We start from the raw sequence: 55,493 nt of genomic DNA, 5'->3' as shown, positions 1-55,493 counted from the left end.
TCCCCGCCGGGATCAAGCGCCTCACGCTGCGCCTGGCGGCCGGCGGCTGGTCCAACTTCGAGCGCCTCACCAGCGAATCGCTGGGCGACCACTCCAAGGCCTGGGCGGCCGACGCCCTCGGCATCGAGCTGACCCCCGCCGACCGCAAGGCGCTCGGCCTGTACCGGGCCCGGACGTGAGTATCGGCCGGTGGCTCAACCGGACCATGGAGGTCTGGCGCGAGACCACCTCGCCGGACGGGGCCGGCGGACAGACGTCGGTGTGGGTGCAGACCGGTGAGGTGCGCGCCAAGGTCGACCAGCCGTCGGCCGCGGACCGGATGCTCGCCCAGCAGGCGGGCAGCAAGCACACCCACACCGTCTACCTCGCCGACGGGTCCGACGTGCTGCGCGGCGACCAGCTGCGCGGCGACGGCCAGACCCTCACCGTCCACGCCGCCCTGCAGCCGTCGGGCCCCCGCTACCTCCGGGCCGACTGCGAACTGATTCAGCGGCAGAAAGGCACCTGATGGACACCGCCCCCGAACCGCGCCCGCCGCGCCCCGCCGACCCGGAGACGTGCCGGCTGCGCGCCGAGGACACCGACAGCCCCGACTCCAACGCTGCGGACCGTCTCAGGTGGGCGGTCCTCGCTGTGGCCGGCGAACTCCACGAGATCCGCAAGCTGCTCCGGAAGAGGTGACAGACGTGGCCCGCTCCGGCATCACCGTGGAAATCCAGGGGGCCGCGCGGCTGCGCGGCCGCCTGGAGGAACTGGACGACGCGATCGTCCAGGCGCTGAAGAAGGCGGTCAAGGAGGCCGCCGAGGCGGTGAAGGCGGACACCCAGCGCGACGTCGCGAAGGACTCCGGCAACCTCCAGGAGAAGGTCGACATCAAGTACGACGACGACGGCCTGACCGCACGCGTCGGCTGGCACGACCCCGAGGACTTCTACGCCCACTTCCTCGAGGCAGGCACCCGCCGCGCACCCGCGCAGCCCGCGCTCGGCCCCGCCCTGGAGGCGGAGCGCGGCCGCTACCAGGGGCGGCTGACCGAAGAAGTGCGCAGGGCCCTGCGGTGACCACAGCCCCAGAAACGATGGGGCCTGTCCAACGGGCCCTGTACGCGGTGCTGACCGGCGACAGCGCCCTCAGTGACCTGAACGCCGGGGTCTACGACTACCTGCCCGAGGACGTCGGCTACCCGTTCGTCGTCATCGGCGAGGCCACCGAGATCCCGGACAACTCCCACGACCGGTACGGGCGGCAGACCGTCGTCACCCTCCACGGGTGGGACCAGTACCGCGGCTACGCCCGGGTCCAAAGCATCGGGGCCCGGATCGTCGCGCTGCTGGACCACCGGCCGCTCACCCTGGAGGGCCTGGACCACGTCGCCACCCGGTTCGAGTTCTCCCAGACGCTGACCGACCCGACGCCGCCCGGCGACATCCGCCACCTCGTGCAGCGCTTCCGGGTGGTCACCGAGCAGCCGCCCGCCCCCTGACCGGAAGGACACACCATGGCCGCTCTGGCAGCCACCCGGGCCGTCACCCTCGGCGGCATCCCGGACATCACCACAGGAGCCACCGCCGCCACCGTGAGCGGGGACACCGCCCCGGTCGGCGAGCGGCTGTTCCTCCTCGCCATCAACTCCGGCGCGTCCTCACGCACCATCACCATCGCCACCCCGGGGACCGTGCACGGCCACCCCGTGGCGGACGCCACGCTCGTCGTGGCCGCCGGGAAGACCGGCCTCATCCCGCTGACCGCGATCTTCCGGGGAACCGCCGGGCGGGCAGCGATCACCTACGACGCCGTCACCTCCCTGAGCGTGCGCGTCCTCGAGCTGGGAGCCTGACATGCCAGGAAAAGACGCATTCGGTACGCAGCTGCTGCGCGACACCAACGGGGCTGGGACCTTCGCCGTCGTCGCGAACGTGTCCGACCTCAGCGGACCGGCACGCGCACGGGAGGCCATCGAGGTCACCACCCACGACTCCCCGGACGGCTACCGGGAGTTCATCAAGGGGCTCAAGGACGGCGGCGAGGTCGAGGCCACGATCTACTACGACCCCGGCAACACCAGCCACCAGGCCCTGGACGCCGACTTCGAGGAGAAGGACCTCCGGGACTACCAGCTGGTCATCCTGCCGGGCGAGGCGGACGAGCACACCTGGGACTTCACCGCGCTGATCACCGCCATCGGTGACGCCTACCCCACCGACGACAAGATCGAGCGCACCGTCACTTTCAAGATCAGCGGCAAGCCGACCCTTACCGCGACCGGCTGACCAGGCAGGAGCAACAGCACATGGCATCACTGAAGGACCTCATCCGGCAGGCCTCCGACGTCCGCCACCAGGACGACGTGGAGATCCCCGAGTGGGCGCCCGGCGTCCACTTCCGCGTCACCGGGCTCCCGTCCGGCGACTGGGAGGACTACCACAACAAGCTCTCCAAGATGACCCGCCGGGACGAGACGTCCGGGGTCGAGATGACGATCAAGTCCCGCAAGGCGGAGATCGTCGCCAAGGCCCTGTACGACCAGGAGACCGAGGAACTCGTCTTCCCCGACCTGCGCGAAGGCATCGCGATCCTGTCCAAGAGGTCGGCCGGAATCGTCGGCGGTCTGTTCGTTCTGGTGCGCCATCTGTCCGACGAGGACCGCGACTTCACCCAGAAGGTGAAGGCTGCCGAGGAGGATTTCGGCGACGGCCAGAGCTGAGGCTCCAGTACGACCTGGCCGTGGCCTGGCGCATCACCCCGGCCGAGGTCCTCACCCGGTTCACCACCGAGGAGATGATCCGGGTGCTGGCCTACCAGAACCTCTACGGACCCGTCGGGCCCCGCAGGTTGGACGTCCTCACGGCCCGGCTCGGCATGGACGTCGCCGCCCCGCACATGAAGAAGGGCCGCCTGCCCAAGCTCAAGGACCACCTCATCCAGTGGTCCCGCCCCCGCAAGACGGGGCGCGAGCTCCTCGAGATGGTCAAAGGCCTGCAGGCCGGATTCGAGCAGCAGACCGACAGGAAGGCGGCACGGTGACGATCCTGGACGAGCTCCTCGTACGCATCGGCATGGACTCCTCCGCCGTGGACGAGGGCACCGAGCAGGTCAACAGCAAGCTGGACGCGATGGCCGGCCCCGCCGCCCTGGCCGGTGCGGCGGCCGGCGGCGCCCTGGCCCTCGGCCTGAGCGCCGCCATGGACATCAGCGAGGCCCGCAGCAGTCTCCGCGATCAGCTCGGCCTGACCGCAGGGGAGGCCGAGCGGGCGGGCGATATCGCCGGGGACGTCTACGCCGCCGGTTTCGGGGAGTCCCTCGCCGACGTCACCGAATCGGTCGCCGCCGTCGGCTCCTCCATTAGCGACCTTGGCGACCTGACCGACACCGAAGTTGCCGACATGTCCAAGGCGGCCCTCGCCCTGGCGAAACGCTTCGGGATCGACGTGGCGGACGCCGCCACGGCCGCCGGAAACATGATCAGCAACGGGCTCGCGAAGGACGGCACCGAGGCCATGGACGTCCTGGCGAAGGCCGCGGAAACCGTCCCCAAGTCGATGCGCGCGGACATGACCGAGGCCGTCAACGAGTACGGCAAGCACTGGGCGCGGATCGGCCTGGACGGCAAGGACGCCATGGGCATGCTGTCGCAGTACGTCAAGGCGGGCGGCAAGGACATCGACCAGGCCGGGGACGTCCTCCACGAGTTCGCACGTATCACCTCCGAGGAGACCGAGCGGGCGAGCGAAGGCCTGAAGGCGATGGGCCTGCCGGCCAAGCAGATGCTGGCCGACATCAACGCCGGAGGCGAGCCCGCCAAGGCCGCGCTGCAGAAGACCATCGAGGCGCTGCGCGGGATCAAGGACCCGGCGAAGCAGGCCGAGCTCGGCGTCGCCCTGTTCGGCGACATGGCCGGCGAGGGCGCGGACGCCCTGTGGGCGATGGACCCCGCGACCGCGGCCGCCGCCACCGGGATGGACAAGGCAGCCGGAGCGTCCAAAGGTCTCACCGACGCGATGGAGGACGACCCCGCCCAGCAGATGGACGCCGCGATGCGGACCCTGACCCAGGGACTCGGCGAGGCGCTGCTCCCGGTCATCCTGCAGGCCTCGCAGTTCATGTCCGAGAACAAGGGGCTGATGCAGCTCCTGGTCCCCGTCGTCCTGGCTCTGGCCCTCGCGCTCGGGGTGTTCGCGGCCGCCGTCTGGATCGCGAACATGGCCATGCTCGCCTCGCCGGTGACGTGGATCGTCCTCGGGATCATCGCCCTGATCGCCGTCATCGTCCTGATCATCCTCAAGTGGGACGAGGTCGCCGCCGCCACCGGCCGCGTCTGGGACTGGATCGTCGGCAAGCTCGCCGCCGCCTGGCAGTGGATCAAGGACACCGCCGCTGCAGCGTGGAACTGGGTGGTTCAGAAGACCACCGCGGCGTGGGACTGGATCGTCGCCGACATCAGCAAGGCCGTCTCCGACGTCATGTCCATCGTGAACTGGCTGTCCGCGATCCCCGGGAAAGTCGCCGGATGGTTCGGCCAGGTCGTCTCCTGGGTCGGCAGTCTCCCGGGGAAGATTCGGTCGGCCGCCTCGGGCATGTGGGACGGGATCAGCTCCAGCTTCCGCGGCATGGTCAACCAGCTGATCGGCGGCTGGAACCGGCTGTCGTTCACCATCGGCGGCGGCTCCATCATGGGCGTCTCCGTCCCGTCGCTGACCCTGTCTACCCCCAACATCCCGATGCTCGCCGACGGCGGGATCACCACCGGGCCGACCCTCGCGATGATCGGCGAGGGGCCGGAGGACGAGGTCGTCCTGCCCCTGTCCCGCCTCGAGCAGATGCTCAACACCCGCCAGGACGTCCGCGCCCCGTCCGTCCACAAGACGGTTGGGGCCGCCGCCCAGATCCGCGTCACCTACGACGCGTCCGGCGGCACCAGCGCGTTGCGTACCGCGCTCCAGGAGCTCGTCCGCGTCGAGGCGGGCGGCGACGTACAAGAAGCCTTCGGGCAGTGAGGAGACGCCCGTGTTCCCCCTGGACCGGCGCACAGAGTTCCAGATCGGCGGCACCTGGACCAACGTCACCAGCGACGTCCGGGAGAGCGAGCCCATCACGATCGAGCGGGGCACGAAGAACGAGGCCGGGAAGGGCGGACCGTCCAAGTGCACCCTGAAGCTCAACAACCGGCACGGGAAGTTCTCCCCGCGGAATCCGCTGTCGCCGTACTACGGGCTGATCGGCCGCAACACCCCGATCCGGGTGTCCGTGAAGGGCCCGGAGTCTTACCTCCAACTGGAGGGCAACACTTCCTCCTACGCCAGGACACCGGACACCGGCGCCCTGGACATCACCGGCGACATCGACGTGCGGGTGGAGGCAACGGCCGACTGGTGGGCCGTCCCGGTGCAGACCCTGCTCGGCAAGTGGGTCAGCGTCGGCAACCAGCGCTCCTACATGCTGCGGATCGAAAACGGCAGCGTGAACCTGAGCTGGGGCACGGACGGCACGGTCTGGTACTTCGCGTCGCAGCTGCTGCCCGCCCTGCCGAAGCGCGCCGCACTGCGGGCGACCCTCGACGTCGACAACGGGGCAGGCGGCTACACGGCACGCTTCTACTGGGCAGACAGCATGGGCGGGCCGTGGGTCCAGATCGGCGACCCGCTGAGCAGTACGCCCACCATGAGCATCCACGCGGGCACCGCCCCACTGGAGGTCGCACCGGTCGCGGCCACCGGCTGGACCCCGGTGGGTGGCCGCGTCCACCGCGCCGAGGTCCGGTCGGGCATCAACGGAACCCTGGTCGCGGACTTCGACGCCCGCGCACAGCCGGAGGGGACCACGGGCTGGACGGACAGCGCGGGCCGCACGTGGACTGTCGGCCCCGACGCGCAGGTCTCTGACCGACAGTTCCGGTTCCACGGGGAGATCAGCGCCTGGCCGTCCCGGTGGGACGTGTCCGGGGCCGACGTCTGGGTCCCGATCGAGGCTGCGGGGATCCGCCGCCGCCTCGGGCAGGGACAGAAGGCCCTTGCCAGCACGCTGCGCCGCAGGATCCCGGCGTTCGCGCCGCTGGCGTACTGGCCGTGCGAGGACGAGGACGGCGCCACCCAGGCCTACTCACCCATCGACGGAGTCGGCCCGCTCACCGTGACCGGCTTCCGGTTCGGGCAGGACAGCACCCTGGCCGGATCCTCGGCGCTCCCCGCGGTCGAGGGCGGCGGCCGCATGGTCGGCGTCGTTCCTCCCCCGTCCGGCACGGCCACCCAGTGGTCGGTGCACATGGTGTACGCCGTCGACTCCCCGCCGGCCACCGACGGGGTGTTCCTGTCGTGGCGGAGCACCGGCACCGTGCGCCGGTGGCGCATCGTCCAGCGCCAGGGCGTCGCGAGCATCCAGGGCTACGACGCGGCCGGAGACCTCCTCGTCGACCAGGCCGTCGCCATCGGCGACGACGTGTTCACCGGATGGCAGCGCTTCTACTTCCGCGTCTCCCAGTCCGGCGGCACGGTCACCTGGCGGCTCGACTGGTACAACATCGGTGGCCCGGCCGGCGGTTTCGGCTCCACGTACAGCGGTACGAGCGGCCGCGTCACGCAGATCGAGACGCAGTTCAGCACGTCCATCACCGGTCTGAAGGTCGGGCACATCGCGGTCATGCCCGTCGCCGTGACCGCCGCCTACACGTCCGCCGATCACGGGTTCTCCGGGGAGTCGGCGATCGCCCGGATGCGGCGGCTCGCCAACGAGGAGTCCGCACAGATCAACCTGACGTGGATCGACGGCGACACCACGGCCGACACCGAACGCCTCGGCGCACAACGGCCGGACACCCTCATGCACCTCGTCCAGGAGGCCGCGGACACCGACGGCGGGATCCTGTACGAGCCGGCCGACCGGCTCGGGCTCGTCTACCGGGACCGGGCCACCCTCTACAACCAGCCCGTGCGCCTGGCGCTCGACTACACCGAGCCCGGGGAGGTCCCGCCGCCACTGGAGCCGACACCGGACGACCAGCGGCTACGCAACGACGTCACCGTCACGCGGCGCGGCGGGTCCTCGGGGCGGGCCGTGGCCGAGACGGGGCCACTGTCCATCGAACCGCCCCCGGACGGAGCCGGCCTCTACGACGAGGCGGTGACGCTGAGCCTGGCCACCGACGACCAGCCCGCCCGGATCGCACAGTGGCGGTGCCACCTCGGCACGTGGGACGAGGACCGCTACCCCACGATCACGGTGTGGGTACACGCCGCCCCGCACCTCGTCGACGAGGTCCTCGGCATGGACATCGGGGACCGCCTCCAGATCGGCAACCCGCCACCGTGGCTTCCGCCCGGCGTGATCGACCAGCACATGCTCGGCTACACCGAGCGCCTCGGCCTGTACGAATGGCCGATCACGATGAACTGCGCTCCGGCCGGCCCGTGGCAGGTGGGCGTGGTGGAGGACCCGGTGCTGGGCCGGGCGGACACGGACGGCACCGAGCTCGCGGCCGGGGTCACGGCGACGGACACCGGCCTGCCCGTCACGGTGACGGCCGGCCCCCGATGGGTCACCGCAGCACCCAACGTCATCGGCGACCCGGGATTCGAGTCGGGCGCCGGTGCGTGGGCGTGCTCGCGCGGCGCGTCGATCGGGGCCGTCGCGTGGGAGCGGGACATCGTCCGGTCCGGGACCGGTGCGGCGCGGATCACCCGCGTCCACCTGACGGACACGGGCACCCTCAACATGCAGCAGGCCGGGGTGACGTACCCGGCCGCGTCGGGGCAGACGTGGGCCGCGCACGCCTGGGTCTACAACGGCAGCACGCTGGCCAGGGACATGCGGATGGGCATCGTCTGGCGCGACGCGGGCGGCGTCGACACGTTCATCCTCCCGACCCTCACCAGCGTGGCCCCCGGGCAGTGGGTGCGCCTCGCGGTCGCCGGGACACTGCCCGCCGGAGCCGTCTCCGTCTACCCGAGCATCGTCGGGGGCAGCGGGTGGACGGTCGGCGAGTGGTGGATCGCTGATGACGTGCGCCTGGCCCGCACCGACACCTACGTGGGCACCGACATGACCGACCAGTTCCCGTTCGACGTCACAGTCGGCGGAGAGCAGGTCACCGTGACCTCGATCGGCCCCGTTCCGGCCGACACGTTCGCCCGGACGTCGACCGGGGGGTGGGGCGTCTCCTCCTCCGGGCACGACTGGCAGGTCGCCCCGGCGGCGAGCGCCGCGCATTTCACCGTGTCCGGAGGGGTCGGCACGATCGCCGTGGACGGGCTCAACACCACGCGCCGCGTCTACCTGCCGGACTCCTACCGGCCGTCGGACGTCGACGCCCGCGTGGCCATCTCCATCCAGGCCCTGGCCGCCGGCGGGAATGTAGAGGCGTCGATCATGCTGCGGGTGGACCCGGCCGACGTCGGCAACACTTACTACTACGGCGAGGTCGAGTTCAACTACCAGGCGAGCAGGACCGTCCGGGCGCGCATCATGCGCCGCCAGAACGGGGCCGACACCGCGCTGTCGACCGCGATCGATGTGCCCGGCCTGACCTACACCGCCGGGGCTATCATCCGGTGCCGCTTCCGGGCGACCGGGCAGCTGCTCCAGCTGCGGGCGTGGGCGGACGGCAGCCCCGAGCCGACGACCTGGGCGGTCGAGGTTACCGACACCGCCCTCACCTCCGGGCGGGTCGGCCTGCGGGCCATCCTCGACCCGCCCAACACCAACACCCTGCCCTTCGCCGTCGCGTTCAGGGACTTCGCCGTGGCCGGGGACCAGCTCTTGACCGTCACCCGCAGCGTCAACCGCATCAGCAAGGCCCACGCCGCGACGACGCCACTGTCCCTCACCCACCCGATGCGTGCCGCCCTGTAGGAGGAACCGCATGCCCATCTCTGCGGGCCAGACCGTTACCGCCGGGCAGCTCAACCGCATGCAGCCCGTCCCCTACGAGGCCTCCGCAAGCGGGTCCCTCGTAGGGCCCCAGACCGGCGTCGATGTCCCAGGGGCGACAGTGACGTTCACCACCACGACGGACAACGCGGTCGCCGTGGTGAACACCAGCTTCGACTTCGACTTCTCGGCGGCAACCACAACGCTGGGGTCCGGCCGCCTCGTGGTGGACGGGGTGGCCACCACCCGGTTCGCACTCTTCCAGCAGGGACCCGGAGCCAGCGCCGACCGTGTCGTAGCGGGGCAGGACTATCGGGTCGACCTCGGGACGGCAGGCTCACACACCCTGGTGCTGAACGTAACCGTGCCCACGGGCATGACCCTGAATCAGTACACGGCGATGGTCGTCACCGTCTACGAAGTCGTCTGACCCCGCCCCCACCCCGCCCCGCGCCGCCTGGCCCGGGGCTTCGTCATGTCTGGAGACCTGATGGCCTGGTACCCCGGTGCCAAGAAGATGGAGTTGCAGCCGGAGTCGGACGCCCAGGCGGCGATCCGGCCGACGCAGCTGATCCTGCACAGCATCGTCGCGAACTGGACCGCGCGCAGGACGTACGAGTTCTGGCGCGACTCCACCAATCTCGAATCGCACTTCGGGATCGGGTACGGGGCGCGGGACATTGCCCAGTACATCGGCACCGAGACCCGCGCGGACGCCAACGCCGGCGCGAACAGACGCAGCGACGGGACCGGGGCGATCTCGGTGGAGACCGCTTCGAACTCGAAGGCGTCGGACCCGTGGAACGCCGCGCAAGTCGAGGAGCTGATCAAGCTCGGAGTGTGGGCGCACCAGCGCCACGGCATCCCGCTGCGGATCTGCCGGACGTCCGGCGATCCCGGGTTCGGCTACCACTCGATGTTCGCGGCCTGGTCGACCTCAGGCACCGCCTGTCCCGGCAAGGCCCGCATCAAGCAGTTCCGCGAGGCGGTGTTCCCGGCGATCGTCGCCCGCGCCACCGGCAAGACCCCGACCGAACCCACCAACCCCCCGAAGCAGGAGGACCCCGTGGCTCTCACCCCGGCGCAGGATGCCCGGCTGGCCCGGATCGAGAAGCGCCTCGACCAGGTCGCGAAGGACGCCTCGGTCGCCCCGTGGACGTACAAGAACGCGTCCCTGGTCGCCGAGGCGAAGAAGACCGGGGGCAAGGTCCCCGACATGCACGGCCGGATCGAGCAGATCCAGGCCACCCTCGACGCGCTCACCACGGCCGTCGCCGCTCTCACGAAGGAGTCCTGACCATGAAGATCAGCAGCGCTGCTAAGTCCCTCGTCGCGGGTCTCGCGGCCGGGGCGACCGCCGCCGTCACCGCCGTGCAGGACCAGGTCCTCACGACCGGGGAGGGCGTCACGATCGTGCTCGCCGTCCTCGGGGCATGGGGGGTCGTCTACGCCGTGCCCAACCGTCAGCCCGACCAGGCCACCCCGGGCCGGGGTCTCTGACCTGACCGCATAGTGCGCTGGAGGACCGTGTGGATGCTGCGATGCTCACCGCGCTGGGTGCACTGCTGGCCTCGCCGGTGGCAGCCGCAGCAGCCATCTACGGGTCCCGGGGCGCGAACCGTGCGTCCCGGGAGGGCACCTTGATGACCACCTACGACAGCCTCACCTCGAAGCTCGTCGCCGAGCGGGACAAGGCCGAGGAAGACCAGGCCACCGCCGAGCAGCGCGCGGCCGCCCTGGAACTGGAAGTGGCGCGGCTGCGGCTGCTGGTGACGCAGCTGGGGGGTACGCCGTGACGCGCACTCAGCATCTTCTCTACCGCCGCCGGTACCTGCTGTGGATCACGGCTGCGCTGCTGGCCCTCGGCGGCGGCCTGGCCGTCGCCTTTCTCGAGATCGACCGGGCCGATGCCCGGGCCGGGGTCCTGGCCACGGAGGCGGACCGGCGGGGAGACGCGGTCAGTACCCTCGCCGGAGACGTCAGGACGTTGCGGGCGCAGATCCAGGCCGAGGGCGGCACCCCCGCCGCGCCGGATCCGGCGGCCGCGGTCGACGACCTGCCGGACCGGGTCGAGGTGCCCGTGCCGATCCCCGGCGCGACCGGTCCCGCCGGGCGGAAGGGCGAGACCGGTGCCCCTGGCGAGGATGGCCAGGACGGGAAGCCCGGGGCGGACGGCTCGCCCGGCCCCGTCGTCACGGGCGCCCCCGGCCGCGACGGCGCGAACGGGACTGACGGCGCCCCGGGCGAGCGCGGAGAGAAGGGCGACCAGGGAGAGAAGGGCGAGGTCGGCGCGACCGGTGAACGGGGCCAGGCAGGTCCGCCCGGCCCGGCCTGCCCCGACGGGTACACCCTGCAGCCTCCACCCGGAGACCCGGACGCCCTCGTCTGCCGGCGGACGACGCCGTCGCAGCCGGAGGACCCGGCCGGCACACCGAGCCCGCTCGCCCTTGCGCTCGACCCCACCCGCCGCCAGTACCCGTGACCACCGCGCCCCCACCGCTGAGGCGGTGGGGGCGCTTCGCGCGTTGGGACGGCGAGAGTTTACGTACGAGACGCCGACACGTCCCGCCCGCTCTCGTACGCTGGCAACCCGGACAGACGCACAGGGGGCAGGACATGACCACACACCACGTCGGCCAGCGCATCCGCGAGGTGCGCAAGATCCGCCAGTTCTCCGTCCGCAAGGTAGCCACCGACGTCAGGATCTCCACCAGCCTGCTGGAGAAGATCGAGTCCGGTGACCGCAACCCGTCCTCCGGCCTCGTCGCCCGCATCGCGGCGGTGCTCAAGGTCGGACCGGACAAGCTCACCGGCCAGCCGTTCATGAACGGGGCCGAGGCCGAGGACCAGGTCCAGGCCGTCATTCCGGAGCTGCGCCGGATACTCCTGACGTACGACAACCCTGACGACCTGCTGACCGCCCCGCGCCCGCTCGCGGTCCTCGCCGCTGAGATGGACCACGTCACCCAGCTCCGGCAGGACGGGCACTACGTCAGCATGGGCCCCCTGCTCCCTGGTCTCCTCGCCGAGCTCACGCACGTTGCGTTCACCGCCTGCGGCGAGGAGCAGCAGCGCGCGTACTGGTGGCTGGCCCGCGGGTTCCGGGCGACGAACAGCCTGGCGCACAAGCTCGGGTACCACGACCTGTCGCTGACGGCGGTGGAGCGGGCGCACTGGGCGGCCGACCGGTCCGGGGACCCGCTGATGCAGGTCACTGCCGCGTACCTCCGGTCCGGGGCGATGATCCGGATGGGCGCGTACGGGTCGGCTCGCCGCCTCCTTGAGGGCCTGGAGCAGGAGGTGGAGCGCCTGGCCCCCGAGGCGTCCCTGAGCGGGGCCCAGCTCGCCGTCCAGGGTGCGGTGCTGCTCAAGCTCGCGATCCTCGAAGCGCGGGACGGACGTCCCGAGCAGGCGGAGCATCGGCTCGCCGAGGCGCGCGCGGCGGCCGGCCTCCTGGGTACGGATACGACGCACTACGAGATGTCGTTCGGCCCGACGAACGTGCGGATCCACGAGGTCGCCGCGATGATCGACACGGGAGACACGGAGCAGGCGCTCGCCCGGCTGCGGGAGTGGGGCGCCGAGCAGGACCGCACCGAGTGGGAGCTCCCGCGCGGGATCGCGAAGGAGCGGGCAAGTCACCACCACATCGACGTCGCGGCCGCGCGGCTGGCCGAGGGCGACCGGCAGGGGGCATTTGCAGACCTGTCCGTGGCGCGGGGCATCAGCCCGGTGCATACCCGCTACCACCCGACGACTCGGCACACCGCGGCCGCGCTCGTGCGGCTGGACCGGCGCTCGGATGACTCGCTCGCAGGGTTCGCCCGCTGGACTGGTGCCTGACGGGCTGTCAAGCGGTTCGGGAAAGAATCATCCCCACAAACTGTGGGCGCACCCCACATGACTGTGGGCAATGATCCCCTCACTCGTCCATAGTGTGAGGGGATCGCTCATGCCCGCAGCGCCCGATGCCGCGGCGGCCTGGCTCGCCACGGTGCACCCGGACCGGACCCACGCCGCCCAGTGGATGCGGTCCGCCGGCCTCGTCTTACTACCGCTCGGCGTCCGCTGGTCCGCCGTCAAGGCCGACGAGCACGACGGCCTGGCCGCGGCCGCCGACGTCAGCGGCCCCGTCATCCACGACCCCAGTGGCCGCGTCGTCTACTTCCTCGTCCCCGTCGCGGCGAGCGAAACCTGGGACTGCCCGCGCACCGAGCTCCTCGGCCTGGCCTGCTGGCTCGCCGTCCCCGCCCCCCGCACCACCGAGCCGCCCGGCGTGCACTGGGTGCGCCCGCCGGACGGGAGCGGCCTCCTTGTCGACCCGGCCGCGCTGCACGCCGCGATCAGCGGCCGCACCGCCGAGGCCGTCTCATGACGACAAAGACGGCGGTCGCCGACGACACCACGTACAAGACGTGGATAGGGCACACCACGACCTGCGCTACCTGCAAGGCCGGCCTCGCCTGCCCGACGAACGTCAAGCTCGGCCGCGCCTGGCGGCAGGCCCGCCGATGATTTGCGACCGCTGCGACCAGCCCATCGCGCCGGGGCAGGACGATCGCGTACCGGTTCCCGGAGCGTCCGGCGCGGGCGGAACGGTTGTGCTCCACCGTGGTGGCTGCGCGATATCTCCGTCGCACCCGGCGTCGTATCCGGAGCGCAGCCGCTGATCTCCCGCGCGCACCCTCCGGCCGGCGGTGGTCAGGGTTCGGGCGGGCCGAGTAGCCCCCGCCTCGCGTGGCGGGGGCTACTCCTCACTGTCCTCACTGTCCTCACGGACGAAGCCCTCGAGCGGCACACCGATCGCATCAGCGATTTTGATCAGGGTGTCGATCAATGCGGCGCGGTGGCCCTGCTCGATGTCGCTGATCGTCGTGATGCGGATGCCGGACCGGATCCAGACCGCTTCCAGCGTGAGGTTCGCGTACTCCCGTGCGGCGCGGACTCGCAGGCCGATAGCTCGCCTTTTGGCGAGGACGCGCTCAGGGGACATCGGCTCGTGGTGCACCTGCTCACGCTCGTGAGGCCATGATCATTTGTCTTCACGATTGACCGAGAAACGGCTGATCAAGGAGGGTGGTCCGGTGAGGGTCACCCTTATTCGCTCACTCGTTCGAGAGAGCGCTTACGATTTAGTCTTGAACAGTTCTTGACCGTGTGATGACCTGACTTCCCGGTCAGGAGTCAACGCGAGTCCCGGGTGATTACGAGTGCAGCAGTGACGGACCAATCCGAGGCCTGGCCTCCTGGCGAGATCCTCGCGGCCTACGACTGGCAGGACGGCGCCTGCTTCCGGTGCCGCGACGGCGCCCGCTCCGTAGCCCACATCGCCACCGTGACGGCACCCGGCGGGGCCTCCGTGCGCCTACTGATGTGCGGGAGCTGCATCCTTCGCGAGGAGGAGCTCCGTCTCTCCCGCGCCATCGCGACGGGCGCGACGTACGTGCCAGGGCGGATCGGCAGGTCGCCCGACAGCTGACTCCCGGGGAGAATCCTGGGAGATGATCAAGCTCGGCAGGCCACGGGGAGCCGCCGGAGACCAATGCAGACCAAAGGAGCCGCCCGCACTGATCCAGTGCGGGCGGCTCCTTCTCGTGCCTTCAGCCAGAGCCTGGACGAAACATAAGCCCAGGTCACAGCTGCAATGCTTAGCTCTCGGTGTCGCCGTTGATGAACCGCTCGACGTTCTCGCGGGCCTCGTCGTCGAAGTACTGCACCGGCGGGCTCTTCATGAAGTAGCTCGAAGCCGACAGGATCGGGCCACCGATGCCGCGGTCCTTGGCGATCTTCGCCGCACGGACGGCGTCGATGATGACACCGGCCGAGTTCGGGGAGTCCCACACCTCGAGCTTGTACTCCAGGTTCAGCGGAACGTCGCCGAACGCGCGACCCTCGAGGCGCACGTACGCCCACTTGCGGTCGTCCAGCCAGGCCACGTAGTCCGAGGGGCCGATGTGGACGTTGTCCGCACCGAGTTCACGGTCACGGATCTGCGAGGTGACGGCCTGCGTCTTGGAGATCTTCTTGGACTCCAGGCGCTCACGCTCGAGCATGTTCTTGAAGTCCATGTTGCCGCCGACGTTCAGCTGCATCGTGCGGTCCAGGATGACACCCCGGTCCTCGAAGAGCTTCGCCATCACGCGGTGCGTGATGGTGGCGCCCACCTGGGACTTGATGTCGTCGCCGACGATCGGGACACCGGCCTCGGTGAACTTGTCCGCCCACTCCTTGGTGCCGGCGATGAACACCGGGAGAGCGTTGACGAACGCGACCTTGGCGTCGATGGCGCACTGCGCGTAGAACTTAGCAGCGACCTCGGAACCGACGGGCAGGTAGCAGACGAGAACGTCGACCTGCTTGTCCTTGAGGATCTGGACGATGTCGACCGGGGCGTCCGCAGACTCCTCGATCGTCTCGCGGTAGTACTTGCCCAGGCCGTCGTGGGTGTGGCCGCGCTGGACGGTCACGCCCGTGTTCGGCACGTCCGCGATCTTGATGGTGTTGTTCTCGCTGGCGCCGATGGCGTCCGCGAGGTCGAGGCCGACCTTCTTCGCGTCGACGTCGAAGGCGGCGACGAACTCGACGTCACTGACGTGGTACTCGCCGAACTGGACGTGCATCAGACCGGGCACCTTGCCGGCCGGATCGGCGTCCTTGTAGTACTCGACGCCCTGCACCAGCGAGGCGGCGCAGTTGCCCACGCCTACGATGGCTACGCGAACCGAACCCATTCCGGTTGCTCCCTGTGTAATCGGTGATTCCGATGAAGTCGCCGCGGAGTGCGATGACTTCACTTAACGGTGTCGTCGGACGGATCCGGCCGGGTGTTTTCCCGGTGCCGGGGCAGGCCGCCCGTCTCTCCAGGTGTGTCCTGCTGAGCAGAGCCCTCGGGCGAGGATCGTCGCTGATCCCGTCCCGACCGCTCGCTCTCGATGAGCTCGTTCAGCCAGCGCACTTCGCGCTCCACGGACTCCATGCCGTGTCGCTGCAGCTCAAGTGTGTAGTCGTCGAGTCGTTCACGGGTGCGGGCGAGAGAGGCGCGCATCTTCTCCAGGCGCTCCTCCAGCCGGCTGCGCCGGCCTTCGAGTACCCGCATCCGCACCTCGCGCTCGGTCTGGCCGAAGAAGGCGAAGCGCGCCGCGAAGTGCTCGTCCTCCCAGGCGTCCGGACCGGTGTGCGACAGCAGCTCCTCGAAGTGCTCCTTACCTTCTGCCGTCAGCCGGTAGACGATCTTCGCCCGGCGTCCCGTCAGTGAGGAGGACGCGGCGGTCGGGCGCCCGGTGACCGGCGCGGTGTCCGCCGGATCACCGGCGGGCTCCTCGATCAACCAGCCGCTGGCCACCAGCGTCTTGAGGCAGGGGTAGAGGGTTCCGTAGCTGAACGCACGGAAGATCCCCAGCGAGGTGTTGAGGCGTTTGCGCAGCTCATAGCCGTGCATCGGCGATTCGCGGAGCAGGCCGAGAACAGCGAACTCGAGGATGCCGGAGCGTCTGCTCACCGGTGCCTCCTCCTTCTCCCGCTGCTTCCGTCGGCAGGGTCCACCGGAACCACCGGCGTACTTATGCCGTGCTGATGTATCGACTCGATACATCAGCACGATAGATCGCTCCGACCTGTTCGACAAGGGTGACCTTCGTGAACGGCGTCACATCAGCAATTCCCAGGGTTCGACTTGCGTTGTTTGGGGTGAAGTTCGGCCCTAGGCGGGTTTTGACCGTGCGTAGTCTGTGCGGCATGCAGACCACCGGGAACCGCGAGGCGCTTTCGCGCGTCAGTCATCGCGGACTGCCGGATGTACTGCGGATGAGCCTTCCGCAGTGGCTTGTCCGTAATTCGGGGGGACCGGATCTCAACTGCCGCTTCCAGGCGCTCTCGCCTGCCCGAGGAGTAGTCGTTCCATGAGCGAGCACCGTCGCAAAACGCCTCAGCCACAGGGTGGCGGGCGTGCAGCGGCCAGACGAGCCGCCCAGCAGTCGACCGGACGCCGAGCAGTCCCGTCACGCAGAGCCACGTCGGAATCACCTTCCGAATCGCCGTACGAGTCGCACGGCGAGGAGCGCCAGTACGGCAGCCGCGCCGAGGCCCGCCGCGCGGCCCAGAAGGGTGGTCGGCGCCGGGGTGCCGACGCCGGGGGCCATGGCGCGGGCGGCGGTGGCCGACGCCGCGGTGGTGGCGGCGGTTCCGACGGGCCGGGGGGCCGGGGGCGCGACCACGGTGACCCCGGCAAGAAGCGCATCATCGACTACCCGCGCCACGGCAGGTACGGGTTCCGCCGCTGGGTGCCCTCGTGGAAGCTGGTGTCGGGGCTCTGTCTGGGCTTCCTCGGCGTGCTGATGGGCGTCGGGGGTATCTCGTACGCCCTGGTGTCCAAGCCGGTCATCAACGAAGCGGCCAAGGCGCAGAACAACGTCTACTACTGGGCCGACGGCACGCAGATGGTGGCGACCGGTGGCGCGGTCAACCGCCAGGAGCTCAAGTACGAGCAGATCCCGGAAGAGATGCGCAACGCCGTCATCTCGGCCGAGAACAAGAGCTTCGAGACGGACAAGGGCATCGACCCGGTGGGCATCGGCCGTGCGCTGTTGAACATGGCCACGGGCGGTGAGACCCAGGGCGGCTCGACCATCACCCAGCAGTACGTGAAGAACTCCATGCTCACCCAGGACCAGACGCTCAAGCGGAAGTTCCAGGAACTCTTCATCACGCTCAAGGTCGCCGGTGAGGACAGCAAGGAAGAGGTGATGGCGGGCTACCTCAACGTCTCCTACTACGGGCGTGGGGCCTCGGGGCTGCAGGCGGCTGCCCGCACGTACTACAACAAGGACGCCGACGAACTGAACGCGAGCGAGTGCGCCTTCCTGGCCACCCTGCTCAAGGGCGCGAGCTACTACGACCCCGCCGGCGCCCCCGACATCGACAAGAACAACGCGACCAAGGCGAAGAACACGAAACGGGCCAAGGAGCGTTGGGAGTGGATCCTTGACGAGCAGGTCAAGGACGGGCGCATGACGGCGGAGGAGCGCGCCAAGTACACGAAGTTCCCCATGCCGCTGCCGAAGAAGAAGGACGCCAAGCTGGGCGGCCAGACCGGCTACCTGGTGGAGCTCTCCAAGAAGTACTTCCTCGCCAACAACGACCGCAACATCGACGCCAAGCAGCTCGAACTGGGCGGCTTCGAGATCCACACCACCTTCCAGAAGAAGAGGGTGAAGGAGCTCGAAGCAGCGGTGAACAAGGTCTACAAGGCCAAGATCCGGCCCGAGGAGCGCCCCAAGACGGACACGCACGTCGAGTTCGGCGGTGCGTCCGTCGACGCGAAGACCGGCGCCATCATCGCCACGTACGGCGGCCAGAACGCCACCACGCACTTCACGAACAACGCCGACGCCACCGGTGCCCAGGTCGGTTCGACGTGGAAGCCGTTCGTCCTGGCCGCGGCCATGCAGTACGGCGTGCGCGACCCGTCCGGCGGGCCGGAGCAGAGCAACTCCGAGCGCACCCAGGTCTCGCCGGAGAGCATCTACAACGGCGACGACGGCCTGCGGATCAGGGACTACACCGGCAAGATCTGGCTGAACGAGGACGACAAGGAATGGCGCCAGACCAACGACGGCAACTATGACTACGGCGAGATCGACCTGCGGACGGCCATGGAGAAGTCCGCCAACTCCCCGTTCGTGCAGCTCGGCATGGACGTCGGTACGGACAAGGTCAAGGACGTCGCCGTCGCCTCCGGTCTGAAGGACGACACCTTCATGGCGGACTCCACCGTTCCCTCGTTCTCCATCGGCACCTCGTCGCCCAGCGCCATCCGGATGGCGGGTTCCTACGCCACCTTCGCCACGAGTGGTCAGCAGAACGACACGTACTCGGTGACCGAGGTGAAGCAGGAGGGCGTGACCGTCTTCCAGCACAAGAAGAAGCCCAAGCGTGCTTTCAGCCCGGTCATCGCCGACAACGTGACCGATGTGCTGAAGAACGTCGTGGAGAACGGAACGGGTGAGCCCGCCCGCCTTGAGGGCCGTGAAGCCGCGGGCAAGACCGGCACGACGGACGGCAACCGGTCCGCCTGGTTCGTCGGGTACACGCCGCAGATCTCGACCGCCATCAGCATGTTCCGGTACGACGACGACGAGACGAACAAAGAGCGCGAGTTCTTGAAGATGTTCGGCACCGGTGGCGAGGAGAAGATCCACGGAAACTCGTTCCCGGCCTCCATCTGGCACGACTACATGACCGGGGCGATGAAGGGCAAGAAGGCCATCTCCTTCCCGGAACCGAAGGACCTGGGCGATGTCGTGTGGGGCGGTGGCGCGACCAGCCCCAGCCCGACGCCCAGCCCCACGCCTTCGCCGACGCCCTCCGAGGAGGAGCCGCCGCCGAGTCCGACGCCGACTCAGACCACCCCGAGTCCGAGTCCGACGCCGAGCAAGACCTGTGGCATCTTCGACCCGAACTGCCAGGAGGCCAACGGCGGGGCGAACGCCGGAGCTGACGGTGGCGCCGACAGCGGCGGAGCTGACGGTGGCGCCGACAGTGGCGGAGCTGACGGTGGCGCCGACAGTGGCGGAGCTGACGGTGGCGCCGACAGCGGCGGAGCCCAGGGAGCGAGCGGCAACCCGGGCGGAACCGGCTCCATCTGGGGCAACACCGGCTAGCCGGACGCCCCGGCCGGGCCCTCACGGGCCGGCCCGGCACAGCGGCGAGGGCCGCCGTACCCACCCGGGTACGGCGGCCCTCGCCGTGTTCCCGGCGGCGGCGTGCGGCATCCCGGTCTGTGCCCGTGTCCCCCGGGCGGTCCTTGCCCCGGGCACAGCCCCGTACGGCAGGATGTGCGGCATGCCAAGCCCCAGCGCAGAAGACACGAGCGTGCACCAGGAGCGGCCCGTCGTGCGGCCCACCGATCAGGACGAGGTCGCGGCGGCCGGCAGCGAGCTGTTCGGCGGCCGGGTGGGGCGCTGGGCGCGGCTCGGCGACGGCCCGCTCACGCCCGTACGCGTCGTCGCGCTGGTCATGATCGGGATGTTCGCCCTCGGCATGGTGCAGAAGATCCCCTGCTACGAATGGGCCTGGTTCCGCGGGGCCACCTCGCAGTACACCCACGCCTGCTATTCGGACATTCCGCACCTCTTCATGGGGCGCGGGTTCGCCGACGGCCTCGTGCCGTACTTCGACCGGCTGAGCGGCGATATGCAGTACCTGGAGTACCCCGTGCTGACCGGGGTGTTCATGCAGGTGGCGTCCTGGCTGACGTTGACGCCGGACAGTGACCCCATCCAGCAGCGCGAGCAGATGTACTGGATGGTCAACGCGGGCATGCTGATGATCTGCGCGGTCGTCATCGCCGTGTGCACCGTCCGCACGCACCGCCGTCGCCCATGGGACGGCCTCCTGGTCGCGCTGGCCCCCGCGTTCGTCCTCACCGCGACCATCAACTGGGACCTGCTGGCCGTCGCCCTGACGGCCGCGGCGATGCTCATGTGGTCCCGGGGCCGGGTGCTCGCGTTCGGCATCCTCATCGGCCTGGCTACGGCCGCCAAGCTCTACCCCGTCCTGCTGCTCGGCCCGCTCCTGGTGCTCTGCTGGCGGGCGGGCAGGTGGCGTGAGTTCGGGACGTCGCTGCTGGGCGCCGGAGCGGCCTGGCTGGTGGTGAACCTGCCCGTGATGATCTTCGCCCCCGAGGGATGGCGGAAGTTCTACACGTTCAGCCAGGAGCGGCCCATCGACTTCGGTTCGTTCTGGCTGATCATCACCCAGCGCACCGGCAAGCCCATCGACGTGGAGACGGTCAACACCGCGTCGGTCGTCCTGATGGTCGTGTTCTGCGCGGGCATCGCGGGCCTGGCGCTCTCCGCGGCCCGCCGGCCGCGCTTCGCCCAACTGGCGTTCCTGGTGGTGGCCGCGTTCATCCTGACGAACAAGGTCTACTCACCGCAGTACGTGCTCTGGTTGATCCCGCTGGCCGTCCTGGCCCGGCCGCGCTGGCGCGACTTCCTCATCTGGCAGGCCTGCGAGGTCATGTACTTCCTCGGGATCTGGTTCTACCTCGCCTACACCAGCGGCGGGGACAAACACCAGGGGCTGCCGCAGGAGGGCTACCAGGTCGCGATCGCCCTGCATCTGCTGGGCACGCTGTACCTGTGCGCGCTGATCGTCCGGGACATCCTGCAGCCCGAGAAGGACCCGGTGCGCCGGGACGGGTCGGACGACCCGTCGGGCGGTGTCCTCGACGGGGCTCCGGACGCATTCGTGCTGGCGCCCGAGGCCCGTCCGTCCGGACACGAGGCCCCGACGGTCACGGGGCCACAGGTGGAGTGGGGCGCCGCGCCCACCCGGGACGGGTGACCCGGGGCCCGGGCGCGGCCGTTCGGGCCGCGCCCGGGCGGCTCAGCGGTCGACGAGCCGGTCGTACTGCGTGGTGGTGTGGCGCAGGTGGGCGACCAGCTCGTCACCGACCCGCGGCTCCTGGGCGTCCGAGGGCACGAACAGGATCGATACCTGCATGTGCGGCGGCTCTGCGAACCACCGCTGCTTGCCCGCCCAGACGAACGGCGACAGGTTGCGGTTGACCGTGGCCAGCCCCGCGCGGGCGACGCCCTTGGCCCGGGGCATCACGCCGTGCAGCGCCTTGGGCGCCTCCAGGCCGACGCCGTGGGACGTACCGCCGGCCACGACGACCAGCCAGCCGTCGGAGGCCGCCTTCTGCTGGCGGTAGCCGAACCGGTCGCCCTTGACGACGGGGGTGACGTCCAGGACGGCCCCCCGGTACTCGGTGGCCTCGTGGTCGCCGAGCCAGAGCCGGGTGCCGATACGGGCGCGGAACCGGGTCTGGGGGAACTGCTGCTGGAGCCGGGCCAGCTCCTCGGCGCGCAGATGGCTGACGAACATGGTGTGCAGCGGCAGCCGGGCCGCGCGCAGCCGGTCCATCCAGCCGATGACCTCCTCGACGGCGTCGGAGCCGTCGGTGCGGTCCAGCGGCAGGTGCAGGGCGAAGCCTTCGAGCCGTACGTCCTCGATCGCCGCGTGCAGCTGCCCGAGCTCCTCCTCCTTGACGCCGTGGCGCTTCATCGAGCTCATGCACTCGATGACGACCCGGGCGCCCACCAGGGCGTGCACCCCGTCGACGGAGGAGACGGACCGGATGACGCGGTCCGGCAGGGGTACGGGCTCCTCACCGCGCCGGAACGGGGTCAGGACGAGCAGGTCGCCGCTGAACCAGTCCTTGATCCGGGCCGCCTCGTAGGTCGTCCCGACGGCGAGGGTGTCGGATCCGAAGCGGATCGTCTCGTCGGCGAGGCGCTCGTGACCAAAGCCGTAGCCGTTGCCCTTGCAGACGGGTACGAGACCGGGGAACTGGTCGATCACGGACTTCTGGTGCGCCCGCCAGCGCGCGGTGTCGACGTAGAGGGAGAGCGCCATGGCCGGCCCGGAACCTTTCTGGTGGCTGCGGTGAATCAGGAACGAACGGTGTGTGCCGAGATGTGTGCGGCCCAGATGTGGAGTGAAGCGGATCAGCGGCGCGACATATAGATGTCGAGCGCCTTGTGGAGCAGCTTGTTGAGCGGGAAGTCCCACTCGCCGACGTACTCGACGGCCTCGCCGCCGGTGCCGACCTTGAACTGGATCAGGCCGAAGAGATGGTCGGTCTCGTCCAGCGAGTCGCTGATCCCGCGCAGGTCGTAGACGGTCGCGCCCATCGCGTAGCTGTCGCGCAGCATGCGCCACTGCATCGCGTTCGACGGCCGGACCTCGCGCCCGATGTTGTCGGAGGCGCCGTAGGAGTACCAGACGTGTCCGCCGACGACGAGCATCGTGGCCGCGGAGAGGTTCACGCCGTTGTGCCGGGCGAAGTAGAGGCGCATCCGGTTGGGGTCCTCGGAGTTGAGGACGGTCCACATGCGCTGGAAGTACGAGAGCGGGCGCGGCCGGAAGTGGTCGCGCACGGCGGTGATCTCGTAGAGCCGCTGCCACTCGGCCAGGTCCTCGTAGCCGCCCTGGACGACCTCGACGCCGGCCTTGTCGGCCTTCTTGATGTTGCGGCGCCACAGCTGGTTGAAGCCCTTGAGTACGTCCTCGAGCGAGCGGTTGGCCAGCGGCACCTGGAAGACGTAGCGGGGCTGTACGTCACCGAATCCGGCGCCGCCGTCCTCGCCCTGCTGCCAGCCCATCTTCCGCAGCCGGTCGGAGACCTCGAAGGCGCGCGGCTCGATGTGCGTGGCCTCGACGTCGCGCAGGCGCTTCACGTCGGGGTCCTGGATGCCGGACTTGATGGCCGCCGAGTCCCAGCGGCGGATGACCACCGGCGGGCCCATCTTCACGGAGAAGGCGCCCTGCTGCTTGAGGTGCGCGAGCATCGGCTGGAGCCAGTCATCCAGGTTCGGTGCGTACCAGTTGATGACCGGGCCCTCGGGGAGGTACGCCAGGTAGCGCTTGATCTTGGGCAGCTGGCGGTACAGGACGAGGCCGGCGCCGACGATCTCGCCGTTCTTGTCGAACCAGCCCAGGTTCTCCGAGCGCCATTCGGTCTTCACATCAGCCCACGCCGGGACCTGGCAGTGACTGGCCGAGGGCAGGCTCTGGATGTACGCCAGATGCTGCTCTCGGCTGATGGTCCTCAGGGTCAGACTCATGCGGGGCGCTCCTCGGCAGGTGTGTCCCCATCGGTCAGGGGCTCCGGCTCTCGCGCCGAAGCCTACTGTGACCGAGGGGCGCCCGGCCTGGCCCCGGGGGCCCGGAACGTACGGCTGACCGGCGCGGGCGCCTGGGCACCCGCGCCGGCCGGTGCTCCGGCCGGTGCTCCGGTCAGGTGATCACGCCGCCGAAGAGACCACCGTGGGCCATGCCGAGGTAGAACCCGACCGCGGAGGCGCCGAGGCCCATGATCAGGCCGAACCGCTCCCAGGTGGTCTTCGAGATGTATTGGCCGTAGGCACCGGTCAGAATCCCGAGGAGCCCCGCCCAGGAGCTGATCAGGTGAAGATGGTGGAACATCGCCGTCACGAACGCGAGGATGCCGAGCACCCCGGTCACGACCATCAGGACGTCCTGGACGGGATGCGGTCTGCCGTCCGTCGCGAAGAGTGAACCGGTGGCGCGGCGGCCGGTCGGGGACCGGGAGCCGGCGGGGCGGATGGTCTGTGCCATGGAGTACCTCCTGGCCGGACGGATGGGCGGTGGGATCCAGCGCCACGCGCACCGCGGCGGGTGTAGCGCGCCTCTCACACCGCATCTGTCTCGATTGTGCCCTCTGAGCTCCTGATTTCAACCGGAAGCCGGTCTACGGGTAGTCTGTACGGTCTGCACCGGTGTCTGCCCAGGCCGGCACGGCGAGCCTCCCCCCGAACCCCGTCTCCGGGATCGTTCGGGAGCGGATTGTCAGTGCTGGGTGTTCTCCTCGGGAACGCCGTTGCAACACGCATCACGACCCTCCTGCCACGGAACGACCGTGGCCGCTGAGTCCAAAGGAGGTGGGTTCCACATGCGTCACTACGAGGTGATGGTCATCCTCGACCCCGATCTCGAGGAGCGAGCAGTCTCCCCGCTGATCGAGAACTTCCTTTCCGTCGTCCGTGAGGGCGACGGAAAGGTGGAGAAGGTCGACACCTGGGGCCGTCGTCGGCTCGCCTACGAGATCAAGAAGAAGCCCGAGGGCATCTACTCGGTCATCGACCTGCAGGCCGAGCCTGCGGTCGTCAAGGAGCTCGACCGCCAGATGAACCTGAACGAGTCGGTCCTCCGGACCAAGGTCCTCCGTCCCGAGATCCACTGAGCTTCTAGCTCAGCGGTTTTCGGGTCCGAGTAGCAGCAAGCAGCCAGAAGCAATCCCCGCCGAGAGGTTCACCCATGGCAGGCGAGACCGTCATCACGGTCGTCGGCAATCTCGTCGACGACCCCGAGCTGCGCTTCACCCCGTCCGGTGCGGCGGTCGCGAAGTTCCGTGTCGCGTCCACTCCCCGCATCTTCGACCGGCAGACCAATGAGTGGAAGGACGGCGAAGGCCTGTTCCTCACCTGCTCGGTCTGGCGTCAGGCGGCGGAGAACGTCGCGGAGTCGCTTCAGCGAGGCATGCGCGTCGTCGTGCAGGGCCGGCTGAAGCAGCGGTCCTACGAGGACCGTGAGGGCGTCAAGCGCACGGTCTACGAGCTGGACGTCGAGGAAGTCGGCCCCAGCCTCAAGAACGCCACGGCCAAGGTCACCAAGACCACCGGTCGCGGTGGTCAGGGCGGCCAGGGTGGATACGGCGGCGGCCAGCAGGGCGGCGGCAACTGGGGCGGCGGTCCCGGTGGCGGTGGCCAGCAGGGCGGCGGCGGTGCACCCGCCGACGACCCGTGGGCGACCGGCGCGCCGGCAGGCGGCCAGAGCGGCGGGGGACAGCAGGGCGGCGGAGGCGGCTGGGGCGGAAGCTCCGGCGGTTCCGGCGGCTCCGGCGGTGCCTCTGGCGGCGGCTACTCGGACGAGCCTCCCTTCTAGGGCTGCTCGTGCCCCCACTTCTTGATCACACAGGAGAAACACCATGGCGAAGCCGCCTGTGCGCAAGCCTAAGAAGAAGGTCTGCGCGTTCTGCAAGGACAAGACCCAGTACGTGGACTACAAGGACACGAACATGCTGCGGAAGTTCATTTCCGACCGCGGCAAGATCCGTGCCCGCCGCGTCACCGGCAACTGCACGCAGCACCAGCGTGACGTCGCCACGGCTGTCAAGAACAGCCGTGAGATGGCGCTGCTGCCCTACACGTCCACCGCGCGATAAGGGAAGGGTGACAAGAGCATGAAGATCATCCTCACCCACGAGGTCTCCGGCCTCGGCACCGCCGGCGACGTCGTCGACGTCAAGGACGGGTACGCCCGTAACTACCTGGTTCCGCGTGGCTTCGCCATTCGCTGGACCAAGGGCGGCGAGAAGGACGTGGCGCAGATCCGCCGCGCCCGCAAGATCCACGAGATCGCGACGATCGAGCAGGCCAACGAGATCAAGGCCAAGCTCGAGGGCGTGAAGGTCCGTCTGGCTGTTCGCTCCGGCGACGCCGGTCGTCTCTTCGGCTCGGTCACCCCGGCCGACGTCGCTGCGGCGATCAAGGCCGCCGGTGGTCCCGACGTCGACAAGCGTCGCGTCGAGCTCGGCTCGCCGATCAAGACGCTCGGCGGACACCAGGTGTCCGTCCGTCTGCACCCCGAGGTCGCAGCGAAGCTCGGCGTCGAGGTCGTTGCTGCCTAAGGGCAGAGCTCAACTGAGCCAGTGAAGGGCTGCACCCCATGGGTGCGGCCCTTCCTGTATTTCAGGAACCTGTCTCTCGGGATGCACGGTGTTTCACGTGAAACAGGCGGCCTGTTTCACGTGAAACAGGCCGCGAAGCGTACGGATCAGCGCGTGGCTCCGGTGACGATCCACCGGCCCGACCGGGTACGCAGCCAGAGCGTGATGAGTCGGACGGCCATCATCAGCGTCATGGCCCACCAGAGCGCGGTGAGCCCGCCGCCGAGGGAGGGCACCAGGAGCGCGACGGGCGCGAAGACGGCGAGCGTCACCAGCATCGCCCAGGCGAGATAGCGTCCGTCGCCGGCTCCCATCAGGACGCCGTCCAGGACGAAGACCACGCCGGCGATCGGCTGGGAGACCGCCACGACCAGGAGCGCGGGGAGCAGGGTGTCCTTCACCGAGGGGTCGCTGGTGAAAAGCGGGATGAACAGAGGCCGGGCGAGCACGATCAGGACGCCGAGCACGATGCCGCAACCGATACCCCACTCGACCATGCGGCGGCATGCCTCACGGGCGCCCTTCTCGTCGTTCGCCCCCAGATAGCGGCCGATGATCGCCTGCCCGGCGATGGCGATGGCGTCGAGCGCGAAGGCGGTCAGACTCCAGAGGGAGAGGATGATCTGGTGCGCGGCGATGTCGACGTCCCCGAGCCGGGCGGCGACGGCCGTGGCGATCATCAGGACGGCGCGCAGAGACAGGGTACGGATCAGCAGAGGCACGCCGGCCCGTGCGCTGGCCCTGATGCCGGCCGCGTCGGGGCGCAGGGAGGCGTTGTGCCTTCGGGCTCCGCGGATCACCACGACGAGATAGGCGGCGGCCATACCGACCTGGGCGATCACCGTTCCCCAGGCGGATCCGGCGATGCCGAGCCCGGCACCGTAGACGAGGGTCACATTGAGGGCGGCGTTCGCCGTGAAACCGCCGATGGCGACGTACAGCGGGGTGCGGGTGTCCTGGAGGCCGCGCAGTACACCGGTGGCGGCGAGCACGACGAGCATCGCCGGGATGCCGAGGATGGAGATCCTCAGGTACGTGATGGCGTACGGAGCCGCGGTGTCGGACGCGCCGAAGAGGTCGACGAGCCACGGGGCGGTCGGGATCGCGAGGGCGACGACGGCCGCCCCGAGCAGCAGGGCGAGCCAGATGCCGTCCATGCCCTGGCGGATGGCGGCGGGGAGATCGCCCGCCCCCACGCGGCGGGCGACGGCTGCCGTGGTCGCGTAGGCGAGGAACACGAAGATGCTCACGGCCGTCATCAGGAGGGCTGCGGCGATGCCGAGGCCGGCCAGTTGCGGGGTGCCGAGGTGGCCGACGACGGCGCTGTCGACCATCACGAACAGAGGCTCGGCGACGAGTGCGCCGAACGCCGGGACGGCCAGGGCGATGATCTCGCGGTCGTGCCGTCGGCGGCCGTTTTTCGGGGTCGCGGGGGCCTTGGTCATGGGGGTCAATCTAATCTTCCACAGGTAAGAGATGCAATCGGTCTATGGTCCTTACTTGTGGACCGGTGGGGCCTTCCTTCCCGCGCCGTTTGCGGTGATCTTGAAATGAGGGCGAAAGTTTTTCTCCCCCACAGTCAGTGGACGGAGAATGCGCAGGTCAGGATGGTCACGCCGCTAGCGCTATGAGTTTGTCCACAGTGCTGTCCCCCGGTCCGTGCACAGGTTCGGCAGGGTTCTCCACAGCATCTGGTCCGTCGTCCACATGCCCTGTGGATAACCAGATTGGCTGACGGTGCGGAGGGGCCTACCGTGGTGCGGCGCCCGCACTCCGTTCCGGCACCGGAATCCACCGAACCAGATGCGCCGGAAGTGGAGTCGGGCGACCTGTTTGTCGGTGCCGTGCCGTAAGAAAGAGTGGCACGGCTAGGTCCGCGATGCGGACGGGAGGAGGCGGCCCGGTGAGCATTCCCGAGCCTTTGGACGACCCCTGGACCGAGACCGGCCCCGGGGACCGTCTGCCCGTCTCCCGTCAGCGTCGCGGGGACCGCAAGGGGCGTGAGGACCGCCACGACCGCGGCTCGGACGAGGCCTGGGAAGGCGGCTCCCCCGGGTTCGAGCGGGTGCCGCCCCAGGATCTCGACGCCGAGCAGTCCGTCCTCGGCGGCATGCTGCTGTCCAAGGACGCCATCGCGGACGTCGTGGAGATCATCAAGGGGCACGACTTCTACCGCCCCGCCCACGAGACCGTCTACACGGCGATCCTCGACCTCTACGCCAAGGGCGAGCCGGCCGACCCGATCACGGTCGCCGCCGAGCTGGTCAAGCGTGGAGAGATCACCAAGGTCGGCGGAGCACCGTATCTGCACACTCTGGTGCAGTCCGTGCCCACCGCGGCCAACGCCTCGTACTACGCGGAGATCGTCCACGAGCGGGCGGTGCTCCGGCGGCTGGTCGAGGCGGGCACGAAGATCACGCAGATGGGATACGCGGCCGACGGGGACGTCGACGAGATCGTCAACTCCGCGCAGGCCGAGATCTACGCGGTCACCGAACAGCGCACCAGTGAGGACTACCTCCCCCTCGGCGACATCATGGAGGGCGCGCTCGACGAGATCGAGGCCATCGGGTCGCGCAGCGGCGAGATGACCGGTGTGCCGACGGGCTTCACGGACCTCGACGCCCTGACGAACGGCATGCACCCCGGCCAGATGATCGTCATCGCGGCCCGCCCCGCCATGGGTAAGTCCACACTGGCGCTGGACTTCGCGCGCGCCGCGTCGATCAAGAACAACCTGCCCAGCGTCATCTTCTCCCTCGAAATGGGGCGCAACGAGATCGCGATGCGTCTGCTGTCGGCCGAGGCGCGGGTGGCCCTGCACCACATGCGGTCCGGCACCATGACGGACGAGGACTGGACGCGGCTCGCCCGCCGGATGCCCGAGGTCTCGGCCGCTCCGCTGTATATCGACGACTCCCCCAACCTGTCGATGATGGAGATCCGCGCGAAGTGCCGCCGGCTCAAGCAGCGCAACGACATCAAGCTCGTGATCATCGACTATCTGCAGCTGATGCAGGCCGGTGGATCGAAGCGTTCCGAGAGCCGTCAGCAGGAGGTCTCGGACATGTCCCGAAACCTCAAGCTGCTGGCCAAGGAGCTGGAAGTCCCGGTGATCGCGCTCTCGCAGCTGAACCGTGGACCCGAGCAGCGCACCGACAAGAAGCCGATGGTGTCCGACCTGCGTGAGTCCGGTTCCATCGAGCAGGACGCCGACATGGTCATCCTGCTCCACCGCGAGGACGCGTACGAGAAGGAGTCACCGCGCGCGGGCGAGGCGGACATCATCGTCGGCAAGCACCGTAACGGCCCGACGGCCACCATCACCGTGGCGTTCCAGGGCCACTACTCCCGCTTCGTGGACATGGCGCAGACCTGACGGAGGCCCGCCCGTGCGGGCGGAGGCCTCGAACCATTCACGCGATCGTTTCACCGGCCCCGCGGGCGGAGCGACTTCTGCGGGGCCGGTCGCCGCGGGAGCTCGGGCGCGAGGTCGGGGGCGCCGGAGGCGCTCCGCCCCCTCAGGCCTTCCTCAGGGTGCGGGCGAGGAGGGGAAGCAGGCGGTCCCAGTGGTGCCGCAGTCCGGCCGGGTCGAAGGCGTCGGTGTCGGACATGGTGAAGCCGTGCACGGTGCCGGGGTAGATCTCGGAGGTGTAGCCGACGCCCGCGGCGTCCAGGAACCCGTTGAGCTCGCCGAGCGCCTCGGGCGTGATGTCCGTCGCCGCGTGGCCGAAGTGGACCTCGGCGGTGAGGCGGCGCAGGCTGTCGGGCCCGTCGGCGGCGACGGGGGCGTGGAACGCGGCGACGGCGGCCACCTGTCCGGGGTGGGCCGCGGCGGTACGGGTGGCCAGGAGGCCGCCGATGCAGTAGCCGGTCACCGCGACCGGTCCGGCGTCCACCTCGGGCTGGGCCGAGAGGTACGCGAGGTAGGCGTCGGCGTCGCGCACGACGCGTTCGGCGGTGTGAGCCTCGATCAGGGGCATCAGCCGGCCGATGAGCGCGGGCCGGTCCTCTTCTCCGATGTGCTCGGGAAGGTCGACGACCGGTGTCGGCCCGTTCCGGTAGAAGAAGTTCGGGACGAGCACGTAGTAGCCGTGCCCGGCCAGTTCGCGGGCCATCTCCCGCAGTACGGGACGGATGCCGAAGGCGTCCGCGTACATCAGCACCCCCGGATGCCGGTCGCCGTGTTCGGGGTAGGCGGCGAAGGCGTCGGCCAGGCCGTCGGCGGTGGGGATCTGCACGGTCTTGGTGGGAATGGTGGATCTTCCTTCCTGGGAGTTCGCCGCTGACGTTCGCGGCGCTGACTTCTGGAGCATTCGACCAGCTCGCCCCGCTACTGGACAACCACACCGGGACGCCATGTTGCATGATCATGCAGTTGAATGCATACTCTTCCTATGTCTAAGGTTCTCACCTCCCTGCCCATCGGCGAGCGTGTCGGCATCGCCTTCTCCGGCGGTCTCGACACCTCGGTCGCCGTCGCCTGGATGCGCGACAAGGGCGCCGTCCCGTGCACCTACACCGCCGACATCGGCCAGTACGACGAGCCCGACATCGCCTCGGTGCCCGGGCGCGCGTCGACGTACGGTGCCGAGATCGCGCGCCTGGTCGACTGCCGTGCGGCGCTGGTCGAGGAGGGACTGGCCGCGCTCACCTGTGGCGCGTTCCATATCCGGTCGGGTGGGCGCGCCTACTTCAACACCACGCCGCTCGGCCGCGCCGTCACGGGGACCCTGCTGGTCCGGGCGATGCTGGAGGACGACGTACAGATCTGGGGCGACGGGTCGACGTTCAAGGGCAACGACATCGAGCGGTTCTACCGCTACGGGCTGCTCGCCAACCCTCACCTGCGGATCTACAAGCCGTGGCTGGACGCGGACTTCGTTTCCGAGCTCGGCGGGCGCAAGGAGATGTCGGAGTGGCTGGTGGCCCACGAGCTGCCCTACCGCGACAGCAGCGAGAAGGCGTACTCGACCGATGCCAACATCTGGGGCGCCACCCATGAGGCCAAGACTCTGGAGCACCTCGACGCCGGCATCGAGACCGTGGAGCCGATCATGGGCGTGCGGTTCTGGGATCCCGCGGTGGAGATCGCTGCCGAGACCGTGACGATCGGCTTCGACCAGGGCCGCCCGGTGACGATCAACGGCAAGGAGTTCGCCACCCCGGTCGACCTGGTGATGGAGGCGAACGCGATCGGTGGACGGCACGGCATGGGCATGTCCGACCAGATCGAGAACCGGGTGATCGAGGCCAAGAGCCGCGGCATCTACGAGGCACCCGGGATGGCGCTGCTGCACGTGGTGTACGAGCGGCTGGTCAACGCGATCCATAACGAGGACACCCTGGACAACTACTACAACGAGGGGCGGCGGCTCGGCCGGCTGATGTACGAGGGTCGCTGGCTCGACCCGCAGGCGCTGATGATCCGCGAGTCGCTACAGCGCTGGGTGGGCACGGCGGTCACCGGGGAGGTGACGCTGCGGCTGCGGCGTGGTGACGACTACTCGATCCTGGACACCGACGGACCGGCGTTCAGTTACCACCCCGACAAGCTGTCGATGGAGCGCACCGAGGACTCCGCGTTCGGCCCGGTGGACCGGATCGGCCAGCTCACGATGCGCAACCTCGACATCGCCGACTCGCGTGCCAAGCTCGAGCAGTACGCTGGCCTCGGCATGGTCGGATCGACCCATCCCGCCCTCATCGGCGCCGCTCAGGCGGCCTCGACCGGACTGATCGGCGCGATGCCGCAGGGCGGCGCCGAGGTCATCGCCTCACGCGGCAGGGTGTCCGGTGGCGACGAGATGCTCGACCACGCCGCGATGGAGTTCGGCACCGACTGACCGGGAGCGTTGTGGGCGCTGGTCCGGGCCGTGACGCCGCGGAAAAGGGTTCGTCAGGGGGCCGTCCGTCGGGTAGGGGTTGGACCATGACTTCCAGCGACACAGATCTGCTTCCCAGTACCCGACGCGCCCTGCTGCACCGCATCGCCGTCGCCCAGCGGGACGGCCGCGCGCCGTCCCTCGTGGCCGCGGTGCGGCGGCAGGGCCGTACGGCCTGGAGCGGGGCGCGTACGTGCGTCGAGGGGCATGCTCCCGACGACGATACGCAGTACCGGATCGGTTCGATCACCAAGACGTTCACCGCCGTTCTGGTTCTGCGGCTGCGGGACGAGGGCTTGATCGACCTGGACGACCCCCTGGAGAAACACCTCCCCGGCACGGGGGCGGGCGGGGTGACCGTCTTTCAGCTGCTGGGCCACAGCGCGGGGCTGGGCGCCGAAGCGCCCGCCCCCTGGTGGGAGCGGACGCCGGGCGGTCTGCGGCCCGAGCTCGCCGACGTGCTGGGCGACCGGCCGCAGAGGCATCCGGCCGGTCATCGCCATCACTACTCCAACCCTGGTTACACCCTGCTCGGTTCACTGGTGGAAGCGGTGCGTGGCGTCTCCTGGGAGGAGGCGCTGCGCCGCGAGATCCTGGAGCCGCTGGGTATGCACCGCACGACGAGCGGGCCCGTGGCTCCGCACGCGGGCGGCTGGGCCGTCCACCCGTGGGCAGATGTCATGCTGAGCGAACCCGCCGAGGATCTCGGGATCATGGCGCCCGCCGGTCAGCTCTGGTCCACCGCGGCGGACCTGCTGCGGTTCGCCGCCTTCCTGACCGAGGGCGACGACCGGGTCCTGTCGGCCTCCTCCGTCCAGGAGATGCGGACGCCGGCCGCACCGGCCGAGACGGGCGGCAGCGGTTACGGTCTCGGACTCCAGATCGTCGGGGGCGAAGAGCGCGTGCTCTTCGGGCATTCGGGATCGCTTCCCGGGTTCGTCGCCGGCCTCTGGGTCAGCGAGGAGGACGACGTGGCCGCGGTCGTTCTCGCCAACGTCACCTCGGGGCTGCCCGCCGCGATGGTGGCCGCCGAACTCCTGGGGATCGTGGCCGAGGCCGAGCCGCGGATCCCGGAGCCCTGGCGCCCGCTGCCCGAGGTGGACGACGAGCTGCTCGCGCTGACCGGGATCTGGTACTGGGGCACCCACCCGGTCTCGCTGAGGCTCACGGGGGACCGGGGCCTGCAGCTCACACCGCTGGGTGGCAAGGGACGAGGCGCGGCCTTCACGCACCGCCCGGACGGCACCTGGACGGGCCAGAACGACTACTACGCGGGGGAGACCCTGCGCGTCGTACGCAAGGACGACGGTTCGGTGGACCACCTCGACCTCGGCTCGTTCGTCTTCACCCGGGAGCCGTACGAGGTGGGCGCGGCCGTGCCCGGCGGCGTGGACGCGGAGGGCTGGCGCGGGCTCGCCGACTGAACTTCCGGCCGGGTCGTGGGTGGGTGTTTCACGTGAAACACCCACCCACGTTTAACGTGGAACGCCTACCCGTCCGCGCTCCTCAGAGCGCCAGCTTGAAGCCCACATGGCTGGCGGTGAAGCCGAGCCGCTCGTAGAAGCGGTGCGCGTCCTCGCGGGTGACGTCCGAGGTCAGCTGCACCAACTGGCAGTTCTGACGGCGGGATTCGTCCACCGCCCACTGGATGAGCTGGGTGCCGAGGCCGCTGCCGCGCTCGTCGGCGTGGATGCGGACCCCCTCGATGATCGAGCGGGTCGCGCCGCGGCGGGACAGCCCCGGGACGATGGTCAGCTGCAGTGTGCCGACGACTCGGTCCTCGCGAACGGCGACGACCACGTGCTGGTTCGGGTCGTCGGCCAGCCGCTGGAACGCCTCCTGGTAGGGGGCGAGGTCGTCCGGTGACTCGCGCTGCGCTCCCAGAGGGTCGTCGGCGAGCATCGCGACCACCGCGGGCAGGTCGTCCGGGACGGCGGGTCGTAGGGCGAGATCACTCATGATCGGCATCCTAGGACGGCCCCGGGGGATGTCGCGCCGGTCAGGCTCGGTCAGACCGGGACCTTGAGCTCTTCGACGGCCCTGACCAGAGGAGCGAGCTCGGGGTTCTCGGCCGCCTCGTCCAGTGCCGCCCGCAGTGCGGTGTCGTTCGTCGGCCGGGCGGCCTCCAGCAGCGTGAGCCCGGCCTCGGTGACGTCGGTGTAGATGCCGCGGCGGTCGGTGTCGCACAGGTAGCGGGTCAGCAGCCCCCGGTCCTCGAGCCGGGTGACGAGCCGGGTGGTGGCGCTCTGGCTGAGGACGACGGCGTCGGCGACCTGCTTCATCTGGAGATGCCCACCGGTGCCGTTGTGCTGTCGGCTCAACACGTCGAGCAAGGAGTACTCGCGTGCGCTGAGTCCGTGGCCGGCCTGGAGGGCCCGCTCGATCCGGGCCTCGATCTTCCCGTGAAGCAGGGAGAGCGCGCACCAGCTCTGGGCGATGGCGGTCAGGGCGGGGTCGGTCGCTGTCATGTCTCTCTCCTCCGGGCGGGAGCTGCGTGACTCCAGGATAGGGGACGTCTGCAATAGCCCGCGCTTGCAATTAGTCAGCGTCTGCAATTATTGTGGACGCTTGTAAGGCGCAGACGCAATCTTCAGGGAAGGTGAAACCCATGCCGCTCGCGCTCCTCGCCCTCGCCATCGGGGCATTCGGGATCGGAACGACCGAGTTCGTGATCATGGGGTTGCTCCCCGAGGTCGCCGGTGACTTCCAGGTCTCGATCCCGACCGCGGGCTTCCTGGTGACCGGCTACGCGCTCGGTGTGGTCCTCGGCGCCCCGCTGATGACGCTGCTCGGCACCCGTGTCACCCGTAAGCGCATGCTGATGCTCCTCATGGGGCTGTTCATCGTGGGCAACGTGGTGTCCGCGCTCGCCCCCGTCTTCGGAGTCATGCTCGCCGGGCGGGTGATCGCCTCCCTCGCGCACGGTGCCTTCTTCGGCATCGGCTCGGTGGTCGCGGCCGACCTGGTCGCCCCGCAGAAGAAGGCCGGGGCCATCGCCATGATGTTCACCGGGCTCACCGTCGCCAACGTCGTCGGCGTTCCGCTGGGCACCTTCATCGGACAGACCGCGGGCTGGCGGACCACGTTCCTCCTCGTCGCCGTTCTGGGCGTCGTGGGCCTGCTCGGCGTCGCGAAGCTCGTACCGGACCAGCCCGTGCCGGAAGGCGTGCGCATCCGCCACGAGCTGGCCGCGTTCCGCAATGTCCAGGTCCTGCTGGCCATGGCCATGACCGTCCTGGGCTTCGGCGGAGTCTTCGCCGCGATCACCTACATCACCCCGATGATGACGCAGATCGCCGGCTACTCGGCCTCGTCCGTCACCTGGCTGCTCGTTCTCTTCGGCCTCGGCATGGTGGGGGGCAACCTGATCGGCGGCAGGTTCGCCGACCGCCACCTGATGCCCATGCTGTACGTCTCGCTCGGCTCGCTCGCCGTGGTGCTCGGCCTGTTCACCGTGACCGCCCACAACAAGATCGCCGCAGCCGTCACCATCGTCCTGATCGGCGCCCTGGGCTTCGCGACCGTGCCTCCGCTGCAGAAGCGGGTCCTCGACCAGGCGGCGGGTGCGCCGACGCTGGCCTCCGCGGTCAACATCGGGGCGTTCAACCTCGGCAACGCCCTCTCCGCCTGGCTCGGCGGTCTCGTGATCGCGGCGGGCCTCGGCTACACCGCCCCCAACTGGGTCGGCGCCGCGCTCGCCGCGTCCGCCCTGGTCCTGGCCGTGTTCTCCAGCCTGCTGGAGCGCCGGGAGGCCGGCAAGAGCCGGATCGTCGCAGGGAGTGGCCCCGAGCCGGCCGCCGTGACAGCGGCCCGGCACTGAGCCACCCGCTCGCCAGGGCCACACATCGCGAAGCAGCCGCACCGTCCTCGTGGCGGTGCGGCTGCTTCGCGTCAGCCCGTCGCGAGGGTGAGCGGGGCGAACCTGCGGGCGGCATCACCGGGCAGGTCCGTGATGTTGTAGGTCATCACGGTGGTCCGGGTGAGGGGCTCCAGCCCGCGCTCCACCAGCCAGCCGAGCAGTTCCTTGTGCGCGGCGTGGACGTCGGTGCGCAGTGGCCGGTCCGTCGTGGCGGCCAGGGCCGTGACCAGGGCCTGCGCGGTGGCCGTGTCCCGGGCGATCAGCGGCCCGACCACCTCGGCCTGCCCGCTCGGCCAGAGCGCCGCGTAGCCGATCAGCTCGCCGTGCTCCTCGGCGACCTGGAGCCGGTCGGAGAAGGCCGGCAGCCGGGCGAGAAGATGCGTCCGGTCGGCGCCGAACGCGGGGAGGTCGAGCCGGACCAACGCCCGCAGGTCGTCCGCCGCTGCCGGGCGGGTGGTCACGGACGGGCGAGAGGCCGAGGGGGAGGGGGAGCCGGAGGGGGAGCCGTGGGGGCCGCCCGCTCCGAAACGGCCGCCGACGCGTTCGGCCCGGCCCACGGGGGAGAAGCCGAGGTCCTCGTAGAGCGGCTGTCCCTGTTCGGTGGCGTACAGGACGAGCGGGGTGTCCCCCTCGGCTTCCATCACGTGCCGCATGAGCCGGCGGGCGAGCCCTCGACGTCCGTAGCGGTCGGCGACGAGCAGCATGCCGACCGCGGTGAGTTCGGATCCGTACGGCATGGTCAGGCAGGTCGCCGCCAGGCCCTTGCCGTCCGGGGCGTCGATCCCGTAACCGGCGCCGGCCGAGAGGAGCAGCCCCCACCGGTGTTCGTCGCGCGGCCAGCCGCGGTCCTCACAGAGATCGGCACACGGGACCAGGTCTCCCCGGTTCAGGCGCCGGATCGGCAGCTCGACGAGGGAGAGGGGTGAGGGGCTGTGCATGGGGTCAGGCTGTCTGACGGGATGATCGCGCGTCCACCGATTTCGCGGAACTGGCCGAGATCCGCAGCCGCCTGCCGCGCCGGGTGAGTCCCCAGGGCTTGAGCACCGAGATCGCGGTGATGAAGAGGTAGGTGGCCGTCGCCACCGACGGCGCGATCACGAGGTCGATGTCCACCGCTCCCTCGGCGACCGCGGCGTTGATGCCGGGGCGCAGGGAGAAGATCGACAGGCCTGTCGTGACCAGAGTCAGCCAGAACTTGATCCACACCCAGCGGTGCCGGGCCAGGCCCCACGGAGTGCCCAGCGACAGCACCAGGCCGCTCACCAGGGCGAGCAGGGCCACCGGGGCCACCAGCCAGTCCCCGTAGATCTTCATGGACCGGGTGGCGGCGTCCGCGGTGGCCGGATCTCCGGTGGCGAACGCGGTGATGCCGAGCGTCAGCAGGCCGACGGTCAGGCCGAGCCAGCTGACGGAGACGGCGACATGGGCGACGAGGATTGCTCGGCGTACGGGGCGCTTGAGTGGTTTCACGTGAAACACGATGCCGAGAGGGGCTCCCCGGGGCGTCCGGCAGCGGGAGTATCCATGGGTACCCGCTGGGGAGTACGCGCCCCGGCAGGGCTGGGGTGCGTGCCCGCCGCGGGGGGTGTCAGCCCAGGTCGGGGGCGTGCATCGCCCGTACGCCTTCGATGTTGCCGTCGAGGTAGTGCCGCAGGGACAGCGGAACGAGGTGCACGGCCGCGATCCCGACCCGGCTGAACGGCACCCGGACGATCTCGTACTCCCCGGTGGGCTCGTCGATCTCCGGGCCGTGCCGCAGGGAGACGTCCATCGACGCCAGTCGGCAGACGAAGAAGTGCTGGACCTTCACTCCCGTCACGCCACCGTCCGCGATGTGCTCCACGGTGTCGACGAAGCACGGGACCACGTCGACGATCTTGGCGCCCAGCTCCTCGTCGACCTCGCGGTGCAGTGCTTCGACGACGGTGGCGTCCTCCGGCTCGACCCCGCCGCCGGGCGTGAGCCAGTACGGATCGACTCCCGGCTTCGTGCGCTTGATCAGGATGAGGTCGTCGCCGTCGAGCAGGACGGCGCGTGCGGTGCGCTTGACCACAGGACGTTCGGTCATGGCAAGAGAGTGGCCCGTGGAGGAGCCTCTGAAACTCCCCCGGCCTACCGGACCGCCGTGTTCAGCGCCTGTTCGACGTCGGCGAGCAGGTCCTCGGGGTCCTCCGCGCCGACCGAGAAGCGGATGAAGCCCTCCGCGACGGCGTCGCCGCCCCAGCGGCCCCGGCGCTCCGCGGTGGACCGGACGCCGCCGAAGCTCGTCGCGTCGTCGACCAGGCGCAGCGCGGACAGGAAGCGCTCCGCGGTCTCCCGGTCGGCCAACTCGAAGGAGACCACGGATCCGAAGCGCCGCATCTGGCGCCCCGCGACGACGTGTGACGGGTCGGTGGGCAGTCCCGGATACCGCAGCCCGGTGACCTCCGCACGCTTCGTCAGCGCCTCTGCGAGAGCGAGGGCGGTGGTGCACTGCCGGTCGATGCGCAACTGGAGGGTGGCGAGCGAGCGGTGCGCCAGCCAGGCCTCCATCGGCCCCGGGATCGCCCCGACGACCTTGCGCCAGCGCCGTACGTCCGCCGTCAGCCCGGGATCGCGGCAGGTCACATGGCCGAGCAGGATGTCGCCGTGGCCGGTCATGCCCTTGGTGTCGCTGGCGACCGAGAAATCGGCGCCCAGCTCCAGCGGGCGCTGGCCGATCGGGGTGGCCAGGGTGTTGTCGACCGCGACCAGCGCGCCCGCCGCGTGCGCGGCCTCGACCAGCCGCCGGATGTCGCAGACGTCCAGGCCCGGGTTGGACGGGCTCTCGATCCAGAGCAGCTTCGCCCCGGTCAGCAGGGCCAGCTGGGCGTCGCCGCCGGTCGGCGCGGTCCGGACCTCGACCCCGTACGCCTCCAGTTGCTCCCGTACGAGTGGCAGTGCCTGGTAGCCGTCGTCGGGGAGGACCACGGCGTCGCCCGAGCGGACCTGGGAGAGCAGCACCGCGGTGATCGCCGCCATGCCCGAGGCGAACACGGTCGTGCCCACGTCCTCGCCGGGAGCCTCCAGCTCGCCGATGGCCCGCTCCAGGTGGGTCCAGGTCGGGTTGGTCTCCCGGCCGTAGGTGTAGGGACCCACCGGTTCGCCGGAGAGGTGGAAGTGCGCGGCGAAGACCGGGCCGGGCAGAGTGGGTCCGAACTGCTCCGGTTCGGGAAGCCCGGCGCGTACCGCGCGTGTTCCGTCGCCCATGGTGCTCATGCCTGCTCCTTCGCTGCTCTCCCGGTGGTGGACCGGTGTCCCCCGCACTCTTCCAGAGGCTCCCGGAGCGGCCTTCCCCGGAGGTCCGGAATCCCGCATACCGGAATCAGTCCTCGTCGGGCAGGACGACGTTGAGCGCCCAGGACACGACCGAGATGATCAGACCGCCGAGCACCGCCGTCCAGAACCCTTCGACGTGGAAGCTGAGATCGAACACGCCGGCCAGCCAGGAGGTCAGCATCAGCATCAGGGCGTTGACCACCAGGGTGATCAACCCCAGCGTCAGGATGAACAACGGGAACGTCAGGAGCTGGACCACCGGCTTCACCAGGAAGTTCACCAGGCCGAAGATCAGCGCGACCAGGATCAGGGTGAGGGCCTTGCGGCCCGTGCTGCCGCCCTCCAGAGTGATGTTGCCGATGAGCCAGATGGCAACGGCCAGCGCACCCGCGTTGGCGATCGTCTTGACTACGAAATTCTTCATGTGTCTGATCGTGGCAGACATGATCGGTGGTGGACACCGGCAGCGCGGGCACAGCCGACAGCGTGAGTACAAGGGGCGGGACGGGCCATGAAGGCATTCAGACTGGACGAGCTGGAGGCGGAGCGGGCCGCCAATGACGGCGCCTACCTGCAGTTCGTGCGGGAACGCAATATGTCGGTCGGCCTGTACGCCCTGGACGCGGGAGAGCTCGATCCGCAGCAGCCGCACCAGCAGGACGAGGTCTACTTCGTCGTCAGCGGGCGGGCCTCGATCACGGTGGGGACGGAGACGACGCAGGTCGGCAGGGGAAGCGTCGTCTACGTGCCCGCGGGCGTGGACCACAAGTTCCACCACATCACCGAGGATCTGCGGGTGATGGTCGTCTTCTCGCCGCCCGAGGGCTGATTCCCGGCGCCCAAGAGTTGGGCCTCCGTCCCGGGGATCCCTAGGTCGTGTCCGCAAAGTCTCGTCTGGCCCGCGGCGTCTGGCACGCACTCTCGCGGCGTTGCCGAAATGCCCGAGTAGCTCCGCTACTAGGACACTCCGGCGCCTTGCGAGAGCACGCACCAGACGCCGCGGGCCCCGCCCAGAGGGCGGACGACGATACTTTGCGGACACTCCCTAGGGGCTCGATCAGGGGTCTTCAAGGGCTGCCCGCCCCCGCGGGAGGCCTTCGCGCCTTTAGCATCGAGGCAAGGACTCAGAGAGACGAGGTAGAGGCGATGGCCGTGCGGGAGATATTCGCGGGAATGCCCTGGTGGGTGAAGTGGATCGCGGTGCCCGTCATTGCGATCTTCGTGTTCGGCGGGCTGATCGCCAGCGTCGTCGGCTTCGTGATCAGCCTGCTCTTCAAGGCGCTGGTCTTCGTCGTCGTGGTCGGCGGGCTGATCTTCGTCGTCCGCAAGTTCACGTCGTCGTCGTCCTCGCGCGGTGACTGGTAGTACACGGAACGCGGGCCGGCGCGGGGGCCGGTCTGTTCCGTCCGGCCCTTCCGTCACGGGCCCGCAGGACGAGGTGAGGTCGGCGCCGGCGCGGGTGATTAGCCCAGCAGAGCTAAGTCCCGGAGGAAACCACCCGTCTGCCGCAGACGGCCGATACAGTGACATACCACTGCCGCCATCCGGAATGTGACCTTCCGTCACCATATCGATCACCTGATCGGTCCTGGGTACGACAGTCCGGTCGTTGGCCTTCGATCGTCGGCGCCCGGACCGGTCCTCGCCGGTCACGGGCCGGATCTCCGGTCCTCGGGATCGCGGCAGGCCCGTGGGGGCGGCCCCCACGGGAGGGCCGACGGCCCGTCACCATGCCTGGGGGTGGCCCTTGACCACGGCATCTAGCACCGCTGTTCCGACGTTGATCGGTTCGGTCCAGCGGGCGTTGAGGCTGCTGGAGGCTGTGGGCACCCATCGGGACGGGGCGCCCGCCAAGCAACTGGCACGTGAGGCGGGGCTTCCGCTTCCGACCGCGTACCACTTGCTGCGCACCCTCACCCATGAGGGCTATCTCCGCCGCGAGAACGGTGTCTTCCTCTTCGGCGCGGCCGCCGAGAATCTGACCGTCGCCCCCGGGGTGCGGAGCCGTCCGCGCCCCGCCTCCGTCGCCGACTCCCTCGGCCACTGGCGGGACGTCATCGGAGCCCCGGTGTACTGCGCCGTCTACTGCGACGGCGAGATCGATCTCATCGCGGTCGCGGACGGCCCCGACACCCCGGCAGTGGAGGAGTGGGCCTCGTTCCGGGAAACCGCCCACGCGCACGCCATCGGCCAGTGTCTGCTCGCCCAACTCGACGAGCGAGCCCGCGAGGACCACCTCGACCGGCACCCCGTGCGCCCCCTCACCCGTTACTCAGTGCGAGATCGCGCCACGCTTCTGGAACGGCTGCGTACCCTCCGACGAGGTGAACCGGTCATCGAACGCCAGGAGTACGCACTGGGGACCGTGTGCGCCGCGATTCCCGTCACGGCCGGTGCCACGATTGCGGCGATGGCCATTTCCGTACCTCTCGACCGAGAAGATCGGTTGCTGCCCGCAGTCGAACAGCTACGTGGCGAAGTCACCAGCCTCTTGCGTTCGCTCGTGTTCTCTATCAGTATCTGAAAAATCACTCCTTGTGATCTGCTATCGCGTGCACCACGATGGCGTCAATAGGGCCATGGGGGATCATTCCTGGCCAGATTCATCTACTGCGGGGTTGAACGATGCGCGAGTCGGTTCAAGCAGAGGTCATGATGAGCTTCCTCGTCTCCGAGGAGCTCTCGTTCCGTATTCCGGTGGAGCTCCGGTACGAGGTCGGCGATCCGTATGCCATCCGGATGACGTTCCACCTTCCCGGCGATGCCCCTGTGACCTGGGCATTCGGCCGCGAGCTGCTGCTGGACGGGCTCAACAGCCCGAGCGGCGACGGAGATGTGCACATCGGCCCGACCGAGCCCGAGGGCCTCGGCGATGTGCACATCCGGCTCCAGGTCGGCGCGGACCGTGCGCTGTTCCGGGCGGGGACGGCGCCGCTGGTGGCGTTTCTCGACCGGACGGACAAGCTCGTGCCGCTCGGTCAGGAGCACACGCTGGGTGACTTCGACGGAAACCTGGAGGATGCGCTCGGTCGCATCCTCGCCGAGGAGCAGAACGCGGGCTGACCGGGCGCGCCCCCGATGCCCCGTCACCCCGTCTTACGACGACGGCCCCGACCCGTCCGCGCGGGTGCGGCCGTAGCCGCCTGTGCGCCGCCGGACCCCGAACGGTCCGCGGAGACGACCAGCGCCGCGAGCACCGTGGTCACCGGCACCGAGGCGACCAGGCCGATCGACCCGACCAACGTGCGGACGATCTCCTCGGCGACCAGCTCGCTGTTGGCCACCGTCCCCACACCGCTCTGGGCGATGGAGAAGAGCAGCAGCAGCGGCAACGCCGCGCCCGCGTACGCCAGCACCAGGGTGTTGACCACCGAGGCGATGTGGTCCCTTCCGATCCGGATACCTGCCCGGTACAGACCCTTCCAACCCATCCGCGGGTCCGCCTGGTGCAGTTCCCAGACGGCGGAGGTCTGGGTGACCGTCACATCGTCGAGCACCCCGAGCGAACCGATGATGACGCCGGCCAGCAGCAGACCGCTCATATCGATGTCCGGGTAGAGGCCGTGGATGAGGCCGGTGTTGTCGTCGGTGTTGCCGCTCAGGCTCGCCCAGCCGATGAACAGGGAGCCCAGCAGCCCGATCAGCAGCAGCGAGATCAGCGTGCCGACGACCGCGACCGACGTACGGGCCGTCACCCCGTGGCACAGATAGAGGGCCGCCAGCATGATCGCGCTGGCCCCGATCACCGCCACGACCAGCGGGTTCGAGCCTTGCAGGATCGCCGGCAGGATGAACAGGGTCAGCACGGCGAACGACACCACCAGCGCCACCAGCGCCATCACCCCGCGCATCCTGCCCACCAGGACCACCGCCAGCGCGAAGATCCCGGCCAGCACCGCCATCGGGATCTTCCGGTCCACGTCGGTCACCGAGTACTGGAGGTCGCGCGGCGCGTCGGGGGCGTACGCGACGACCACGCCCTGACCCTCCTTCAGCTGTCGGGGCGCGTCCGGCTGGACCACCTCGACGAACTTCCGGCCCTTGTCGTCGCCGCTGGTCACCTCGATGGTGGCCTTCGCGCACTCCCCCTCCTGCTCGTTGACGGCCTCGCGGCCCGAGGGCGTGGAGGTGTCGCCGGTCGGGGGTACCTGCGCGGCGTTGACGTCCGCGCAGTCGACCTTCACGACCTGGACGACCTTGCCGTCCTGGGTCTGCCGGTCGAATCCGACGCCGGTGCGCTCGTGGTCGGGCGCGCCGCCGGGCCAGAACGCGATCAGGCCGACGACGACCGCCGTCGCGAACGGGATCAGTACGGCGGCGATGACCTTGCGCAGGTGCCGGGAGACCGGAGCGGCCGGTCCGTGGCTGTGGGTGTGGCCGTGGGTGTGGCCCTGGGGCGGCTGGGGTGCGGGGTCGCTTTGGGGGGAGGTCACGGGGCGATCATCGCAAGAACGGGAGGGCCCTCTGGTCAGCTCGCCCGAAAGGACGCTAGCGTGGAGGCACCTTTGCACACGCGGGAGCTCGGAGCACCGGGCTGAGAGGGCGCTGATCGCCGTACATCCGTACGGGACACGCTGCGCCGACCGCCGAACCTGTTACCGGGTAATGCCGGCGTAGGGAGTAGGTCTCATGACCACAGCGGACGCACGCACGCCTGCCTCGAAACAGAACGACGGAACGCCGGTCGGCACGACGCCGGGCGACGGAACGCGCAACGACGAGGCCGGGAAGTCCATCGGCTGGCACAAGGGGTACGTCCAGGGCTCGCGCCCGGACCTCCGGGTGCCGGTTCGACAGGTGCACCTCACCAACGGCAAGGACGTGACGCTGTACGACACGTCCGGGCCGTACACCGATCCCTCCATCGACACCGATGTCCGCCGGGGCCTCGCGCCCCTGCGGGAGAACTGGATCATCGCCCGCGGCGACACCGAGGAGTACGCGGGCCGGCCGGCCCGCCCCGAGGACGACGGGCTCAAGCACACCTCGCCGCGCGGCGGACTGCGCAACCTCGACGCCGTCTTCCCCGGCCGCCCGCGCCAGCCGCGCCGCAGCCGCGACGGACGCCCCGTCACCCAGCTCGCGTACGCCCGACGGGGGGAGATCACCCCGGAGATGGAGTACGTGGCGATCCGGGAGAACGTGGAGGCCGAGGTCGTCCGCGAGGAGATCGCGCAGGGCCGGGCGGTGCTGCCCGCCAACGTCAACCACCCCGAGATCGAGCCGATGATCATCGGCAAGCGGTTCCTGGTGAAGGTCAACGCCAACATCGGCAACTCGGCCGTCACCTCCTCCATCGAGGAGGAGGTGGACAAGATGACCTGGGCGACGAAGTGGGGCGCCGACACGGTCATGGACCTGTCCACCGGCCGCAACATCCACACCACCCGTGAATGGGTGCTGCGCAACTCCCCCGTGCCGATCGGCACCGTCCCGCTCTACCAGGCCCTGGAGAAGGTCGACGGCCGGGCCGAGGAGCTGACCTGGGAGATCTACAAGGACACCGTCATCGAACAGGCCGAGCAGGGCGTGGACTACATGACGGTGCACGCCGGGGTGCGCCTGCCGTACGTCCCCCTGACGGCCCGCCGCAAGACCGGCATCGTCTCGCGCGGCGGCTCGATCATGGCGGCCTGGTGTCTCGCCCACCACAAGGAGTCGTTCCTCTACGAGCACTTCGAGGAGCTCTGCGAGATCCTCGCGACATACGACGTCACCTACTCCCTGGGCGACGGACTGCGTCCCGGTTCGATCGCGGACGCCAACGACGAGGCGCAGTTCGCCGAGTTGCGCACGCTGGGCGAACTGAACACGATCGCGAAGCGGTTCGGCGTCCAGACCATGATCGAGGGCCCCGGGCACGTCCCGATGCACAAGATCAAGGAGAACATCGACCTTCAGCAGGAGATCTGCGAGGAGGCGCCGTTCTACACGCTCGGCCCGCTGACCACGGACGTCGCGCCCGCCTACGACCACATCACCTCCGGCATCGGCGCCGCGATGATCGCCTGGTGGGGCACGGCGATGCTCTGCTACGTCACGCCCAAGGAGCACCTGGGACTGCCGAACCGGGACGACGTGAAGACGGGGGTCATCACCTACAAGATCGCCGCCCACGCGGCCGACCTGGCCAAGGGGCACCCGGGCGCGCAGGAGTGGGACGACGCCCTCTCCGACGCGCGGTTCGAGTTCCGCTGGGAGGACCAGTTCAACCTGGCCCTCGACCCGGACACGGCGCGGGAGTTCCACGACGAGACGCTGCCCGCCGAACCGGCGAAGACGGCGCACTTCTGCTCGATGTGCGGGCCGAAGTTCTGCTCGATGAAGATCTCCCAGGACATCCGGCGTCAGCACGGCGGTTCGCAGGAGGAGATCGAGCAGGGCATGGCCGAGAAGTCGAAGGAGTTCGCGGCCGCCGGCAACCGGGTCTACCTGCCCATCGCCGACTGATCAGGGCCGGCCGCCGGCCCGTCCCCGGCGGTCGGCTTCTCCGGCCACAGGCAGCGAACCCGCGGGACTGAGGCCTGATTCTGCCAGGAGCCTGTGGGCGTTGTGTGGCTTACCGAGTAACTACAGCCATTTCAGGTTGTTTTGAAATGGTTGGTCGCCTTGTTAAGCGACAGTATGGACACAGTCGTGTGGCAGCTGTATGTACGTTTGGTCCGCAGCTCACCTGCGCTTGACCCTTTCCTTATCTGTGGCTTACTTTCCGGCTTGCTTGGCTTGAAATTGGCGCCCCCTCGGAACGGGGGCCGGGGAGGGAATCACCGTGAACTGGTACCTGGACGTACTCAAGAACTACGCAGGCTTCAGCGGACGCGCGCGCCGCAAGGAGTACTGGATGTTCGTGCTCTTCAACTTCATCATCGCCGTGGTGCTGTCGGTGCTCGGCATGGCGATCGACACGCAGATCCCGTACTACCTCTACCTCGCCGCGGTCATCGTTCCGTCGCTGGCGGTCATGGTGCGTCGTCTGCACGACACCGGCCGCTCGGGCTGGTGGTTCTTCATCTCGTTCGTCCCGCTGGTCGGCGCCATCATCCTGCTCGTCTTCCTCGCCTCGGAGGGCAAGCCGGAGACGAACCAGCACGGTGCCAACCCGAAGCTGGCTCCGGCCGTCTGACCAACAGCTCCGGTACGTTCCGGAGCACCGTGAGGCCGGGCGCGGCACACAGCCGTCCCGGCCTTCGCCGTACCCGGACCTCAGTCCGGCCGGTGCTCCGGTCCGCCGAAGTCCGGGCTCGTGAAATCGGGGCTGGTGAAGGTCGGTCGGGGACCGGCCGCCGGGCCTTCGTCCGGGCCGGAGAAGTCCGGCCTGCTGTACCCGACCTTCGGGATGCGGTTGGGCGAACGGTGCGGGGTCCGGGCGGCGGGTCCCGCGGTGGGGTCGGCCAGGGCGTCCCTGAGGAACGGGAGGATGCCGCGCTCCAGCAGGGCGTGGCGCCACGCCTCCCTGGCCCGCGCGACGTCCTCCGGAAGCTCCTGCTCCTCGTTCTCGGCGGCCAGCGACGTCGCGCCGTTGCGGAGCGCGGTGACGAGCAGCCCGACGGCCGCGACCAGGATCGCCGCGGCGGCGACCGCCGCGAAGAACCACCCGGCCGCGACCATCGAGCCGCCGAAGGTCACCGAGGGGCCGACCGCCTTCACCAGATAGCCGACGAGCAGGAAGATGACGGCCGCGGAGCCGGCCAGCAGCGGGGTCAGGACCGTGATGACCGCGCCTATGCCGGCGCCCGAACCGGCCGCCGTGCTCCGCGGCCCGTCCGTGGCCGGGCCGCCGTCGAGCCCTTCCGCGGTCGCCGCGCGGCGCAGTTCGCCGCGGGCCTTCACGTAGTGCTCGTACTCGGTGGCCGCGGCCGCGGTGATCAGCGCCGTGGCGCTGAGCGCCATGGTGCGCAGCTGTTCGGTGTTGAGCCGGTCCCCGACGCCCTCCAGGTCCGGGCGTTCATGAGCGTGGCGCAGCGCGTCGCCCAGGATCCGCTCGTACTCGGGTCCGTCCTCGGCCAGCAGGTGCGGAGCGCTTGTCATCTGCATCCCCCGATGCTCCGTCGGTGCCCGGCTGCCCGCGTGGACCGGGCGATCGGGCGGAAACGGAGGAGAGCCTGCCACTGATACGCCGATGGTAGAGCGCTCACGGCACGGGGTGACAGGGTGTTTCCAGAATTGGGCCCGGTGACGGGCCCGTCGATCGGCGAGGTCGGCGCAGGCGGAACCTGAAGCGCCTTCCCCGCCGACGGTCAGTCATGCAGCGGGAGCTGAACCACCAATAGCTTTCCGGCCATGGTCACTCCGCCGTCCATGGCGATGGCGAGGTCGTCCGCGTACACGTGCGGGCCGTTGATCACGGGCCCCGCGCTGTCCTCGCCGTCCTCCGTGCCGACCTCGCCCAGGAGGTACGGAATGGGGCTGTGACCATGGACGACGCGCTGTCCGCCGTACGTCGTCAGCAGCTCGCGCACCGCCTGGGCGCCGCCCTCGTCCCGGAAGGCGAACCGCTTGGTGAGCTTGCGGAAGAGGTCCCAGCACTCGTCGGCGTCATTGCGCGTGAGAATGGCCGTGATCGTGTCATTGACGTCCTCGATGGTGGACCCGTAGTCGAGGTAGGCCGTCGTGTCGGAGTGCATCAGCAGATGCCCGTCCTCCTCGACGACCGCGTCGAGCCGGGACATCCACTGGAGGTGGACGTCCTGGAGGCGCTCCATGTCGGTCTTCTGGCCGCCGTTGAGCAGCCAGGCGGCCTGGAAGGTGGCGGTGCCGGCCCCGGAGTTGACGGGGGTGTCGGCGAACCGCTTGGCACCGATCAGCAGCAGCTCGTGGTTGCCCATCAGGGCCTTGCAGTAGCCGCCGGCCGCCGCCGCCTCGGCGGAGAGTCGCATGACGAGGTCGATGACCCCGATGCCGTCGGGCCCGCGGTCGGTGAAGTCGCCGAGGAACCACAGGCGGGCGTTGCCCGCGGCCCAGTTCCCGTCGGCGTCGATGAGGCCCTGCGCGCCGAGGGCGGCGATCAGCTCGTCCAGGTAGCCGTGGACGTCGCCGACGACGAAGAGCGGGCCGCGGCTGTCCTCGGCCACGGGGCGCGGCTCGGGAACGGTCCGCACCTGGACCGTGTCGCCGCGACGGATGACCGGGAGGTCCCGCTCGGTCGGGGTGTAGCCCTCCGGCTGCTCGTCGCCCACGACGGCGTTGCCGGGATGCGGCGGCCGGGGCGGGGCGGGAGCGCGCGGCGGCACTGCCGGGGGCACGGAGGCGCCGGGCGCCGGAGGGTTCGGTTCCGGCGCCCGCGGTGGCACCGGGGAAGGAGGTGCCGCCTGTGCTTGCGGTGGCACGGGTGTCTGCGCATACGGCGGAACCCGGAAGTCACGCAACGTCGCCGTCCGCACCACGGGTTCCTGACCGGCCCCCTGAGTCATCGACCCCTCCACCACCGTCGCGCCGCCGTACACCTGACGGGCCTTGCCTGGTAGAGGTGGTCCGCGGTGTCGTGCGCCCATCATAGGAATGCGGATCGATCTGTGTGACGCACCAGGGGTGGTGAATCCGGGCGCACGCACGGTTCACCGGCTGATTAGTCCGAAAAGAGATGATCAGTCCCCGCTGGGGGAGCGCGGCGCGCTGACCGTGGTGCGCGGTGGACGTCGTTGCGAGGAGGTCCGGACGATGAGCTCCGTCGGTATGACCTGCTCCACCGGCCCGTCGTGCTCGACCCCTTCGATGGCGTCGATGAGGAGCTGGACGACGGCCGTGCCGATGCGGCGGGGCTTCAGCGAGAGCGTCGTGATGGGCGGCTCGGTGGCCGCGTACACGGTGGACTCGCTGCAGCAGACCAGCAGCAGGTCCTCGGGGACCCGCAGCCCGTAGCGGCGGGCCGCCGCGAGGAGATCGGTGCCATTGGGGTCGAAGAGCCCGTAGACCGCGTCGGGGCGGTCCGGGCGGGCGAGCAGCCGGTCGGCGGCGACCGCCCCCGCGCAGGGGTCGTGGGCCGGGTAGGACTCGTAGACGGGATCCTGGCCGACCCGCTCGCACCAGTGGAGGTAGGCGGTGGTGGACAAGCGGGTGTACGTGTCGGTGGTGTTGCCGGTCAGCAGGCCGATACGGCGGGCTCCGGCGGCGGCGAGATGGTCGAGGAGGTCGAGCACGGCGGCCCGGTGGTCGTTGTCGACCCAGGCGGTGACGGGGAGCGTACCGGCCGGGCGGCCGTCCGAGACCACGGGCAGTCCCTGGCGGACGAGTTCGGTGACGACCGGGTCCTGGTCGGAGGGGTCGATGACGACGGTCCCGTCGAGCGCGACGTTCGACCAGACGTCGTGCCGGGAGGTGGCGGGGAGGATGACGAGGGCGTAGCCGCGGGCGAGCGCCGCGGAGGTCGCGGCTCTCGCCATCTCCGCGAAGTACGCGAATTCGGTGAAGGTGAAAGGTTCATTCCCGTACGTGGTCACGGTCAGGCCGATCAGGCCGGACTTGCCCGTACGGAGGGTTCGGGCCGCGGCGGACGGGCGGTAGCCCAGGCGCTCGGCGACCTCGCGGACATGGCGGCGGGTGGCGTCCGGGAGCCTGCCCTTGCCGTTGAGCGCGTCGGAGACGGTCGTGATCGAGACTCCGGCCGCGGCGGCCACATCACGGATCCCCGCCCGTCCTGGCCGGCCGCTGCGCCGGGGGGTCTCCGTCCGGCTCACCTGGTGCTTCCCTGCTGCTGTCATGGCGAGCCGATAGTAGGGCTCCGAGGGGTGGTCGGTCCGGTCGCATATGCGCACGTTGACAGGCACGTTTCTGCAAGGTCACTACCCATCAGAATCCTTGTAATGCAAGGGAGTTGTCCGCTATTGCATAGGTGTTTCAGGTACTGGAGGGCGGCAGCCTGCTGTATGTGCGATGTCTCGAAGAGGTCTCAACTCACCACTTCGGGGGACGCGCGCCACAGCGCGAGCCACCGGCGCGCGCCGGAACGCGAAACACTCCCCCCGGGAGAGGGCTCGGACCGGCCCCGCGCGAGGCCCCATTCCCGGGCACTGCGGTCGATTTCCCGCTCGGGCCATTCGCAGCGGGGCGCAATCCTCTTAAGGTGTGCAGTATTGCTGTGAACGGACGGTCGAGGAGGACCTGCGGTGAGCGAGACGAGCCCCAAGCTGCGCGCCGAGCTGGACGGCGTTCCCGCCTATGTGCCGGGGAAGCCGGCGGCGGCCGGTGGACCGGTCGCGTACAAGCTGTCCTCCAACGAGAATCCCTATCCGCCGCTGCCGGGGGTACTGGAGTCGGCGCTCGCCGCCGCGGGGAACTTCAACCGCTACCCGGACATGGCGTGCACCGGCCTGATGAACGAGCTGGCCGACCGCTTCGGTGTGCCCCTGACGCATCTCGCCACCGGCACCGGGTCGGTGGGGGTGGCCCAGCAGCTGCTCCAGGCCACCTCCGGACCCGGCGACGAGGTCATCTACGCCTGGCGGTCCTTCGAGGCGTACCCGATCATCACGCAGGTCAGCGGCGCGACCTCGGTGAAGGTCCCGCTGACCGACGGCGAGGTGCACGACCTCGACGCGATGGCGGAGGCGATCACCGACCGGACCCGGCTGATCTTCGTCTGCAATCCCAACAACCCCACCGGCACGGTGGTGCGCCGGGCCGAGCTGGAACGGTTCCTCGACCGGGTGCCGAGCGATGTGCTGGTGGTGCTCGACGAGGCGTACAAGGAGTTCATCCGCGACGCCGAGGTGCCGGACGGCATAGAGATCTACCGGGACCGGCCCAACGTGGCGGTGCTGCGGACCTTCTCCAAGGCGTACGGTCTGGCCGGGCTGCGGGTCGGCTTCGCGGTGGCCCACGAGCCGGTGGCCGCGGCACTGCGCAAGACTGCCGTCCCGTTCGGGGTGAGCCAGCTTGCCCAGGACGCGGCGGTGGCCTCGCTCCGCGCGGAGGACGAGCTGCTGGGCCGGGTGGGCTCGCTGGTCGCCGAGCGCACCCGGGTGAGCGCGGAGCTGGTGCGCCAGGGCTGGACGGTGCCGGAGTCGCAGGCGAACTTCGTCTGGCTGCGGCTCGGCGAGCGGACCCTCGACTTCGCCGGGGCCTGCGAGCGGGCCGGAGTGGTCGTGCGGCCCTTCAAGGGTGAGGGCGTCCGCGTCTCGATCGGCGAGAGCGAGGGCAACGACCTCTTCCTGAAGACGGCGGAGGCGTTCCGCGCGGAGCTGTAGACCCGCACGCGCCTGTACGGCCGGGTGGCCCCGGACCTCGAACGTGAGGTCCGGGGCCCTTTGCGTGGGGCGGGGGGCCGGTTTCAGGGGGCGGGGGCCGAAAAGGGGTACCCCCGGCGAAGGGTCCGAAAGTGTGTGCGCCATAATTGCTTGTGAATGTGAACGCGTTCACAAGCTCGCCTGCTTTCTCCCGTAATCGGTGGGATCAAAGGGGCGTAGTGCCGGTATGACCACGGCGATGTAAGGAGACTGACGACGTGGACCTCGCTCTGGCGCCGGAAACCCTGGCGCGATGGCAGTTCGGCATCACCACCGTCTACCACTTCCTCTTCGTCCCCCTGACGATCTCGCTCGCCGCGCTCACCGCCGGCCTGCAGACCGCCTGGGTGCGGACGGAGAACGAGAAGTACCTCAGGGCGACCAAGTTCTGGGGCAAGCTGTTCCTGATCAACATCGCCATGGGCGTCGTCACGGGCATCGTCCAGGAGTTCCAGTTCGGCATGAACTGGTCCGACTACTCGCGTTTCGTCGGTGACGTCTTCGGCGCTCCGCTCGCCTTCGAGGCGCTGATCGCCTTCTTCTTCGAGTCCACCTTCATCGGGCTGTGGATCTTCGGCTGGGACAAGCTGCCGAAGAAGATCCACCTGGCCTGCATCTGGATGGTCTCGATCGGCACGGTCCTCTCCGCCTACTTCATCCTGGCGGCCAACTCCTGGATGCAGCACCCGGTCGGCTACCGGATCAACGAGGAGCGTGGCCGCGCCGAGCTGACCGACTTCTGGCGGGTGCTCACCCAGGACACCGCGGTCACCCAGTTCTTCCACACCATCACGGCGGCGTTCCTGGTCGGCGGTGCCTTCATGGTCGGCATAGCCGCGTTCCACCTGGCGCGCAAGAAGCACATCCCGGTGATGCGGACCTCGCTGCGCCTGGGCCTGATCACCGTCGTGGTCGCCGGAATGCTCACCGCCGTCAGCGGCGACAGCCTCGCCAAGGTCATGTTCCGGCAGCAGCCGATGAAGATGGCCGCCGCCGAGGCCCTCTGGGACGGACAGGACGGAGCGCCGTTCTCGATCTTCGCGTACGGGGATGTCAGCAAGGGCCACAACTCGGTCGAGATCTCGATCCCCGGGGTGCTCTCCTTCCTCGCGAACAACGACCCGAACTCGCACGTCCCCGGCATCAACGACATCAACAAGAGCCTTGAGGAGAAGTACGGGCCCGGCGACTACCGCCCCAACATCCCGGTCGCGTTCTGGAGCTTCCGATGGATGATCGGCTTCGGTATGGCCTCCTTCGGCCTCGGCCTCCTGGGGCTCTGGCTGACCCGGAGGAGGTTCCTGCTGCCACCGGCGCTGCGGACCGGTGAGGACGAGGTGCCACATCTGGTCCTCTTCAAGAACAAGGCGCTGAGCCCGAGGCTCACCAAGCTCTACTGGGTCGTCGCGCTCTGGACGCTGCTCTTCCCGCTGATCGCCAACTCCTGGGGCTGGATCTTCACCGAGATGGGCCGCCAGCCGTGGGTCGTCTACGGGGTGCTCCAGACCCGTGCGGGGGTCTCCCCCGGTGTCTCGCAGGGCGAGGTCATCACCTCGATGGTCGTCTTCACCCTGCTGTACGCGGTGCTCGCCGTGATCGAGGTGAAGCTGCTCGTGAAGTACATCAAGGCCGGCCCCCCGGAACTCACCGAGGACGACCTCAACCCGCCCACCAGGATCGGCGGCCACGACGAAGAAGACGCCGACCGCCCGATGGCCTTCTCGTACTGAGCACAGGAGCTGAGAGATGGAACTCCACGACGTCTGGTTCGTGCTCATAGCCGTCCTCTGGACCGGCTACTTCTTCCTGGAGGGATTCGACTTCGGCATCGGGGTCCTCACCAAACTGCTGGCCCGCGACCGCAAGGAACGCCGCGTCCTGATCAACACGATCGGGCCCGTCTGGGACGGCAACGAGGTCTGGCTGCTGAGCGCCGGCGGCGCGACCTTCGCCGCCTTCCCCGAGTGGTACGCCACCCTGTTCTCCGGCTTCTACCTGCCGCTGCTGATCATCCTGTTCTGCCTGATCGTGCGCGGCGTCGCCTTCGAGTACCGCGCCAAGCGGCCCGAGGAGCGGTGGCAGACGAACTGGGAGACCGCGATCTTCTGGACCTCCCTGATTCCCGCGGTGCTGTGGGGCGTGGCGTTCGGGAACATCGTGCGGGGCGTGAAGATCGACGCCGACATGGAGTACGTCGGCAACTTCTGGGACCTCCTCAACCCGTACGCGATCCTCGGCGGTCTCGTCACCCTCACGCTCTTCACCTTCCACGGGACGGTGTTCGCCGGCCTCAAGACTGCGGGCGACATCCGGGTCCGGGCCCGCGCACTGGCGCTGAAGCTGGGGCCGGTCACCGCGGTGCTCGCGCTGGGCTTCCTGCTCTGGACGCAGGCGGACAACGGGGACGCCTGGAGCCTGGGGGCCATGATCGTCGCGGTGGTGGCGCTCCTGGCCGCGGTCGGGGCCATCGCCAAGGGCCGCGAGGGCTGGTCGTTCGCGTTCTCGGGCGTGACGATCGCCGCGGCGGTCGCGATGCTCTTCCTGACGCTCTTCCCGAACGTCATGCCGTCGTCTCTGAACGACGCCTGGAACCTCACGGTCACCAACGCCTCGTCCAGCCCGTACACGCTCAAGATCATGACCTGGTGCGCGGGTATCGCCACGCCCGTCGTGCTGCTCTACCAAGGCTGGACCTACTGGGTCTTCCGCAAGCGCATCGGCACCCAGCACATCGCCGACGCGCACTGACTCAGGTGAGCTGCCGCGAGGCCCGCGGCAGCTCCCCGTCCCGCAGAGTTCACCGACCCCGCCGGGGGGATGTTTCACGTGAAACCGATCGATCCGCGTCTGCTCCACTACGCACGCGCCACCCGCCTCTTCCTGGCGGCCGTGGTGGCTCTCGGCCTGGTCGGCGCCCTGCTGGTGATCGCTCAGGCGATGCTCATCGCCGAGATCGTGGTGGGCGGTTTCGAGGGCGGACTCACGGTCACCGCGCTGCGCACCCCCCTCCTTCTCCTCGCAGCGGTCGCCCTCGGTCGGGCCCTCGTCGCCTGGCTCACCGAACTGGCGGCCCATCGCGCCAGCGCGGCCGTCAAGTCCGAACTGCGTGGTCGGCTCCTGGAACGGGCCGCGCGGCTGGGCCCCGACTGGCTGAGCGGGCAGCGCACCGGTTCGCTCGTCGCGCTGGCGACCCGGGGCATCGACGCGCTCGACGACTACTTCGCCCGCTATCTCCCACAGCTCGGACTCGCGGTCGTGGTGCCCGTGGCGGTGCTCGCCCGGATCGTCACCGAGGACTGGGTGTCGGCGGCGATCATCGTCGTCACGCTGCCGCTCATCCCGCTCTTCATGATCCTGATCGGCTGGGCCACCCAGTCCCGGATGGACCGCCAGTGGCAGCTGCTGTCCCGGCTCTCCGGACACTTCCTGGACGTCGTCGCCGGGCTGCCGACCCTGAAGGTCTTCGGACGGGCCAAGGCCCAGGCCGAATCGATCCGCACGATCACCTCCGACTACCGCCGGGCCACTCTGCGCACCCTGCGGATCGCCTTCCTGTCCTCGTTCGCCCTGGAGCTGCTGGCGACCCTGTCGGTCGCCCTGGTCGCCGTCACGATCGGCATGCGGCTCGTCCACGGCGAACTCGACCTCTACACAGGTCTGGTGGTCCTGATCCTGGCCCCGGAGGCGTATCTGCCGATCCGCCAGGTCGGTGCGCAGTACCACGCGGCGGCCGAGGGCCTGTCGGCCGCCGAGGAGATCTTCACGGTCCTGGAGACCGAACCCCGGGCCTCGGGCACCGAGGACGTGCCGGACGCGCTGCGCCTGGAACTGGCGGACGTGACCGTGCGCCACGAGGGCCGCACCGAACCCTCGCTGGACGCCGCGTCGCTCACCGTGGAGCCGGGGGAGACCGTGGCCCTGGTCGGCCCGAGCGGGGTCGGCAAGTCCACCCTGCTGAACGTGCTCCTCGGGTTCGCCGTACCCGACGAGGGGCACGTCCGGGTCGGTGGCCGGGACCTCGGGGACCTGGACCTCGACCGCTGGCGGAGCCGTATCGCCTGGGTCCCCCAGCGCCCCCACCTCTTCGCGGACACGGTCGCCGAGAACGTGCGCCTGGC

The 55,493-nt window shown here is 69.5% G+C and carries 59 protein-coding genes and 1 riboswitch (2 of these 60 running past the window's edge); of the genes, 40 read left to right on the top strand and 19 right to left on the bottom strand.

The features are described from left to right. From ACIQRW_RS08750 to ACIQRW_RS08660, 19 genes are all read left to right on the top strand, one after another. On the top strand, window positions 1–179 hold the end of the coding sequence (locus tag ACIQRW_RS08750; protein WP_403756356.1) for a hypothetical protein. Its footprint begins 415 nt before the window's first position; only the last 179 of its 594 coding nucleotides appear in the window; its start codon lies off the left edge, out of view; its stop codon occupies window positions 177–179. Further along, window positions 176–508 (top strand): phage head closure protein, encoded by a 333-nt coding sequence (locus ACIQRW_RS08745; RefSeq protein ID WP_403756353.1) that lies wholly within the window; start codon window positions 176–178, stop codon window positions 506–508. The genes ACIQRW_RS08750 and ACIQRW_RS08745 overlap by 4 nt, the downstream gene beginning before the upstream one ends. Continuing rightward, entirely contained in the window at window positions 508–681 is a 174-nt protein-coding gene (locus tag ACIQRW_RS08740) for a hypothetical protein (RefSeq protein WP_403756350.1), read from the top strand. The genes ACIQRW_RS08745 and ACIQRW_RS08740 overlap by 1 nt, the downstream gene beginning before the upstream one ends. Before the next feature lie 5 nt (window positions 682–686). Then, window positions 687–1,061: an HK97-gp10 family putative phage morphogenesis protein gene (locus ACIQRW_RS08735; protein ID WP_403756348.1), complete on the top strand. Its 375-nt coding sequence runs from the start codon at window positions 687–689 to the stop codon at window positions 1,059–1,061. Between the two features lie 17 nt (window positions 1,062–1,078). Beyond that, the gene (locus tag ACIQRW_RS08730; RefSeq protein ID WP_403756345.1) at window positions 1,079–1,483 is read left to right on the top strand and encodes a DUF3168 domain-containing protein; all 405 of its coding nucleotides are present in this window, start codon (window positions 1,079–1,081) and stop codon (window positions 1,481–1,483) included. Window positions 1,484–1,498: 15 nt separating this feature from the next. After that, on the top strand, window positions 1,499–1,837 hold the full coding sequence (locus ACIQRW_RS08725; protein ID WP_403756342.1) for a hypothetical protein: 339 nt from the start codon (window positions 1,499–1,501) through the stop codon (window positions 1,835–1,837). Window position 1,838: 1 nt separating this feature from the next. Beyond that, the gene (locus ACIQRW_RS08720; RefSeq protein WP_403756339.1) at window positions 1,839–2,270 is read left to right on the top strand and encodes a phage tail tube protein; all 432 of its coding nucleotides are present in this window, start codon (window positions 1,839–1,841) and stop codon (window positions 2,268–2,270) included. A 20-nt stretch (window positions 2,271–2,290) separates the two neighbouring features. Then, window positions 2,291–2,704, top strand: a complete 414-nt coding sequence (locus ACIQRW_RS08715; protein ID WP_403756336.1) for a hypothetical protein — start codon at window positions 2,291–2,293, stop codon at window positions 2,702–2,704. A 20-nt stretch (window positions 2,705–2,724) separates the two neighbouring features. Beyond that, window positions 2,725–3,024 carry a hypothetical protein gene (locus ACIQRW_RS08710; protein WP_403756334.1) on the top strand — a complete coding sequence of 100 codons (300 nt, stop codon included), beginning with the start codon at window positions 2,725–2,727 and terminating at the stop codon, window positions 3,022–3,024. Beyond that, window positions 3,021–4,994 (top strand): phage tail tape measure protein, encoded by a 1,974-nt coding sequence (locus ACIQRW_RS08705; RefSeq protein ID WP_403756331.1) that lies wholly within the window; start codon window positions 3,021–3,023, stop codon window positions 4,992–4,994. Before ACIQRW_RS08710 ends, ACIQRW_RS08705 begins: the two co-directional genes overlap by 4 nt. Before the next feature lie 10 nt (window positions 4,995–5,004). Further along, window positions 5,005–8,841 (top strand): hypothetical protein, encoded by a 3,837-nt coding sequence (locus tag ACIQRW_RS08700; RefSeq protein WP_403756328.1) that lies wholly within the window; start codon window positions 5,005–5,007, stop codon window positions 8,839–8,841. Between the two features lie 10 nt (window positions 8,842–8,851). Next, a complete protein-coding gene (locus ACIQRW_RS08695) occupies window positions 8,852–9,289 on the top strand; it encodes a hypothetical protein (protein WP_403756325.1) in 438 nt (145 codons plus the stop codon). Between the two features lie 60 nt (window positions 9,290–9,349). Continuing rightward, window positions 9,350–10,156: an N-acetylmuramoyl-L-alanine amidase gene (locus ACIQRW_RS08690; protein WP_403756321.1), complete on the top strand. Its 807-nt coding sequence runs from the start codon at window positions 9,350–9,352 to the stop codon at window positions 10,154–10,156. Window positions 10,157–10,158: 2 nt separating this feature from the next. After that, entirely contained in the window at window positions 10,159–10,359 is a 201-nt protein-coding gene (locus ACIQRW_RS08685) for a hypothetical protein (RefSeq protein ID WP_403756318.1), read from the top strand. A gap of 29 nt (window positions 10,360–10,388) precedes the next feature. After that, window positions 10,389–10,655, top strand: coding sequence for a hypothetical protein (locus ACIQRW_RS08680; protein WP_403756316.1), 267 nt, complete (start codon window positions 10,389–10,391; stop codon window positions 10,653–10,655). Beyond that, window positions 10,652–11,341: a collagen-like protein gene (locus tag ACIQRW_RS08675; protein WP_403756313.1), complete on the top strand. Its 690-nt coding sequence runs from the start codon at window positions 10,652–10,654 to the stop codon at window positions 11,339–11,341. Before ACIQRW_RS08680 ends, ACIQRW_RS08675 begins: the two co-directional genes overlap by 4 nt. Window positions 11,342–11,475: 134 nt before the next feature. Beyond that, window positions 11,476–12,702, top strand: a complete 1,227-nt coding sequence (locus ACIQRW_RS08670; RefSeq protein ID WP_403756310.1) for a helix-turn-helix domain-containing protein — start codon at window positions 11,476–11,478, stop codon at window positions 12,700–12,702. Window positions 12,703–12,811: 109 nt separating this feature from the next. After that, entirely contained in the window at window positions 12,812–13,234 is a 423-nt protein-coding gene (locus ACIQRW_RS08665; RefSeq protein ID WP_403756308.1) for a hypothetical protein, read from the top strand. Beyond that, window positions 13,231–13,374, top strand: coding sequence for a hypothetical protein (locus ACIQRW_RS08660; RefSeq protein ID WP_403756306.1), 144 nt, complete (start codon window positions 13,231–13,233; stop codon window positions 13,372–13,374). The genes ACIQRW_RS08665 and ACIQRW_RS08660 overlap by 4 nt, the downstream gene beginning before the upstream one ends. Window positions 13,375–13,606: 232 nt before the next feature. On the opposite strand, the gene ACIQRW_RS08655 is transcribed toward ACIQRW_RS08660, so the two are convergent. After that, window positions 13,607–13,867 (bottom strand): helix-turn-helix domain-containing protein, encoded by a 261-nt coding sequence (locus tag ACIQRW_RS08655; RefSeq protein WP_403756304.1) that lies wholly within the window; start codon window positions 13,865–13,867, stop codon window positions 13,607–13,609. 210 nt (window positions 13,868–14,077) lie between these two features. On the opposite strand from ACIQRW_RS08655, the gene ACIQRW_RS08650 reads away from it, so the two are divergent. Further along, window positions 14,078–14,338, top strand: a complete 261-nt coding sequence (locus ACIQRW_RS08650) for a hypothetical protein (RefSeq protein ID WP_403756301.1) — start codon at window positions 14,078–14,080, stop codon at window positions 14,336–14,338. A gap of 169 nt (window positions 14,339–14,507) precedes the next feature. Here the strand turns inward: ACIQRW_RS08650 and ACIQRW_RS08645 are convergent, their stop codons facing one another. Both ACIQRW_RS08645 and ACIQRW_RS08640 read right to left on the bottom strand, forming a co-directional pair. Then, a complete protein-coding gene (locus tag ACIQRW_RS08645) occupies window positions 14,508–15,590 on the bottom strand; it encodes an inositol-3-phosphate synthase (RefSeq protein WP_361872739.1) in 1,083 nt (360 codons plus the stop codon). 59 nt (window positions 15,591–15,649) lie between these two features. Further along, window positions 15,650–16,357, bottom strand: a complete 708-nt coding sequence (locus ACIQRW_RS08640; protein WP_403756298.1) for a helix-turn-helix transcriptional regulator — start codon at window positions 16,355–16,357, stop codon at window positions 15,650–15,652. A gap of 400 nt (window positions 16,358–16,757) precedes the next feature. On the opposite strand from ACIQRW_RS08640, the gene ACIQRW_RS08635 reads away from it, so the two are divergent. Both ACIQRW_RS08635 and ACIQRW_RS08630 read left to right on the top strand, forming a co-directional pair. Further along, entirely contained in the window at window positions 16,758–19,517 is a 2,760-nt protein-coding gene (locus ACIQRW_RS08635) for a transglycosylase domain-containing protein (RefSeq protein WP_403756296.1), read from the top strand. Between the two features lie 172 nt (window positions 19,518–19,689). Beyond that, window positions 19,690–21,204 (top strand): glycosyltransferase family 87 protein, encoded by a 1,515-nt coding sequence (locus ACIQRW_RS08630; protein ID WP_403756293.1) that lies wholly within the window; start codon window positions 19,690–19,692, stop codon window positions 21,202–21,204. Between the two features lie 42 nt (window positions 21,205–21,246). Here the strand turns inward: ACIQRW_RS08630 and ACIQRW_RS08625 are convergent, their stop codons facing one another. The 3 genes from ACIQRW_RS08625 to ACIQRW_RS08615 form a co-directional block, all read right to left on the bottom strand. Next, window positions 21,247–22,278 carry an alanine racemase gene (locus ACIQRW_RS08625; RefSeq protein WP_003967862.1) on the bottom strand — a complete coding sequence of 344 codons (1,032 nt, stop codon included), beginning with the start codon at window positions 22,276–22,278 and terminating at the stop codon, window positions 21,247–21,249. Between the two features lie 92 nt (window positions 22,279–22,370). Beyond that, window positions 22,371–23,489: a peptidoglycan bridge formation glycyltransferase FemA/FemB family protein gene (locus ACIQRW_RS08620; protein ID WP_097865582.1), complete on the bottom strand. Its 1,119-nt coding sequence runs from the start codon at window positions 23,487–23,489 to the stop codon at window positions 22,371–22,373. Window positions 23,490–23,661: 172 nt separating this feature from the next. Continuing rightward, window positions 23,662–24,003 carry a hypothetical protein gene (locus tag ACIQRW_RS08615; RefSeq protein WP_403756290.1) on the bottom strand — a complete coding sequence of 114 codons (342 nt, stop codon included), beginning with the start codon at window positions 24,001–24,003 and terminating at the stop codon, window positions 23,662–23,664. A 334-nt stretch (window positions 24,004–24,337) separates the two neighbouring features. On the opposite strand from ACIQRW_RS08615, the gene rpsF reads away from it, so the two are divergent. The 4 genes from rpsF to rplI all read left to right on the top strand — a co-directional run bounded on the left by rpsF (window position 24,338) and on the right by rplI (window position 26,074). Continuing rightward, complete coding sequence (rpsF, locus tag ACIQRW_RS08610) at window positions 24,338–24,628, top strand: 30S ribosomal protein S6 (protein WP_018957345.1); 291 nt, start codon at window positions 24,338–24,340, stop codon at window positions 24,626–24,628. A gap of 74 nt (window positions 24,629–24,702) precedes the next feature. After that, window positions 24,703–25,329, top strand: a complete 627-nt coding sequence (locus ACIQRW_RS08605) for a single-stranded DNA-binding protein (protein WP_007453808.1) — start codon at window positions 24,703–24,705, stop codon at window positions 25,327–25,329. A gap of 43 nt (window positions 25,330–25,372) precedes the next feature. Further along, a complete protein-coding gene (gene rpsR / locus ACIQRW_RS08600; RefSeq protein ID WP_003967857.1) occupies window positions 25,373–25,609 on the top strand; it encodes a 30S ribosomal protein S18 in 237 nt (78 codons plus the stop codon). 18 nt (window positions 25,610–25,627) lie between these two features. Then, the gene (gene rplI, locus ACIQRW_RS08595; RefSeq protein WP_003967856.1) at window positions 25,628–26,074 is read left to right on the top strand and encodes a 50S ribosomal protein L9; all 447 of its coding nucleotides are present in this window, start codon (window positions 25,628–25,630) and stop codon (window positions 26,072–26,074) included. Window positions 26,075–26,220: 146 nt separating this feature from the next. On the opposite strand, the gene ACIQRW_RS08590 is transcribed toward rplI, so the two are convergent. Beyond that, complete coding sequence (locus ACIQRW_RS08590) at window positions 26,221–27,558, bottom strand: MATE family efflux transporter (RefSeq protein WP_403756287.1); 1,338 nt, start codon at window positions 27,556–27,558, stop codon at window positions 26,221–26,223. Between the two features lie 458 nt (window positions 27,559–28,016). On the opposite strand from ACIQRW_RS08590, the gene dnaB reads away from it, so the two are divergent. Beyond that, window positions 28,017–29,492 carry a replicative DNA helicase gene (dnaB, locus tag ACIQRW_RS08585; protein WP_026290418.1) on the top strand — a complete coding sequence of 492 codons (1,476 nt, stop codon included), beginning with the start codon at window positions 28,017–28,019 and terminating at the stop codon, window positions 29,490–29,492. Between the two features lie 142 nt (window positions 29,493–29,634). Here the strand turns inward: dnaB and ACIQRW_RS08580 are convergent, their stop codons facing one another. Beyond that, a complete protein-coding gene (locus tag ACIQRW_RS08580; protein ID WP_403756433.1) occupies window positions 29,635–30,369 on the bottom strand; it encodes a dienelactone hydrolase family protein in 735 nt (244 codons plus the stop codon). 141 nt (window positions 30,370–30,510) lie between these two features. Here ACIQRW_RS08580 and argG point away from each other — a divergent pair, with 141 nt between their 5' ends. Together argG and ACIQRW_RS08570 are read left to right on the top strand one after the other, a co-directional pair. Then, entirely contained in the window at window positions 30,511–31,959 is a 1,449-nt protein-coding gene (argG, locus tag ACIQRW_RS08575) for an argininosuccinate synthase (RefSeq protein ID WP_403756284.1), read from the top strand. Window positions 31,960–32,045: 86 nt separating this feature from the next. Then, window positions 32,046–33,422, top strand: a complete 1,377-nt coding sequence (locus ACIQRW_RS08570) for a serine hydrolase domain-containing protein (protein ID WP_403756283.1) — start codon at window positions 32,046–32,048, stop codon at window positions 33,420–33,422. A gap of 82 nt (window positions 33,423–33,504) precedes the next feature. Here the strand turns inward: ACIQRW_RS08570 and ACIQRW_RS08565 are convergent, their stop codons facing one another. Both ACIQRW_RS08565 and ACIQRW_RS08560 read right to left on the bottom strand, forming a co-directional pair. Continuing rightward, a complete protein-coding gene (locus ACIQRW_RS08565) occupies window positions 33,505–33,957 on the bottom strand; it encodes a GNAT family N-acetyltransferase (RefSeq protein ID WP_403756281.1) in 453 nt (150 codons plus the stop codon). A gap of 50 nt (window positions 33,958–34,007) precedes the next feature. Next, the gene (locus tag ACIQRW_RS08560) at window positions 34,008–34,466 is read right to left on the bottom strand and encodes a MarR family winged helix-turn-helix transcriptional regulator (RefSeq protein WP_003967850.1); all 459 of its coding nucleotides are present in this window, start codon (window positions 34,464–34,466) and stop codon (window positions 34,008–34,010) included. A 140-nt stretch (window positions 34,467–34,606) separates the two neighbouring features. Between ACIQRW_RS08560 and ACIQRW_RS08555 the strand changes: the two genes are divergently transcribed. Beyond that, on the top strand, window positions 34,607–35,818 hold the full coding sequence (locus tag ACIQRW_RS08555; protein ID WP_403756278.1) for an MFS transporter: 1,212 nt from the start codon (window positions 34,607–34,609) through the stop codon (window positions 35,816–35,818). 71 nt (window positions 35,819–35,889) lie between these two features. Here ACIQRW_RS08555 and ACIQRW_RS08550 read toward each other — a convergent pair whose 3' ends face one another. The 5 genes from ACIQRW_RS08550 to ACIQRW_RS08530 all read right to left on the bottom strand — a co-directional run bounded on the left by ACIQRW_RS08550 (window position 35,890) and on the right by ACIQRW_RS08530 (window position 39,578). After that, on the bottom strand, window positions 35,890–36,795 hold the full coding sequence (locus ACIQRW_RS08550) for a GNAT family N-acetyltransferase (RefSeq protein WP_403756275.1): 906 nt from the start codon (window positions 36,793–36,795) through the stop codon (window positions 35,890–35,892). Between the two features lie 4 nt (window positions 36,796–36,799). Beyond that, window positions 36,800–37,327 carry a DUF2269 domain-containing protein gene (locus tag ACIQRW_RS08545; protein ID WP_403756272.1) on the bottom strand — a complete coding sequence of 176 codons (528 nt, stop codon included), beginning with the start codon at window positions 37,325–37,327 and terminating at the stop codon, window positions 36,800–36,802. A 118-nt stretch (window positions 37,328–37,445) separates the two neighbouring features. Continuing rightward, window positions 37,446–37,925: an NUDIX domain-containing protein gene (locus ACIQRW_RS08540; protein WP_003967847.1), complete on the bottom strand. Its 480-nt coding sequence runs from the start codon at window positions 37,923–37,925 to the stop codon at window positions 37,446–37,448. 44 nt (window positions 37,926–37,969) lie between these two features. Then, a complete protein-coding gene (locus ACIQRW_RS08535) occupies window positions 37,970–39,094 on the bottom strand; it encodes a cystathionine gamma-lyase (protein WP_403756269.1) in 1,125 nt (374 codons plus the stop codon). 106 nt (window positions 39,095–39,200) lie between these two features. Further along, a complete protein-coding gene (locus tag ACIQRW_RS08530; protein WP_217221854.1) occupies window positions 39,201–39,578 on the bottom strand; it encodes a phage holin family protein in 378 nt (125 codons plus the stop codon). 87 nt (window positions 39,579–39,665) lie between these two features. Here ACIQRW_RS08530 and ACIQRW_RS08525 point away from each other — a divergent pair, with 87 nt between their 5' ends. From ACIQRW_RS08525 to ACIQRW_RS08510, 4 genes are all read left to right on the top strand, one after another. Further along, window positions 39,666–39,983 carry a cupin domain-containing protein gene (locus ACIQRW_RS08525; protein ID WP_403756266.1) on the top strand — a complete coding sequence of 106 codons (318 nt, stop codon included), beginning with the start codon at window positions 39,666–39,668 and terminating at the stop codon, window positions 39,981–39,983. A 323-nt stretch (window positions 39,984–40,306) separates the two neighbouring features. Continuing rightward, the gene (locus ACIQRW_RS08520) at window positions 40,307–40,519 is read left to right on the top strand and encodes a DUF5326 family protein (RefSeq protein ID WP_403756264.1); all 213 of its coding nucleotides are present in this window, start codon (window positions 40,307–40,309) and stop codon (window positions 40,517–40,519) included. 382 nt (window positions 40,520–40,901) lie between these two features. Further along, window positions 40,902–41,678, top strand: coding sequence for an IclR family transcriptional regulator (locus ACIQRW_RS08515; RefSeq protein WP_403756262.1), 777 nt, complete (start codon window positions 40,902–40,904; stop codon window positions 41,676–41,678). Window positions 41,679–41,779: 101 nt separating this feature from the next. Next, the gene (locus tag ACIQRW_RS08510) at window positions 41,780–42,217 is read left to right on the top strand and encodes an SsgA family sporulation/cell division regulator (RefSeq protein WP_024263706.1); all 438 of its coding nucleotides are present in this window, start codon (window positions 41,780–41,782) and stop codon (window positions 42,215–42,217) included. A gap of 23 nt (window positions 42,218–42,240) precedes the next feature. Here ACIQRW_RS08510 and ACIQRW_RS08505 read toward each other — a convergent pair whose 3' ends face one another. Continuing rightward, window positions 42,241–43,587, bottom strand: a complete 1,347-nt coding sequence (locus tag ACIQRW_RS08505; RefSeq protein ID WP_403756259.1) for a YibE/F family protein — start codon at window positions 43,585–43,587, stop codon at window positions 42,241–42,243. A gap of 70 nt (window positions 43,588–43,657) precedes the next feature. Then, window positions 43,658–43,791, top strand: a riboswitch (TPP riboswitch). Between ACIQRW_RS08505 and thiC the strand changes: the two genes are divergently transcribed. Together thiC and ACIQRW_RS08495 are read left to right on the top strand one after the other, a co-directional pair. Further along, window positions 43,784–45,604 (top strand): phosphomethylpyrimidine synthase ThiC, encoded by a 1,821-nt coding sequence (thiC, locus tag ACIQRW_RS08500; RefSeq protein ID WP_403756256.1) that lies wholly within the window; start codon window positions 43,784–43,786, stop codon window positions 45,602–45,604. It overlaps the preceding riboswitch by 8 nt. Window positions 45,605–45,923: 319 nt before the next feature. Continuing rightward, complete coding sequence (locus tag ACIQRW_RS08495; RefSeq protein ID WP_361324758.1) at window positions 45,924–46,277, top strand: DUF805 domain-containing protein; 354 nt, start codon at window positions 45,924–45,926, stop codon at window positions 46,275–46,277. Between the two features lie 80 nt (window positions 46,278–46,357). Here the strand turns inward: ACIQRW_RS08495 and ACIQRW_RS08490 are convergent, their stop codons facing one another. The 3 genes from ACIQRW_RS08490 to ACIQRW_RS08480 form a co-directional block, all read right to left on the bottom strand. Next, complete coding sequence (locus ACIQRW_RS08490) at window positions 46,358–47,188, bottom strand: hypothetical protein (RefSeq protein WP_403756253.1); 831 nt, start codon at window positions 47,186–47,188, stop codon at window positions 46,358–46,360. A gap of 203 nt (window positions 47,189–47,391) precedes the next feature. Beyond that, entirely contained in the window at window positions 47,392–48,579 is a 1,188-nt protein-coding gene (locus ACIQRW_RS08485; protein WP_403756431.1) for a metallophosphoesterase, read from the bottom strand. 159 nt (window positions 48,580–48,738) lie between these two features. After that, complete coding sequence (locus tag ACIQRW_RS08480) at window positions 48,739–49,851, bottom strand: LacI family DNA-binding transcriptional regulator (RefSeq protein ID WP_006126041.1); 1,113 nt, start codon at window positions 49,849–49,851, stop codon at window positions 48,739–48,741. 405 nt (window positions 49,852–50,256) lie between these two features. Here ACIQRW_RS08480 and hisC point away from each other — a divergent pair, with 405 nt between their 5' ends. The 4 genes from hisC to cydD form a co-directional block, all read left to right on the top strand. Next, complete coding sequence (gene hisC / locus ACIQRW_RS08475) at window positions 50,257–51,336, top strand: histidinol-phosphate transaminase (protein WP_403756251.1); 1,080 nt, start codon at window positions 50,257–50,259, stop codon at window positions 51,334–51,336. A 257-nt stretch (window positions 51,337–51,593) separates the two neighbouring features. After that, window positions 51,594–53,105 (top strand): cytochrome ubiquinol oxidase subunit I, encoded by a 1,512-nt coding sequence (locus ACIQRW_RS08470; protein WP_403756248.1) that lies wholly within the window; start codon window positions 51,594–51,596, stop codon window positions 53,103–53,105. A gap of 16 nt (window positions 53,106–53,121) precedes the next feature. Then, a complete protein-coding gene (cydB, locus tag ACIQRW_RS08465; protein WP_403756245.1) occupies window positions 53,122–54,123 on the top strand; it encodes a cytochrome d ubiquinol oxidase subunit II in 1,002 nt (333 codons plus the stop codon). 78 nt (window positions 54,124–54,201) lie between these two features. Continuing rightward, a protein-coding gene (gene cydD, locus ACIQRW_RS08460) for a thiol reductant ABC exporter subunit CydD (protein ID WP_403756243.1) crosses the window boundary here: on the top strand, window positions 54,202–55,493 show its start. The gene runs 2,248 nt beyond the window's last position; the window shows 1,292 of its 3,540 coding nt (coding positions 1–1,292); the start codon lies at window positions 54,202–54,204; the stop codon falls past the right edge of the window.

Origin of the sequence: Streptomyces sp. NPDC091287, from assembly GCF_044768525.1 — a bacterium.
Taxonomy (GTDB): Bacteria; Actinomycetota; Actinomycetes; order Streptomycetales; family Streptomycetaceae; genus Streptomyces.
The sequence above is the reverse complement of the archived record's forward strand: the minus strand, read 5'-3'. Positions and strand labels throughout refer to the sequence as shown.

What these genes read in the sequence shown, in the direction of transcription:
- cydB (WP_403756245.1), top strand. Translation starts at nt 53,122, where the DNA reads ATGGAACTCCACGACGTCTGGTTCGTGCTCATAGCCGTCCTCTGGACC.
- ACIQRW_RS08590 (WP_403756287.1), bottom strand. Translation starts at nt 27,558, where the DNA reads ATGACCAAGGCCCCCGCGACCCCGAAAAACGGCCGCCGACGGCACGAC.
- ACIQRW_RS08660 (WP_403756306.1), top strand. Translation starts at nt 13,231, where the DNA reads ATGACGACAAAGACGGCGGTCGCCGACGACACCACGTACAAGACGTGG.
- ACIQRW_RS08725 (WP_403756342.1), top strand. Translation starts at nt 1,499, where the DNA reads ATGGCCGCTCTGGCAGCCACCCGGGCCGTCACCCTCGGCGGCATCCCG.
- ACIQRW_RS08730 (WP_403756345.1), top strand. Translation starts at nt 1,079, where the DNA reads ATGGGGCCTGTCCAACGGGCCCTGTACGCGGTGCTGACCGGCGACAGC.
- ACIQRW_RS08565 (WP_403756281.1), bottom strand. Translation starts at nt 33,957, where the DNA reads ATGAGTGATCTCGCCCTACGACCCGCCGTCCCGGACGACCTGCCCGCG.
- ACIQRW_RS08570 (WP_403756283.1), top strand. Translation starts at nt 32,046, where the DNA reads ATGACTTCCAGCGACACAGATCTGCTTCCCAGTACCCGACGCGCCCTG.
- ACIQRW_RS08665 (WP_403756308.1), top strand. Translation starts at nt 12,812, where the DNA reads ATGCCCGCAGCGCCCGATGCCGCGGCGGCCTGGCTCGCCACGGTGCAC.
- thiC (WP_403756256.1), top strand. Translation starts at nt 43,784, where the DNA reads ATGACCACAGCGGACGCACGCACGCCTGCCTCGAAACAGAACGACGGA.
- ACIQRW_RS08715 (WP_403756336.1), top strand. Translation starts at nt 2,291, where the DNA reads ATGGCATCACTGAAGGACCTCATCCGGCAGGCCTCCGACGTCCGCCAC.
- ACIQRW_RS08695 (WP_403756325.1), top strand. Translation starts at nt 8,852, where the DNA reads ATGCCCATCTCTGCGGGCCAGACCGTTACCGCCGGGCAGCTCAACCGC.
- ACIQRW_RS08535 (WP_403756269.1), bottom strand. Translation starts at nt 39,094, where the DNA reads ATGAGCACCATGGGCGACGGAACACGCGCGGTACGCGCCGGGCTTCCC.
- ACIQRW_RS08720 (WP_403756339.1), top strand. Translation starts at nt 1,839, where the DNA reads ATGCCAGGAAAAGACGCATTCGGTACGCAGCTGCTGCGCGACACCAAC.
- ACIQRW_RS08510 (WP_024263706.1), top strand. Translation starts at nt 41,780, where the DNA reads ATGCGCGAGTCGGTTCAAGCAGAGGTCATGATGAGCTTCCTCGTCTCC.
- ACIQRW_RS08555 (WP_403756278.1), top strand. Translation starts at nt 34,607, where the DNA reads ATGCCGCTCGCGCTCCTCGCCCTCGCCATCGGGGCATTCGGGATCGGA.
- ACIQRW_RS08620 (WP_097865582.1), bottom strand. Translation starts at nt 23,489, where the DNA reads ATGAGTCTGACCCTGAGGACCATCAGCCGAGAGCAGCATCTGGCGTAC.
- ACIQRW_RS08550 (WP_403756275.1), bottom strand. Translation starts at nt 36,795, where the DNA reads ATGCACAGCCCCTCACCCCTCTCCCTCGTCGAGCTGCCGATCCGGCGC.
- ACIQRW_RS08645 (WP_361872739.1), bottom strand. Translation starts at nt 15,590, where the DNA reads ATGGGTTCGGTTCGCGTAGCCATCGTAGGCGTGGGCAACTGCGCCGCC.
- ACIQRW_RS08625 (WP_003967862.1), bottom strand. Translation starts at nt 22,278, where the DNA reads ATGGCGCTCTCCCTCTACGTCGACACCGCGCGCTGGCGGGCGCACCAG.
- rpsR (WP_003967857.1), top strand. Translation starts at nt 25,373, where the DNA reads ATGGCGAAGCCGCCTGTGCGCAAGCCTAAGAAGAAGGTCTGCGCGTTC.
- rpsF (WP_018957345.1), top strand. Translation starts at nt 24,338, where the DNA reads ATGCGTCACTACGAGGTGATGGTCATCCTCGACCCCGATCTCGAGGAG.
- ACIQRW_RS08690 (WP_403756321.1), top strand. Translation starts at nt 9,350, where the DNA reads ATGGCCTGGTACCCCGGTGCCAAGAAGATGGAGTTGCAGCCGGAGTCG.
- ACIQRW_RS08530 (WP_217221854.1), bottom strand. Translation starts at nt 39,578, where the DNA reads ATGAAGAATTTCGTAGTCAAGACGATCGCCAACGCGGGTGCGCTGGCC.
- ACIQRW_RS08670 (WP_403756310.1), top strand. Translation starts at nt 11,476, where the DNA reads ATGACCACACACCACGTCGGCCAGCGCATCCGCGAGGTGCGCAAGATC.
- ACIQRW_RS08490 (WP_403756253.1), bottom strand. Translation starts at nt 47,188, where the DNA reads ATGCAGATGACAAGCGCTCCGCACCTGCTGGCCGAGGACGGACCCGAG.
- ACIQRW_RS08685 (WP_403756318.1), top strand. Translation starts at nt 10,159, where the DNA reads ATGAAGATCAGCAGCGCTGCTAAGTCCCTCGTCGCGGGTCTCGCGGCC.
- ACIQRW_RS08525 (WP_403756266.1), top strand. Translation starts at nt 39,666, where the DNA reads ATGAAGGCATTCAGACTGGACGAGCTGGAGGCGGAGCGGGCCGCCAAT.
- ACIQRW_RS08560 (WP_003967850.1), bottom strand. Translation starts at nt 34,466, where the DNA reads ATGACAGCGACCGACCCCGCCCTGACCGCCATCGCCCAGAGCTGGTGC.
- ACIQRW_RS08615 (WP_403756290.1), bottom strand. Translation starts at nt 24,003, where the DNA reads ATGGCACAGACCATCCGCCCCGCCGGCTCCCGGTCCCCGACCGGCCGC.
- argG (WP_403756284.1), top strand. Translation starts at nt 30,511, where the DNA reads ATGTCTAAGGTTCTCACCTCCCTGCCCATCGGCGAGCGTGTCGGCATC.
- rplI (WP_003967856.1), top strand. Translation starts at nt 25,628, where the DNA reads ATGAAGATCATCCTCACCCACGAGGTCTCCGGCCTCGGCACCGCCGGC.
- ACIQRW_RS08480 (WP_006126041.1), bottom strand. Translation starts at nt 49,851, where the DNA reads ATGACAGCAGCAGGGAAGCACCAGGTGAGCCGGACGGAGACCCCCCGG.
- ACIQRW_RS08605 (WP_007453808.1), top strand. Translation starts at nt 24,703, where the DNA reads ATGGCAGGCGAGACCGTCATCACGGTCGTCGGCAATCTCGTCGACGAC.
- ACIQRW_RS08635 (WP_403756296.1), top strand. Translation starts at nt 16,758, where the DNA reads ATGAGCGAGCACCGTCGCAAAACGCCTCAGCCACAGGGTGGCGGGCGT.
- ACIQRW_RS08630 (WP_403756293.1), top strand. Translation starts at nt 19,690, where the DNA reads ATGTGCGGCATGCCAAGCCCCAGCGCAGAAGACACGAGCGTGCACCAG.
- ACIQRW_RS08540 (WP_003967847.1), bottom strand. Translation starts at nt 37,925, where the DNA reads ATGACCGAACGTCCTGTGGTCAAGCGCACCGCACGCGCCGTCCTGCTC.
- ACIQRW_RS08740 (WP_403756350.1), top strand. Translation starts at nt 508, where the DNA reads ATGGACACCGCCCCCGAACCGCGCCCGCCGCGCCCCGCCGACCCGGAG.